The organism is Aureimonas ureilytica DSM 18598 = NBRC 106430 (genome assembly GCF_000382705.1).
Taxonomy (GTDB): Bacteria; Pseudomonadota; Alphaproteobacteria; order Rhizobiales; family Rhizobiaceae; genus Aureimonas; species Aureimonas ureilytica.
The window spans coordinates 1-55,031 of sequence record NZ_ARQE01000015.1 but is presented as its reverse complement, the minus strand read 5'-3'; the positions used below and the strand labels follow the sequence as shown (position 1 = coordinate 55,031).

Below are 55,031 nucleotides of genomic sequence, written 5' to 3'. Positions count from 1 at the left end.
AACCGGCGAAACCCGTGCGTCAGCGGACGGGCGCTTCACCGCGTCGGTGATGGACTGGTCGGAGCGCGGTTTCCTCACCAATAGCCTGCATCGCTGGTTCGAGTACCGGATCGAGGGTCCGGGTGTCCACCATGCGCTCAGCGGAAACCCAATCGACGGTCCCTATTTCGGCTCGCGCTCCGCGCACCGCGTGATCCGGTGGAGCGAGGACGGCGGCTTTGTCAACTTCGTGTTTCCGGGCATGACCCTGAGGGTTACGGTAATGCCGCCCGGCCCCTGCCGACTCGTCGCCGACATCGCCGGGTTCGACGTCCGGCAGACCGCGGACGGCCTTCTCGTGCGACCGGAGGGCTGGCAGGATCTGCGAAGGCCCTTCGAGATGACGGTCTCGCTTCGCCCCGGAAGCGAGGCCTCGCCCTGGCTCGACCGGCAGGTTCGGGTCGGGGCCGACCTCGTGCGCTACGCCGTCTCCCGCGAGGGCGGCGGGTCGGGGGGCGACGCCGTCACGATGCGAGCCGAACGGGCGTCGAAGGCGGGCATGCTTGCGTTCGAATGGTCCGGTCATGCAGATGCCGGCACCGAGCCCGACTGGACGCAGGCTTGGACGCTCCTCGGCGCGGTGGAATGCGGAAGCCAGACAAGATGAAGCGGAACGCGGCCCGGCAAAGCGACGCCGAATATTGGGGGCGCCTGCGCCGCGACCGCAGGTCGAACGCAGCGGCAATCCTTGCGGCGGTGGCGGCGCTCTTCGGCACGCTCGGCGTGATCACCGCCCTCGTCGATGCACCCCATCACGCTCCGCGCGCCGGCCTCCTGTCCTGGCTGCTGATGCTGCCCATGGCATGGTGGGTCGGCGATCTCACGCGCTTCACGGCACGCGCCGTGCGGCTCTGGACCTCAGCGATGCTGCTGAGCGTCGGCGGGGCGGGCTTCGGCTTGGCTTTAGCCCTCATGCGGGGCGACGCCCTCCCCGTTCCCCTCGCCAATCTGGGTCTCGCCGGTCCCGCCGCGGTCGCGAGCCTCGTGCTGCGCCGTGAGAGCCTCGTCGAGCGGGAGGGACCGGCAAGGTGACCGCTCGGGATCGAGGGGTCAACTCCAGAGCACGATCGGTCGTTGGGCGATGCTGCGGCGACCACGTATCGTCGCGAAATGACCTTCGTGGCTTTAGCGTTTCCAGCTCTCCTCTCAGTTGGCTTGCCGACTTCTGCGGCACTCCCAAGACCAAAGAACGGATCTCGGGCTTACGGCCTAACTGCATGGCAGGCCGAAGGACGGCAGTATGGCCCAAAGAACGGACGCGTCCCGGTCCGCGCCTGGACCATCGATCGGCTCCTGCATCTGTTTGCCCCCATCTTGGCGCCAGCCCGGATGCCGCCGATCCGATGCCGGGCTCTCCCTCGCATCATAGGTGTTGCGGCAGACCTCGCAAACGACGAGGGTCGAGGCCGCCCGTGGTTCTCCGAACAAGACGAGGTCGCGATGCCGACGTCCCGCAGACGATCCCGGAAGGCCTCCGGCGCGGACCATCAGCTCGAGCCGATCAGGAACAAACCGCTCCTGCTTGTGAAGTCGGTCGGCATCGCCCTCATGGGTTTCAGCCTAGGCTCCTGGAGCCTTGCGGAGATACGATCGCTCGTCATGTCCCTTCGCGCGGACGCGGCGGTCGTGGAGACCATCAACGTCCTGTATGCCTTGCCGGTGCTGGCATTTGCCGTCTTGGCGATAGGGGGACTGTTCGGCATCGAGTTATTGTCGAGGCGGTGGGCCGAGCGTATGGGCACGGCCGTGATGGCGGTGCTGCTCGGCACGATCGTTCTCGTCCCCTTGTTGGGACTGACGGGCGGCATGCTGAACTCACTTTTGATGATGCGCTCCGGCTACGAGCTTTGCGATACGCGCTCGGGCACGCGCATCACTTGGACCCTTTGGGCGAAAGCGCCGACAAGCTGCGCAGCCGCTGCCGATCGGTGAACGCGGCAAAAGCGCCTCCTTAGGCCGGATGCTCACCCCAAGAGCGAGGCCAGCGGGCGAAATCCCTGGCCAGCCAGACCTCCTCGTTCTCCAACACGAAGAGGACGTAGCGCTCGGAGTCGGGCCAACCGTGCCAGTCGCGTTTGAGGACGATCCACTGGCGGCCGTTCCCTTCGGCGAGGGCCACGGCGGTGTCGGCGAACCGCTTCATCGTCGGATGCATCAGGATCTTGCGGTTCTCTTCGACGCTCGACGCACGCCAGGGCAGCGGCGAGCGTGGCGCGCGGCGAAAACGCCGCTACCATCGCCATTCCTCCGCAAGGCTCTGGCCGAGCCCGTCCTCGCCGCCCCGCTCCTCTCCTTCGCCGAGACCTTTCCGGCGGAGAACAAGACTGACTGCCGCGACGAGAACGGCCGCCCCGAACTCACCGAGCGACGGAAGGAACAGCGCGGTCGGCCTCAGGAAGAGACCGGCCCCGGCGGCCGCGCAGGCGAGAAACAGGAACACGGCGCGAAACCGCGCATCACGCGCGATGAAGCCCATCCAGCCGCCGATCCATAGAGCCACCGGCAGGACCAGGAACCAAAGGGCAAGAGCGGTGCGGTTGGCTCCGCGTGGTCACGCGTCCGCCAGCGTGAAGGCGAGACTTATCGTGCCGAGAAGCATCGCCAGCGCGGCGAGGATCGCAGCCCGGTCCGATTGCTGGCCTCGATGAAGCCAGCTGTCGTCGCTTGGGTCCCTGGCCATGGAACGGTTGCCTTCGTCGCGGTCGCGCCGTCCGACGTTTGACCAGCGCAACTTGGAGGCGGCCGGTTCGAGGATGTAGCGCACGCTCTGAATGTTTCGCCATCGGCGAGACTGTCCGATCAGGATGGCTCCCCGGGCGCATCGTAGCTCCTGTTCGCCGCGCTCTGAACCATCGCGATGGCGACCGGCGGCAAGAAAACGGTCCCGCCGACGAGCCAGGCGATCGAGATCGCCTGCCCTTTCCCGCTCCCCCGGGCGCGGTCGTTGAGAAGATCGGCGAGCGTTATCAAGAGCACCGGCATGCCGAACGGCACGAGAAGGGCGACGGGAACGGCGGCGAACGGCGTGAGCAGGCGCTGCGAGGGAGCCGCGCCCGCCAGTTCGCCGTGGATGCGGTAGAGCCAGACCGCGAGGTAGACGAGAGCGCCGAGCGTGATGCAACCGATTGTGGACGCCAGCGCGACCTTCAGAGATGGGATCTTGTCCGCTCCCGAGCCCGCCAAGGTCGCCAGAAACATGACGAGGCCAGCCGCAGCCGAGGCAGCAAACGGCGCGAGCAGGACCGCTGCGACCGCCAAGGGCGAGCGCCGGCGGGGCCGACCCGGTCGATGGCGGGGAGACGGAGCATCCTCGAAGCCCGAGCCGCGCGCCGGCACGAGCACGGCGACCGCCAAAAGCAGACAGGCGACCATTCCGCTCACCACGCTCCATCCACCGACCTGCTCGTAGAGCATGGACGCCCCCATCGGCGCCAACATCGCTATCAGAACCGTGGGCGAGAGAAGGAGGAGTGCGCCGGCGAAATCGGTACGGCCGGGGCGCCCTCCCGTCAGGAAGACTGCTAGTGCGAGGGGAAAGACGCCCTGGGCGGCGCCGCAGGCGAGCCCGAACACGATCAGGAAGGCTGGAAACGACCAGAACCCCGGCAGGAACAAGAAAGCGGTCGTGATCACGGCGCAGGCGAGACACGGCCAGATCAAAGCGGCCCGGCCATTCCGAGGGGCTACCACGAAGGCGAGAAAGGCACCGACGATCCAGCCCATGCTGATACCAAGGTGAAACATGCCGATGGTCTGATAGGTGCTCGCAGCGTCCATCAACATCAATGGGAGAACGGTGCCGCCCCCCTGCCCGCCAAGCGCCACGAGCATGAATGACAGGAAAAGCGCCCAGTACCGATAGGTGCTGAGAAAGTCGGCGAGCGTCCAGCGAGGCGGGCCGCTGGGCGTGACGCCGCTGTCGATGGATATCGCGTTGTTACCGATCGTCATGTTGGTCCGTTGAGCTTGTAGCAGTGACGTCCAAGGGGGCTCGGAGAGAGTGGCACACCGGGCGGGAAAGGCGATCTGGGTTCACGGCGAGCGCGTCGGCATACCCTGCCCTACGAAACATGCTTCACGCGATCCGACCAGAGCGCCCGTTCTCGATCCAGGTCGAGACGGATGGTTGGCTTCCCATTCCGTCTCGTTCCGACTGTAAGGATCGGCGGGGCATGGTTCGGCGTCAGTCTGCCGACATCGGCGGCACGCTTATCGCGGCGAGCGTCGCGACGTCGGCGCCGCGTTCGGTGCGAAGGCGCTCGAGGAACGGGGTGATGTCGTCACCATAGGCCCTGCGGCTGACGCCGACGAGCCAGCCGCCGGCTTTTCCCTCCGGGTTTTTGCCGGAGACGTAGCGGTAGGCATTCCACTCCGCAATTCGCGTTCCTTCCTCAGTCTCTCCGGACATCAGGAAATCGAGGATGATTCCGTCTCCCTCGCTTGCCAGCACGATGTCGTAGTTGACGAAGGGATCCATCGTGCGGCGCTCGTCGAGCATCTGCGTCTGCGCGCGAACGATCTCCGCCGGCTTCATGTCCCCTTCCACGAACTCGACGAGCATCATCGTTTCGTAACGATCGAACGTCGCGCCCTTCGGCAGGTACTCCTGCTTCACGTAGCCCGGCTGCGGCTCGTCGGCTGATGCAAGAATGTAGGACATGTCAGCGAACTCGATCGCGCCCGGCACCCCAAGACGATCCCCGGCAGCTGATGCCGGTCCTAGCAGGAAGAGGCCGATGGTGAGAGCGGCGAGGCGAAGAGAAAAGCGCATGGGGCGGACCTGTAGCGGAATCCTGGGTGTCGACCGTAGCCCGAAACGCGTCTTCGCAGCACCCCCGGCTACGGTCCCCAGTCGTCGCGACGGACCTCGGCGGCTTCACGACGCCCCGGACCGCCACCATGCATGTCCGGTCGCCACTCCGCTGACGAGACCGAGCGGAGACATCCACACCCCCTCGTAATTGCCGTCGAGCAGGAATGGCAGCACACAAACCGCAGGCCCGACGATGCCGCCTGCGAGACTGTAGGACAGGTCGCCTGCATAGCGTGTTCGCCGGATGACGAAGTGAAACGGAAGGCCGATCACCAGCGAAATGCAGGCGACGACCGGGACGATGACGAGGATCGGTCCTGATGCGACCATCAGCGGCGTCCAGGGGTTGCCGTGGCCGTTCACGGTATCGACCGCGAGAAAGCCGGCTAGCACGACCGTGGCGATGGTCAACGGGATCCCCACGACGGCGGAGACGATCAGGATCGAGTGGAGCAGCCTGCGCATCATCGTTGGTTTCGGGTTCCCATGCCGGAACGTCGGAAGCCGACGCGGAGAGGAGATGCCTTCTGCTCGATTCGTCAGCCGTGCCTTCGACTGTTCCGATAGATCGAGGCGAGCACCGCGGCGATCATGACGAGATCAAGCGGCAGCAGCCACGGTAGAGGGTCGGTCCACTTGTCCATGTTGGTCGTGCGGCCGTAATGGGGCGCCCCCGAACCATAGGCACCGATCAGGGTCACGGCGTTCAGCCAAACGACAACGAACAGAAAGGCAAGGACGAGGATCGTCCGAGCGATCCGTACAGGCGCTACCGACCGTCTCATCCCGCGACGACGTCGACGAAGCGGCCATGCACCCAACCCGAGCGGCAGGGACCGTCGTAGGGCGAGCGCGTCTGCCTCGGCGAGGACAGGCCGCAATCGGTCTGCGTTCCCGGTGCGGGGTAGACGATCCCGAGCCACGGACCGCGTTCGTCGCAGATCGTGACGAGTGCGCCAGCACCGAGGCGATCGAGTTCCGGGCGCTGCGAACCCGGCCCGTTGCGAACGGAAAGAAAGTTGTCGCCCTTCGGATCGAGCCGAACGATCTGCCCGAGGCTTGCGCAGGCGTCGAGTTCCGCCTCGCCCCCGACCTCGACGGGCTCCAAGCCTTGCGCGCTCGCCGACGCCGTGAGCGGACAGACCAGAGGGACCGTGATCGACAGTAGCAGGAAGGCATGCCTCATCTGTAGTCCTCGTCGGTTGGCGTCAGGCCCGTCAGTGCCCGTAGCCGCCAGATGCGCTCGTCCCACCACCGGTCGACGTCCCCACGCGCCGGGTCGAGCGGCAGGTCGAACACCATGGAGCGCGAGACCCTGTGCGTTGTCCATCCGGTCTCCCCACCAATTGTCCCATAGAGTTGCAGCATGGCCAGGGAGGACACACCGCGAACGGCGCCATGATCGTCGCGCAGGACGATCCATCCGGGCGCGTCCGATCCTCCGCCCGGCATGGCGAAGAGGCGCGGGCGGCCGCAGATCGTCACGCTCCACGCACCGTCCGGCTGCGCTTGCCTGAGATAGGGCTCATGGCAGGCCAATCTTCCCTCCGGCGCCAGAACCACGGCGAGGGGTACGCCGACGGCCACGGTCAAACCCAGCCGGCGGAACCACTTGGCGCGACGCATTACGGACCCGACGATGCACTCAATGTGACATCGGCCTCCCGAAGCCACCCGGTCACCCGCCCATCGGCGGCTTCGAGATACTCGACATGAATCCAGCCGGGACGCCGAGCCAGCACCGCGACGGGGTCGAACCGGACGAGATAGGGGCGCCTGCGGCCCGGCGCAGCCGCAGGGGAAGGGTGGAGGATTGCCCGCCCGGCAGTGACGAGTCCCGCTCCGATCCAGTCGTCCCGCCGCTCGTCCAGCAGAAGGTCGTACGGTGCGTCCCTCATGTCGCCGCTCGTCATCAGGCAGCCGCCATGGTTCTCCTCGAGTTGCAGGTTTGGCTCTGCGCCAAGTCGAAGCTCGCCACGTATGCGCTCGGCCTCACCGGGAAACCATGTGACCACATCGGCCTCTCCACCCTCGAGGCGGCCTTCTAGCAGGAACAAGCAGCCGAACTGCGGCGCCTCCAGCGTGCCGTTGCCAACTCGACGCTCGGCGAAGACGCCGTGCACCGATCCGTTGTCCGCCACGATCAGCGCCAGCGGGCCGTAGCTTCCCGACAGCATCGGCGAAGCGCTCAACGGGACGGACGCGAGGAGCAGCGCGCCGAAGCCGAGGAGAGAAAGCTGAAGGGTCATGGCGTCTCCAATTCCTTGATGGCCGCGATCCTCCGCCTGGCCCCTCAGGACCGTCACCGCCGACCCCTCCCTTAGCAGGAGAAGGGCTGGTTGAGCTGGAAGATCATCATCGAGAAGTTCTGCTGAAGACCGTTGAACTCCTGCTGGAGTACGAAGGACGGCGTGCCGGAATCCCGGTCAAACCGGCCTTCCTCGGCGCTCTGGACCGCCTTGCGCCCGTTCGCGATCACCAAGTTGGCGCGGCTCTGAAGGGTTGGGCACCCTTCCGGCTTCTCGGTCCGGACGGCACGGTCCCAGTTCTCGACCATTCCCGCCATCTCGTCGAGGTTCTTGGCAAACGCCTGGCGCGTGGCGACGTCGTCCGGTTCGGTGAAGACGGTCAGAACCTCCTTCATCGCCGCCTTGCCGCGCAAGACGATGCCGGCACGGTAGCGTTCCACGCTGCCCTCCGGCGCCCGGTCGTAGGCTTCCTGCGTCAGACGCGCGTCCCGCGCGTCGATCCTATCGAAGAAGACCGTCTCCGCGTCCACGACCTTCCGGAGCGATGCGACAAAGGCCTCATCCTCCGCTCGCGCCTTTGCGCCCTCGTCCGTCAGGAAACCCTTGGACTGGGCGTAGTTGGCCAGCCCGTTGTTGACCGGCTCGAAGGCGGCGATGGCACTCGCGTAGTCGCGAGCCGCCGGGTCGAGCTCTGGAATCGAGCCAGCCATTGCGGCCGCGCTCTCTAGCCGGGCGCGTATCTTGGTGACGTCCTGGACCGGAACCACGGCGTAGTCCTCCAATGGACGATCACCGGCGAGCTTGGAAGCGACAGTGTCTTGGTGAGTCTGCAAGGCCTTTGCAAACGTGCCGGAACTCTCATTGGCAGCCGTGATGTAGGCGTTCGACTTGGCGATCTCCGTCTGGTCGGCCGACGACGTCGCGGTCCCTCTAGTTCCTGCGTCCCGACTCTCGCCGTTGCAGCCGCTCAAGCAGACAGCTGCCAACAGTAAACCTGTCAACCAAACGCGATCGCGACGAAGCATACCCCCTCCCCTCCCCTGCCTTGTCGATGACGACGTAAAGTCATCCATCCGTATGTCAGCTAAAGGGAACCACTACTGCCGGCGACGCCCTATCGTGCGCCGGTTGTAACGCGATTACACCGACCCGGCCAGACCGCAGGTGTTTCGGGCCGCGGGGTAAGGTCGGCTTTAAGCGCTCGCAGATCCTCGTCCCAACGTAGGAGTCGTTCCAGGTTCATGAACACCTCCATGACCCCGCCGTCGGTCGTGCGGTCCAAGACATTGGCGAACGGAAAGCGGCCGCCGACTTTCGGCATCGCTAGGCACTGGCACGTAAGCCTCGAAGTGACCGCCTTCGGCAGATAATAGTAGAGGCCGGCAGCATCGACTAGGTCGAAGGTGCCGCGCTCGTCGGCGCCTTATGTATGCCAGCGACCGATCCCTCAAAGGTCTCCCGCGCTGTGCCGGTCTCGGCGGCGGTGCCCGCGATGCTCACCGGGTCCTGGTCGAGCTCCATCCAGCGATTGAACAGGCTTGCCTGAAAGGTGCTGGACAAGGTGACCTCGAGCAGATGGCCGGAGACCGTCAGGATCTCGGCGGCCCTTTCCCGTTCGGCCGCCACGGCCTCCATTGGCGTCCATCTATCGCCCACCGAGCGGGCGATACGGGCAGCCTAGGGCCCTTACGCGCCGTCCGCAGCGGCGCATAGCTCCAAGACTGTGCTGTCGAACCGGACGGCTCCCCGCTCCGGCGTGCCGGCCAACGCCTCAGCGGCTTGGATCGCCGCGCAGCGCGCGGAATCGAGGCGTTCAGGATCGAACGCCGTGGGGCGGTGAGCCTTTTCGCCCAACCACAGGCCCCGTCCACCGACCGATCTTCGATAACCCGCTCAGGGGTTCCAGAAGAGCCGGACAGCGCATCGGGTCCTACTCCGATCCCCGCGCCGATCGATCCGGCTGCGGCTAGGCATCGCCCTCTCGGATCTCTCGAGGTCGTCGCTATTCCGACCGGCTAGAATTCGGGCAAGCCTTTCCCGTCGGCGCGCTCGCAGCACGCCTGTTCCGTTTCGTCTTTGGTCGGATCGAGGGCTGCTCGGCCTCAGATCGATGGCATGGCTCCCGCCTCTTCCCCTTTCCAGAGCCTTTCTCCTCTTTCCCACGCGCAGGTATTATCGGATTTCTCGCAGCGCAAAGAGAGATTGATTTGGAATTGGTTTCTGTGTGACGGATCCGTCACCCCTGCCGCGCCGGGCGCCACGCGGCGGGAAGAGTTGAGGCGTGCAGAATCGAACACGGCGTCGAAGAGCTGGAACACGGCCTTAGGCGTTTCAGCCAACCAGCGGGCAAGCCCCCTCACCTCTTCGAAGAACGGCAGCACGCGCTCGGTGAGGATAACCGTGAGACCGAGATGCAGGCCGCGCGCGTTGCAGCGGATCTTCAGCTCGATGTAGCCGAAGCGCACGAGGTCCACGAGATAGCGGCGGATGGTGCGGGGCGAGCGCGACATGATGTTGCCCGCCGTGCCCTTAGTTATGGTGGTCTCCCGGCCCTTGCCGCAACGCGCGCGCAGGACCTGGAGAAAGGCCTTGGCGTTGGGCGTCAACCGGTCGTCGCGCGCCCCCGTCGTAGCCATGCTCTGGGCGTATTGGCGGCTGTCCTGCGGCGCGGGTCGTTCGTAGCGCGCGGGCCCAGCGGCAGTTGGTCGCTTAGGTCTCAGCCGGCGCGCGCGGACGGCCGTCTCCAGCCGCTCGCCCTCAGCTTTGCGGCCGATCGCGGCCGAGCGCCAGCGCGCCTCGGCAAGCGAGATCAGCCCTGCCGCCTGGTCGCGCCAGATCGCGGCGCGGGCGAGGAAGTCGGGATGCGGCCCGGCGCCGCTGTCCTGCGTGAGCTCGAGCAGCGGCGTTCCGGCGCCCGGCCTCGAGATCGAGGCGCGCGCAGGCACGGGCACGCTCAAAGGCGTGCGGAACTGTTTCTCCGGCATGGTCTCTCTCCTTGCGCGAGGCAAAGCGAGGCCGTGGCGGGAAGCCGCATTTTCATTTGACGATGAAGGCGAAGGAGGCTAAACCTGCGAGCAACCACGCATCACAGATGAAGGCTCCGGCGGCTCCCGCTTCGGGGCCTTTTTCTTTGCCTATGGCGTCTCCTCGTTGGGGATGGGTTGGGGCATCACTCCGCCTCGCTTTTGACCAGCGCGGCGTCGACCCGAGTCAGCCCGTCCAGATCGCTCTTGGCGATCAGGACGCGGATCACGTCCGAGCGCGAGGCAACCCCCAGTCGCTCCTTCGCCTCGTCGAGCGCCGCGATCTCGTTCTCGTGGAGAACGGTCTCGGTTGAACGAAGCCCAGCCGCGCGACGGCGCGCGCGGATCGCGGCTACGGCTTCTGTTGTGCTTCTTCGAGACATCGCGACAGACTCGGCGGCATTGAGGGTTACTAGGAAGGGTTACGTGACCCGAAACGTGAACGCCACCCCTGGGCTCGGGCCGCAGCATGGCCCAAGCCGCCTCGGCGGGCATAAATCGAGGAAGAAGCGGAGAAAAACCGCCTCTGCGGCGACGCATCAGACGATCCCAAATCCGCTCTAAGCCATTGGTTTAAAACAACCTGTTCTCAAGCTGGTGCACCGTCTCGTTTCCAGCATGTCCGGACCTTACGTCTCGACGGCCTATGATATAAAAACTGGGCTCGATCCGTCAGAAGGACCTTTTCCCGCCCATGACCGTGCCTGCCGTCCCGATTCTCAGCGAAGATCCCGCCGACAAGGTCGTTCGGCATGGAGCAATTCTCTCGGCCGAGCTGCAGGCGCGCCGCCAGCAGATGTATCCGCCGGACGCACGCAAGAACCTTCGATTTTTCATGACGCACGAGGTCTCTAAGCTCACGTCCATTCCAGAATCAACGCTGCGAACTCTATCGATCGAGGGCAAGGGGCCGGTGCCTGCGCGCCTAGAGAACAACCACCGGGCCTATACGCTCGGCCAGGTCCACGAGCTGCGCGAACTCTTCGCACAGATGAAGCCGTCGGAGGCACTGCGCTTCCTGCCGCGTCGGCGCCCGGGCGAGCCGCTGCAGATTCTCTCCATCGCTAATTTTAAAGGTGGCAGCGCCAAGACCACGACCAGCGCCCATCTCGCGCATTATCTCGCGCTGGCCGGCTTGCGCGTCCTGGCAATCGATCTGGATCCGCAGGCCTCGCTCTCGGCCATGTTCGGTTTCCAACCTGAATTGGATGTCGGTCATAACGAGACTATCTACGCGACGTTGCGCTACGACGAGGCGCGCCGCCCAATGCGCGAGATCATCCGGCCGACCTATTTCACCGGCATCGACATTGTCCCCGGCAATATTGAGGTGATGGAGTACGAGCACGAGACGCCGCGTTCGCTGGCCGGGGGCGCCAACGGAAGCCAAAGCGGGAGCCAAACCGTCTTCTTCGAACGGTTACGCCTGGCGATCGCCGAGGTGGAAGACGATTACGACATCGTGCTTCTCGACACGCCGCCTTCACTCGGCTTCCTAACGCTGGGAGCGATCTACGCCTCTACGGGCCTTCTCGTCACCGTCCACCCCGCCATGCTGGACGTCATGTCGATGAGCCAGTTCCTTCTGATGATGGGCGATCTCATTGGCGTAGTGCGCGAGGCCGGGGCTGGGCTCAGCCAGAATTTCCTGCGCTATCTCATCACCCGACACGATCCCAACGACCAGTCGCAGGTCCATGTGGTCGCCATGCTGCGCTCGCTATTCGGCGAAGACGTACTCCTACCGACTGCCGTGGAAAGCACGGCGATTGAAACAGCGGGGCTGGCTAAGCGCACGCTCTACGAACTGGAACCCGGCAATATTGGAGCGAGCACCGTGAAGCGGGCTCGCGAATCAATGGACGCCGTAAACCAGCACATTCTCGACTTGATCACTCAGTCCTGGGGCCGGGCATGACTAAGTCTCCGCGCAAATCTATCATCGCCAATTTCGCCTCCTTCGCGAGCGAACCCAAAGGGACCGAACCGCCGAAAAGCGAGATGGACGAGAGCGCGGGACCGGCCGGAGCCTCGTCCGAAGCCGCGTCCCTCTCGCCCGCCCCGCCACCGCTTCCGCCGGCCAGCGGTCTTGCGCAACGGGTTGGCGCCTCGGTGATTGGGGCGACGCAGCGCTCCATCGCCGAGTTGCGCGAGGAGCGCGACCGGCTTCTGCGACAGGTGGAGAGCGGCGGAGCACGAGAGATCGATCCGAACCTCATCGACCCCTCGCCCTTTCGCGACCGCATGCCGGAGGACGATGAGGCCGATTTCGTTGGGTTTCGTCAGCGCTTCGCCGAGGAGGGACAGAGGGTTCCGGCTGAGTTGCGTCGGCACCCTGATCATCCCGGCCGTTACCAGCTCGTCTATGGCCATCGGCGCTGGCGCGCAGCCACCGATCTCGGCGTTCCACTGCGGGCAATCGTGGTGGAGAAGACGGATGCCGAAGTCGCGGTGTCGCAGGGCATCGAGAATGCCGAGCGGCAAGATCTGAGCTGGATCGAGCGGGCGACGTTCGCCGCCACATTAGAGCGCGCCGGCCTCAAGGCGCGGGAAGTTCGGGCTGCGCTCGGCATCGACGATCCCGAACTTGCCCGATTCCGCGCCGTGATGCGCGTCGTACCGGAGGAGACTATCCGCCTGATCGGCCGCGCGCCGAAGGCCGGGCGTCCGCGCTGGGTGGAGCTGGCGCGGCTTGCCACAGAGCGCCCTGCCCGGCTCGCTCAGCTTCCCGAGATCCTGGCTGCCGCCGAGGCCTCCACCTCGGACAGCCGGCTTCAAGCGGCGCTGACCCATCTGCGCGGCGAGGACAGGCCGAGCGCCCGGACGCTGGATCTGCGCGATGTCGATGGCCGACTTCTCGCGCGGGCTCAGCTTGGGCGCGGAAGCCTGCATCTTGCCGCCGACAAGGCCGCCGCCAGCGACTGGGACGACTTCCTGCGCGACGATCTCGCGCAATTCGCCCGCCGCTTCCGCGAATGGCAGTCTCGCCGCATCCCGCGCTGATAGCTAAACCTTGGCAGCTGCCAAGGTTGCCGCGTCGCTCGTACGGCCCTTCAGCGTCGGCTGGCCCGCTCTAGGGCCGATCGACATTCAGGGTTCCCCGATCTGCTGAATGCTGATTCATGAGCTTCCGTGTTGAAGCGCGGGGCGTGCGATGGGGATCAAGCGGTACGAGTTGAGCCAGGGCCAATGGGATCGGATCGCGCCGCTTCTGCCTGGCAAGGCGACCGATCTTGGCCGCACCAGCCCCGACAACCGCTTGTTCGTGAACGGATGTCTGTGGGTGTTGCGCTCGGGCGCCCATTGGTGCGACCTGCCGGAACGCTACGGCAAGTGGAAGACGGTCCATCGGCGTTTCAGCCGCTGGTGCCATGCCGGCGTGTGGGAGCGGGTGTTCGAGGCGCTGACGGCTGACCGCGACAACCAATACCTGATGATCGACAGCACCATCGTTCGCGCCCACCAGCAGGCGGCGACCGGAAAAGGGGGGCCCAGGATCAGGCGTTGGGGCGTTCCCGAGGCGGACTGACCACCGAGGTCCACATGCTGGCCGACGCACTCGGCCGACCGCTTCGCTTCATCGTCACGCCCGGACAGACCGGCGACATCACCCAGGCGCCCGCCTTACTTCAGGCCAGAGCGGCCAAGCCGTGCTCGCCGACAAAGCCTATGACGGCAACGCTCTACGGGCCACCATCGCCGATATGGGCGCCAAGGTCGTCATCCCTTCGAACCGATCCCGCAAGGTCGTCATCCCCCACGATGCGATCGCCTACAGACAGCGCAACCGCATCGAACGATGCTTCGGACGCCTCAAGCACTTCCGGCGCTTCGCCACCCGTTACGATCGCCGAACCATCCACTTCATCGGCTTCATCCATCTCGCCGCCGCTATGATCTGGTTACGCTGAATGTCGATCCGGCCTAGGGCAGTAGGCTTACTTCGCCGATCCAGAGGAATGGCTGGGCCGTTCGTCCGGTCGCGATCATGATAGGGTCCGCAGAACAACCGTTCGCGAGTGAAGGACCTGCTCCTTCGAAACAAGCGCGCCATCGTCCATCGGCCACCAAGACAGCCGCATCGCCTACAATAGTGTTCAACGCTCAAAGATGATCGGCGCGTCCTGACGTTAAGCGCCTCGCAAACTGCCCCATTTCGCCTGCCTGCAGGCCGTCGTCGGTTTTCATTCACATACCCTCCATCACCGAAGCTCGGCTGCTCGGACACGGCGAGCGATATCGCGAAGACCTGTTGCTGTCTGCTTGGAAGATTGCGCCCACGGGCGCCAATAGCAAAACCTTGGCAGCTGCCAAGGTGGCCACCTCGCGTGACACTGCTCCGCATTGTCTCCTGAGGAATAGGGAACGCGTTCGACAGCGTCGTCTGAATTACTATACCCGCTCCTTCAAACTCTGGTTATCCAGTTTCCAGGAATGAAGGGAAGAGCGTGAGGATCCGCAACACGCGAATCCACTGAGAGCAGAGGACAAAGTCGCTTTGAGATGGTTGGGCTGAGATGGCCCATCTTGTTTCCGACGACCTCTGGGCGGCTGTGGAGCCGCTTCTTTCACTGGATCCGCTCAAGCCGAAGGGCGGGCGTCCGCGCACCGACCACCGGGCGGCCCTGGCTAGCATCGTGTTCCTTTTTCGCACCGGCTGTCCGTGGCGTGACGTTCCGAGCGAACTGGGCGGCTCGGGCAAGACATGCTGGCGGCGCCTTTGCGCGTGGCATGTGGCCGGGGTCTGGGACCAGCTGCATCGGGTGCTTCTGGAGCGGCTGGCCGGAGCTCACGCTCTGGATTGGAGCCGGGCGGCGTTGGACAGTGCCAGCCTGCCCGCAAAAAAAGGGGGCGCCGAGACGGGGCCGAACCCGACGATCCGCGGGCAAGCCGGGGACCAGGGGCCCCATCGTCACCGACCGGCAGGGCACGCCGTTCGGCCCGAGTCTGTCGGGCACCAACCGATACGACAGCATGATGTTGGCGCCGTACTAGAGCATATCCGGTTCACGTTGCATCGTATCCTGCGGCCTGGAAGCAGTTGGCGCATTCCGTTGGTGTGAAGACCGGGACGATCTCGCCGACGGCTCGCCACAGGGCATCGACGGTGCGCTCGGCACGTGCACGGAGCAGGGCCTTGAGCTTGGCGAAGGCGTTCTCGATCGGGTTAAAGTCGGGTGAGTAGGGCGGCAGGAAGCGCAGGCTTGCCCCAGCCGCTTCGATGGCCGTCCGAACGCCATCGGCCTTGTGGGCCGGCAGATTGTCCATGACGACGACATCACCGTGCGAGAGAGTGGGCACGAGTACCTGCGCGACATAGGCCAGGAACACCGTGCCATTCATGGCGCCATCATAGACGAACGGTGCCGTCATACCGGTGAGGCGCAAGGCGCCGACGAAGGTGGTGGTCTTCCAGTGGCCGTGGGGCACACCGGATCGGCAGCGCTCGCCGCGAGGCGCCCGACCGCGCAGCCTTGCCATCTTTGTCGAGAGCCCCGTCTCATCGATGAACACCAGGCGGGCCGGGTCGAGATCAAGCTGGCCCTCGAACCAAGCCTGCCGACGCCTCAGGACGTCCGGACGGTCCTGCTCCAGTGCGTGTGCGGTCTTTTTTTGAACGTCCAGCCCTGCCGGCGGAGCCAGGCGCTCAGCGCCGAACGGCCCATAGGCAGGCCACGTTCGGCCGCCAGGCGCTCCACCATCTCGTTCAGTGTGATGTCCTTGCGGTCCTGGATCATCGTCTCGACGAACTCGGCATGGGCGTCCAGGCGCGAACCCCGCCGTCCTCCCCAAGGATGAGCCGAACGCTCTCCAAGTCGGGCGCGAGCCGCCCATCGTACCGCCGTCGCTGCGCTGATCCCGAACCGAACCGCAGCGCGCCGAGCCGACGACCGCTCTGCTTCCTTCAGAACACGCTCACGCAGATCGTCGCTGTAGGGCCGTCCCATCGTCCATCTCCACCCAAGGCAGAACGTGAATCACAAGCAATGCTCTGACTCAATGCAGGCCGGACATGCTCTAGGGTGCCGTCCCAAGCGTTCGCAACGGTCTTGGCCGGCCTCGGCGTCGCCCCGTCAAGCTGCGCGCCGACAAAGGCTACGATCACAAGCGCTGCCGCCGGGAATGCCGAGTCCGCGCGATCACGCCGCGCATCGCGCGGAGCGGCATCGAGACGAGCCAGACGCTGGGTCGCCATCGCTAGGTGGTCGAGCGCACCTTCGTCTGGCTCGCCCAGTTCCGCCGTCTCGATTTGCGCTACGAACGCCGAGCCGACATCCACATCACCTTCACCAAACTCGCGTGCGCCATCATCTGTCTACGGCGGATCAAACGGTTTCGTCCTTAGCCTAGATGCCTACCGTCGTTAGATGGGTTTAAGGGTGGCCAATCCGATCGTAGGCTTGACTGGAGATGCCACCGCACTGGAGAAACGCGTCCTTGTATGCGGCAGCGATCCCGGGCACGGAAGAAGATTATGCACTGGAGAACCAGGGCTTGCGCTCGTCCCACCATATACTGGGCGGTCATGGTTAAACCTATTGGCTCACCGCCTAGGCTTCAATTTGCGCACGTGTCTAAGCCCAATTTTGAACCTTGGCAGCTGCCAAGGTTTTTAATTCGACGGGCTCGATCTACGTCGCCAACCTGAGACCAAAGCTCATGGCGCCGGCCTCGGCCAAAAGCAAAGGAGCGCCCATCGACCATTGCTTCGAAACCTTGCGCCGGTTCCGGCCGCAGCTATCTTAAAGCCTGCGAGGCAATGGACGCACGTGAGCCGTTGAGTGACAGTTGCAATCAATGCGATGGCGGCCAAATAGGTGGTATCGGGTTGCGATGCGCCTTCAGTTATTGAGCCAGCCGAACATGCGCGCAGTGAAGTTGCTGCGGCGGTAGGCCCTGCATTTTACTGGACAGACGGTATCTCGGGTGGTCTGGCCCGGAATGACTGGCACGATGTCATACTTGATGAGCCAAGTCCGCAGCTCAACGGGATCGTAGACTTTGTTCGCATTCAGGCGCTGTGTCGGTCTCTTGGCTTCCAAAAGCGGAAGAGCCAGAAAGATGTCGGCGATGTTGATGGTGTCAGTGTAAGGGCGACTAGCCGGCCACCAGCATCGGCCAGACAATGGATTTTCGTAGTTCGGCTTTTGCGCCGGAGGCAGACCGCTTGGCTGAACTCCCCCTTTCCCATCAGAAGCGAAACAGAGAGCCTTCACAGAATTGCTGTCGAGACAAAGCTCGTCCAGAACGGAGCTTGCCGCTGCGACCCTGGCGAAAGCACGCTGACAGATGTGACGCCGAGTCTATCAGGGGTAGCAGTTGTAGATCGTTTGGGCGGCCCCTTACTCGGGCGGCACATCTCGCCAGCAACCGCCCGTCTTTTGAATATGCAGGATGTACGAAATCACCCGCCGGTCATTGTCCGGCTGCTCGCCGAGTTGGTTCTCTGACAGGTGCGGCTCCAACACAACCTATGTCTAGTCCGACCCCCAGAACAGATCACGCATGATCGCTCGCCTATCTGAAACCTCAATATCAGACGACATCTCTCAATCACGAGAATACCTTGGTTGGGTCCCCTATTATCAAGGAAAGCCTCGTTCGAATAGTCGGGCGAAGGTCGAACGCTACAGTCCGGGTGTAATACCAGCGCCCAAATGGACGCCTTCAAGCGACAAAAACGTAGGTCTCTCGATGCAACGTTGGTCGCGGGCTTTGAGCCTCACTGCCTTAATGGCTGCCATGCCCCCTGCATCAGCAGCAGACCCCAGTGTCGCGTTGCGTGTCAAGACCTATCCGATCCAAGGTCGGACCAGCGAGGAGTTGCGTGACACAATCATCCAGGCGTCACGCGCGCTGGGCAACGGAGCGCATGGGGCGGCGTCCGCGACGTTCAAATTCGTGCCGCTGCTCGACTACCGCGAGTCCGAAAACGGTTGTGTCCTGAGTGATGTTCGGGTGCGCCTGGAAGCGGCGATAACGCTGCCCGAATGGGTTTCCTCTCGCGGCGCCGATGAAGCCACGGTCGGAGCCTGGCGACGGTTCGAGCGATATGTGAGGGCCCACGAGGCCCGGCACGAAGCTATCGCGGCCGACTTTAGACGGACTATGGAACGGGAGCTGGAGGCGATCGGCGTCATGGAAAGCTGCCCGGCGCTTGGCCGGGAAGCTGTGGCTGTGGTCGCCGATGTGGAGCGAATGCACCACGAGGCGCAGATATCGTTCGACCGCGAGGAGCGGGTTCGCTCGTCGCTACTCGGCCGGTGAAGGAGAGGGGAGGGGAGCCGACGCGCCCCTCCCAGCCTTTTCCGGCGCCGGCACCGGCATCTGCCGAATGCCACGAGCCCCAAGCGTCGGATGTCCCTCGAAGCCGAAGTCGACAGCGTGACGGTAGCGTGACATGGGGCGTGCGGGACGGACGGGTCCAGCCAAACGCGCCCGGACGCCACGGATCGAAGACGAGAAGCGGTAGCCGTAGCGCTCCATCCCCCAAAACAGGAGGATGCCGATCACAAGGAGCAGCGCGGTCCAGACCCGGAGATGCAGGAACAAGAGCGCCACGAAGAAGATGAGCCTCGCGTCGAAGATCGCGAGGCGTGGGTTCTTCATCGTGTAGCGCCACTCGATCGGCTTGCCGAACAGGCCGTCGTTGCCCTCCATGGTCAGAACCGCTGGACGTTTTCGGTGAAGAGGACGCCGATCAGCTTGCCGGCGTTGAGGCGCACGATAGGGCTGCGCGGTCCCATGTCCTCGATCTCGTTGGCAAGCTGGTCGCCGACTTCGCCAGCGCCGGCGTAGAGGCCTTCCTCGATATTCGGCTTAGGCCGGGCGATCCCGGCCCCTGTGAGACCAAGGGGCACGATCGTCTGCTCGGTTTGCGAGAGGGTTCGGCCGATCCCGCTGAGAAAGGCGCCAGCGAGCTTTGGAGCGTATCGCTGGAGAAGGCGGGCATCGTATTCGGACTTCACCGCCAGCGTGCCTTTGGCGGCGTCAATCGCATAGGCTTTGGCATCGAGGTTCGTACCGTCCTCAAGGACGACCCGATCGAACTGGACGACCATGGCCGTGGTCTCGCGGTTCTCCTTGAACGAGCCAAGGAGACGCGCGCCCTTGAGGGGACCGCGCATGACCTTAGCGACGACCGGCCCTGGTGTGTCGGTGTCGGAGCCGTTGACGATTACGGCGTAGGTGATGGAGCCGGCGGCTGCATAATAATCGCCGGTGAACACGGGCGCGCCTGTACCGTAATGCCGTCCGCTATCGACCTGAAGGCGCGGCTCACTCTTGGTCGGAGCCACCGAAAGGTAGGGAAGAGACGTGTCGAGATCGGCCTGGTAGCTGGTGTCCTGCGGGATGGCCTCGACAGGAGAGGCATTCGGATTGCGTGTGGCCTGACGTTCTCGCTGCGAGCGCGTCTCGCGGCGAGGATCCCCGCTGCTATTGAGAACGGTCTGAGGCGATCCCGGCGCGCGGACCTGAACGCCTGTCGGGCGTCCCTTGGGATCGACATAGAGTTCCTGATCGATGACGATCGTGTTCTTGGATTTGCCGACCTGCCAGGACCCGGACAAGCCGTTGCTCTGTGAGGCCATGCGCTTGGCCATGGCGTCGATGCTGGCCCAATCGGTCTCGGGCTGAGGCGGCATTTGGTTGGCGACATTGGAGATGAAGCGATCACGGTAGACGATCTTCTCCTTCACCTCGACAGGACGCTGGTTCGCGGGAGGCAGCTTCGGCTCTACGACCGGGATCGGCTCCTTGGGCGGTTCGACGGGCCGGGTCGGCTCATCAGGCGTCGCGAGGAAGCTTTGTCCCGGCGTCATGGCTGCCTGCTGCGAGCCCTGCTGGTTGGAATTGGCGAGCGACTGGCGGTAGTTTTCGGAAGCAGCAAGCTGGGGGCCTGCGGGCGTCGTGTCGATGTTCCTGGGAACAATGACCATTCGCGAAGCCGATCCATCGCTGCCACGGGCGAAGACCGTGTAGACGGCGCCCGCGAGGAGGGCGGCCATGCCGACGCCGAGGATCACCGGCGCCTTGCTGCGGCGCGGCTTGGCGCGGTTGATCGTGCCGGAGCTGGTCAGGCTCGTATCGGGATCGGGGTTCACCACCCGGGCGTCCTCGCCGGCATCGTGTCCGTCGATCGGGGCGTTCTCTTCGCTCATTGGGTGATCCTGACCTTGGTGACTTGGCCGTTGCGCGAGATCAACGCGACCGGGGCGGGACGCAGACGATAGGCCTTGATGCCGCCCGGCCCTGCGAGGGTCGCGGACCATGACGGAGCCATGAGGGTCTGGTTGGTGCGGATGTAGAGATTGCCGTTGAAGTGCCAGGCCGCGACGTCACTGTCGTCGGTGGAGAGCTTGCGGGCGGTCTTGGGAATGTCGGAGCCCTGGACGAACGCCATCATGAGTTCGTCGGAAGCGGTCTGCTTGGGCTCGCGGGTCTGGACGGCCGGGATGATCGCATTCGGGCCGCGACCGTTGACAGACAGATCCAGGCGATAGTGCGAACGAGCCTCGTTGGTCTCGAGGTCGATCACGAGAGGCTGGTCCTCTTTGACGAGCGAGACGGCGAGGTTGGAATAGCCGTGGGCGACCATTGGCGAGACGGCGAGCTGGTTGGAGCCCTCCTGCATCGCATAGACCTGAAACGCGTCCTCGCGCCCGACCACGAAGCTGGCGATCGGCCAGGGGGCGCCGGTCTGGTCGAAGAACGAGATGATCGAGACCGTGCCGGGTGAGGTTTCGAGCTGGGGGGTCGGGCCGCGCGTATCGAGCGAGACGCGAAGCGATTGCGTGAGGGCTTCCGGGCGAATGCCGGACGGAGGGAGCGCGGCGGCGCGCTGGCTTTCGTTGAGCCGGCGGCGATAGTCGCGGATCATGTCCGGGTTGAGCGGGAACTGCTCGCGAAGCGACTGCCCGTAAGCCGTGATCTCCTCAGGCGACAGCGGACGATCGAGGTCGTTCAGGCTGTTCAGGAGGCGGCGTGACTGTTGGGCTCGCGCTTGCGACTGCTGGGGGCTCGGTGTCGTTCGAGGAGAGGACTGAGCTGCCTCGCCTTCAGAGATCGGTGAACTTTCGTTGGAGAGTTCGACGTTCGTCTGGCCTGGAAGAATGGGATGCATGGTGACAGGCGAGGTCGACTGCGCGAACGCGGGGGCAGCGGTGAACGCAGTCAGAAGGGCGACGAAAGCTGTCGGTCTCGCCATTTTACCCGCCTGCTGCTGCATTGAACTGCGAAATGGCGATGCCATAGGGCGTCTCGTAGGTTGGGAGGCGGGTCAGCCGAACCGTGACCATGTTGGACTGGCCCGTGACTTCGGAGGCCGATTGGTACGTGATGCGGATCGGCATTTGGACGATCCACTCATACGAACCGCTGGCATTCGGACCTTGCCTGACGATGACGGGCGTCTGTGCGATGGCGCTGGAGTTGAAACGACCGTTGCGAACGAGGTCGAGCGCCTTGGACTTCTGTACGGCCTCGACGAATGAGTTCCAGCCGTCGGGCTGGCTGAAATACTGCTGCGCCTCCTGAAACTGAGCGCGGTAGTTGTCGAACGAATAGGTCAGCGAGTTCGTCACGGCTCGGGCTGCGAAGTTCAGAACGTCGGCGGACGACATATGCGGGCGATCCAGCGGCGTCAGCGGCTGGATCTGGCCGTTGGTCGTGGTTGCGAAGTAGCGCGGCTCGGGCCGGGTCAGCGCGAGGTAGACGGCGGAGCCGACACCGACGCACGCGACCGCGGTCGCGACGGCCGCGTAGATCGCCATGATCTTGTAGGCCGCCTTGTAAGTGCTGGCCCGCATCAGGACGCTCTCGGCGTTGCCGAAGCCGGTGGAGCTCATGGCTGTGCCCCTTGTGCGACCTGGCCGGACCCGCGCGCGGGAAGGGCGCTGGTCAGCATGTCGTCCTTTACCTCACCGAACTCGACCTTGCCGCCCTCGGCGGTGGTGTAGATCCAGAAGGGCACGCCCTGGACGCCGTTGGCCCGGATCCATTCGACGTTGCGCTGCAAGCCGCGAACGATGTCGGGATTGATCTCAGCCGGCGCCAACACCTTCAGGGTGCTGGGGTTCGATGTGGTCTTGGAAAGCTCGTGGCTGAGGAAGTCAGCGCCGGGGTTTTGGCTCTGAAGGACAGAAGCCGCCTCATAGACCGCCTGCTGGCTGCGGATCGGGGCGAGGATCACGCGCAGGTCGATGTCGCCAGCTTTGACCTTCTGCGCAAGGATGTCGACGGCCTTGGCACAATAGGGGCAGGTCGGGTCGGCGATGAAATAGATCGCGGGGGCGCCGGGCTTCGGGGTGCCAGCGCTGAACCAGACGCTGAAGTCCGTGGCCTGCTGGAACATCTCGCTCGCCGTCTGCGCCTTGGCCATTGTCAACGGCGGTGGTGTCGCGCCGACGGTAGGCGAGGCTGGCGAGACGGTCGGGGATGCAGCAGGCGAGGCCTGCAAAAGGGCTGACGCAGATGGGACGGCGGCCGGCGGCGGCACGAAATCGGACGGCTGCGGGACTGGGGAAGGCGACAGATTGCTGGCCAACGGCGGTCCCGTCGGTGGGATTGGCGTCGATAGTCCGGAAATTGCCAGAAGCGCGCTCGAAAGGTCTTGTCCGCCAGGGCCGATCAGATCCCCAACGATCGTGAACCCGTCTGGCGTGGTCACAGCAACCCGTTCTTGGCGACCGTCTGAAACGATCCACGATTGCATCGAGCCCAACGGCATAGCCGGACGAACATTCTGAAAACGCTTCAAATTGTTCGGAACCGCCAATGCCAACCCCTGGCTGTCTTGCGCCATCGCGAAGGGTGTAGCGGCGACGCTACAAGCGAGCGTCAGGAGTAACCTTACCATTGCGATAATGCCCCAATGCACGAGGGAGTATGTTAACAACCTATACGGGGCCTGGCAGGGCACGTGCATAACAGAGCAGCAGCATATCTAACACAATATTGACGCAATGCAATGGGGGGCCTTGGTGAATAACATTAGCGTATCACGCTGGGATGCGACACCCATTAAGGCAAAGCCAAAGCTTAACCGGAATCAGACCGTCGCAATAAGCGCTGGCGCTTGCTTGCTGGTTGGGGTTTCGTATCTGACGTTCCGGACGAACGACCATCATACGAGCGAAACTATCCAAATTTCCGAGAAGTATGCTAACGAACTTCGTGCAGCGGTCTCGGACATAGGATCGTCATCCGATGCCAAATTCGGCGAAATCGTGGCAGGTTTAACCATGCGCGTTAACGCTTTGGAGGCTGACAACAAGCGCCTCAATGCCGAATTGACGCAGCTTTTGGATCAAGATGGCGTGATTGCCAAGTTGGTCACGCATATCCGTGCCCTGCACGCTCAAAGCGAGGCCACTCGTCGTGACGTGGTGGACGCGATGACGGGAACAGTGCCGGAAAGCAACCCAACCTTCGACATGGGGGCTGGTGAACCGGACAGTCCGCTTGAGACCGCTGAAACTCCCCTTCTGAGCAAGGCACGGCACACGATCGTCACGCCGGTTGCGGTTTCGGCCCCGGCCCACGTTGCGACGGCAGAGAAGCACAAGGCCAAGTCGGCTCCCGCCGAGCCTGACGAAGGCAACACCAACTAATGCAGGGGTTCGCCGCTTTCATTCAGCGCGTCAGCGATCTCGTCCCGCCTCTCCAGGCGTTGGCGGTGGCGTTCTGTTTCATTGCCGGCACGGTCTTTCTCATCCGCGGCATCCTCGTCGCCGCACAGCACGGCGACACGCCAAGCCGCTACGCCTCCGGCGCTCACTCCAAGAACGCCGCGATCGCCCATCTCGTGATCGGCGCCTTCCTGCTGGCGCTTCCGTCGGTGGTGGGCGCTTCGCTGGAGACACTGTTCATGACCTCCACGGCCGCGCAGCCGACGGAGATCTTCGCCTATGCGCCCGAAGCCATGAAGACGATGACCGACCAGAACGCTCGGACCATCGTCATCGCGCTTCTGCGCATCGTCCAAATCATCGGCCTCATCGGACTGATCCGGGGCCTTTTTCTTCTCAACGCAGCACCGGTTCACCCAGGCTCCGGTCTTGTTGGCAAGGGCATCACGCATGTCATCGGCGGCACGCTCGCCATCAACATCGTGGTGTTCGTCGGAATGATCGAAAGCCTGGTCGTAGGGTAAGGGTCTCATGAAGAAGCTTCACGTTCTCGCCTCCAGCGTCGCCATGATGGCGTTCGCTGGCTCTGCCAACGCTCAGCAAGGCTTTGGCACCACGATGGATAACCTTCGCTCCGGATTCCTCGGTCCGATGGGCGACTTCCTCCTGGCTATCTCGTTCATTTGCGGCGTCGTCAGCGCGATCGTCTGCATCACCGTCCTGTGGAAGAACAGCCGCAACAACCACGATCCCAACGCCTCGCCGGTGGCGGCGTTCAAGTGGGGCGCGGCGGCCGCGGCCCTTCTCGCCCTGCCGGTCTTCATGGGCCTGTCGGTCGACACGTTCTTCGGTGACGGCGGTACCGCAGCGCGCTCGTCGATCGACGGTACGCTCCGCGAAGTCCAGTAGGCGTCATGTCGCTGCTCGATGGGTTCGCAGGCTTTCTGAGCCGTTCGGTCTTCCGCAAGTCGCTGGACGGCTATTGTCGCCTGGTGTCGACCGAGAACGATACGACCTTCGTTTCCGACGATGGAAGCCTTGCGAGCCTCTTCGAGCTCGACGGGTTCAGGTCTTTGCCTGGGCCGCTGGAGATTACGGAATCCGTCGAACGGCTCCGGGTCGCGCTGAGTGCCTATCTCGCGCGGCCCGGTCATTCGATCGAGTTCTTCTTCGCCCAATCGCCCGATCTCGGGCATGAAGAGATCGCCCGGGCGATCCGCCAGACCCGGCGGAACGCGCAGGATACCGGCCTCGATCTCGAGGACATTCTGGAGGAGCGCCTGGCGCTGCTCCCGCTGCGGCTCTCCGGCGAGCGCTGCTATCTCACCCTCTGGTCGCGTCCTTCCCTGATGACGCGAACCGAAGGCAAGGAGGCCGGCGCTGCCGTCTCCAAACGCCTCCAGGGCTCGCCCTCGATGCGCGAAGGGCAGTTCCCGAGCCTCGCGCTCGACAGCCTTCTGACCCGCCACATGAGCGTCAGCGACGCACTGGTGCGGGAGTTCTCGACCCAGGGCATCGTGCTGGCGCCGATGACGACGCACGAGGCCCTGTCGGTCATGCGCGGGGTCCAGAACCCCGCCTTCCTGCCGAACGGCAAGACGTGGAAGGGAACGCTGCCCGGTGACTATGTTCGGGCGCGCCTTCCCTCCGACGAGCGCGAGCTGACCAAGGGCGACATCTCCAACATCGTCTGGCCGATCATCGCCCGGCAGGTGATGACCGAGCATGGCGAGGTGCTCGACCAATCCACGGTGCGCCTTGGTGACTACGTGTTCTCCGGCTTCGACATCGTGGTCGGCCCTGAGGTCGTGGTCGAGTTCAACCAGCTCATTCGCTCCGTGCTGGAAGGCGAGGAGCGCATGTCGTGGCGCTGCTCAATCATGGTCGATTCCGGCGGCTTCCAGGGCCAGGTGTTCAAGCAGCAATATGTCGGGCTCTTCGCGTGGACCGCGCCGATCTCGAACATGCGCATCAAGAACGCCTTCGAGCGGCTGCGCAAGGTCGATGGTGCCGGCGATACGGTGGTGCGCTGGCGCGTTTCCTTCGCGGTCTGGTGCGACAAGAGCGACGAGGTGAAGCTTCGCCGCCATGTGGCGCAGCTCCGGCGCACGGTGGAGCGCTGGGGCAACTGCCAGACCGACGCGCTGACCGGCGACCCCATGGAATGCGTCATGTCCTCGACTGTCGGCATCTCGGCCGCGTCCACCGCGCCGGCAGCCTCGGCCTCGTTCGCCGAAGCGCTCGCCATGGCGCCGATCGCGCGGCCCGCGAGCCCCTGGTCGCGCGGAGCGGTTCTCTTGCGCACCAAGGACGGCAAGCTCTGGCCCTACCAGCCGGGCTCGGCGCAACAGCTCTCCTGGGTCGACGTCATCGTCGGCACCCCGGGATCGGGCAAGTCGGTTCTCCTGAACACGATCAATCTCGCGGTGGCGCTGAGCCGCCAGTCCGGGCGAACCGAAGAGAACAACGGCCTTCTCCCGCGCATCTCGATCATCGACATCGGCCCGTCGAGCTCGGGCCTGATCCTGATGATCCGCGATGCCCTGCCGGTGGAGCGGCGCCATGAGGCGGTCTACCATCGGCTGAAGATGGACGGGTCGAACGCGATGAACCCGTTCGACACGCAGCTCTGCCTGCGCTTCCCGCTCGCCCACGAGCGGGCCTTCCTCGTCAACCTCATCACCCTGATCTGCACACCCGACGGCGAGGGGAAGGCCTATGACGGCATTGCGCAGGTCGCGGCCGCCACGATCGACGCGGCCTATCTCCACTTCTGCGACGAGGGCGCCAAGAAGTTCGGCTGGACGGAGAGCCACGAGGTCGACGCCGCGCTGAAGGCGCTCGGCTTCGAGGACGACAAGCAGACGACATGGTGGGAAGTCTGCGACTTCCTGGCCGAGAAGGGCAAGCTGCACGAGGCCGCGCTGGCGCAGCGCCTTGCGGTGCCGACGCTCTCCGATCTCGTTCTCATGGCCAACGAGGAGACCGTCACCGAGCAGTTCCGCGACATGCGGACCCCGACCGGCGAGACGGTGATGCGCACCTTCCAGCGCATGGTGACGTCGGCGGCGCGCGACTTTTCGATCCTGGCACAGCCGACGCGCTTCGATTTGTCGAACGCGCGCATCATCTCGCTGGATCTGGCCGACGTCGTGACGACTTTGGGTCCGCAGGCCAAGCGTCAGGCCGCCATCATGTACATGGTCGCGCGCCAGGCCACGACCGCTGACTTCTGGCTCGATGCCGACGAGATCCGCGGCAAGAAGCTGGTGGGCTCGTTCGCCGAAGGCGCCCGCGCGCTGCATCTGCGCCGGGTCGACAACAATCGCCAGATGGCCAAGCTCTTCAGCATGGACGAGTACCACCTGACCGGCGGGCTCGGCATTCGCGACCAGCTCGTTCAGGACGTGCGCGTCGGCCGCAAAGCCGGCGTCCAGATCATTCTGGCCTCGCAGCTCCTCGAGGACTTCGACCAGGCCATTCAGGAACTGGCCTCGACCTTCTGGTTCTGCAACGTCCCGACCGAGAAGAGCCGCGACCGGATCTGCCGCGACTACAATCTCGGCCCCTCGATCAAGGAGGTCATGCGCGGCCTGACCGGACCCAAGGGCGACGGCGCCCCGGTTCTGGCGATGATGAAGCTGCGCAGCGGCACCTACGTTCAGGAGCTGGTGAACCAGCCCGGGCCGAACGAGCTTTGGGCGCTGTCCACCACGGCCGAGGACGCGGCGCTCCGCCGGATGCTCTACGAGCGCCTCGGCTCAAAGCCGGCGCGCGCGATCCTCGCCAAGCGGTTCCCGAGCGGGTCCGCGCGCGGGACGCTGGAGCGCCGACTATCCGATCTGGAAGACCAGGGCACCGCGATCGATGATCGCGCGCGCCAGAACGTCGTCCAGCAGCTTGCAGATGATCTTGTGCGTGAGGTGTCGCAATGAAGGTTTGGGGGATCGCTGGGGCGATCGTGGCGTCACTGACGTTGTCGTCGGCGGCCTGGGCGCAGGCGGGCGTGCCTTTGGAGAAGGTGACGTTCGACAAGGAGAACCAGGAGGCCACCAACATTGCGCGCAAGATGTACCAGCCGGAGTTCGGCTACGTCTCGGCGCAACGCATCTGGCTGCGCGACCCGGCCCCGAACGCGATCGACCAGATCGCCGTGAAGATCGGGCAGGGCGTCTCGTGCAAGGAGGACTGCCATGTCGCGGTGCTCTACCACACGAACGGAGAATGGGCCGAGGTCTGGCGCGGCGAAGGCAAGACCTTTGAACTCGGCCAAGTCGATGAGATCACCGGCCTGAAATCGATCTTCTCCGGCAATCGCGAATGGAACTGGGGCGGGGCCAAGTACGAGCCGTCGCTGTATGGCGGCTATCCGCCCGAGCGGCCTGCGAACGAAGCCGAGATGCGGATCGCCACGGACTGGATCAAGGCGACCTATCCCAACGACATGCACAACATCGACGCGCCCAAGATCACTACACTCGATGTGAACCTCATGAACGGCGACGAGAAGCTGATCTCGATCTCGGACCTGTTCATCTGTGGCAACGATGCCTGTCCGATCCTTGTGGTCGACGACAACAAACTCCTGCAGCAGTTTTGGGCGATCGGTCCTGAAGCCGGGGTTGCCGATGGCCGCACCGATCAGAATGGCTACAGGCTGATCGAAATTCAGACGGCTCAGGACGTCTCGGTGGTGAGCCCGTCCACGGGCGAGGTGGTCGAGCACATCTTGGCGCAGGACGTCATCCCAGCAGGGTCGAAGCGCGTGATCGCGAAAGAACCGCCTGCGACCAAGCTGCCGGAGCTTGAGTGATGAAGATCCTTCGCACGGCGCTGATCGTCGCCACGCTGCTGGCTACGACGGCCGTCAGCTTCGCGGGTCGCGAGATTTATATCAATCATGTCACCGGTGCGGAGTCGGGCGGCAACTACGCCATCTTCAACACCTCCGGCACGACGCAGGCTATGGGCCGGTATCAGTTCCTGCCAAGCACCTTCGCCGGCTTGGGCTATATGTCCTACAATGGCGGCGATCAACGTAAGTGGTCCAGCTACACCTTCACGAATGAAGCTCGCTCTGCCGGCGTCAATAGCATGCAGGATCTTCGCTACAGCGAAGCCGGCAAGCGTTTGCAGGATGCCGGCATGGTGCGCTTCACCGATCGGAACCTCAACGCCTTCAGCTCTACAGCGCGCGGTGCCATAGGCTCCACCGTGGCGGGACGTCCCGTCACGACGGACGGGCTGCTGTCTGCATCACACTTCCTGGGCCATGCAGGGCTGAATGCCTGGGCCGCCTCCGGCTTCAGTGCATCCGGCCTTTCGGCTGCGGCGATACGCGCGAACGGCGGCAACGCCGCGAAGCTCAACGAATACCTTCTGAACCGCATGGCTAAGCACGCTGGGGAGACCTGGGTGGGCGGTGGAGAGGTCGATTGGGCTGGTGGAACCGGCGACACCACGAACTACGCACAGGACGGCATGTACGACGCCACGGAAGGGTTTCCGGGCTTCGGGTCCAAGCGCCAAGTCGTGATCCAAGAAGTCCTGCCCTTCCAGGGACAGCGCAAGAACCTCGGGGGTGGCGCATGATGTTGCTTCGAACACTGACCATTGCCGCGATCGCGGCCATACCCATAGCGCCGGCGCATTCGGCCGACTTCGTTTCGCAGCTCTTCAAAAGCGGCCAGGGCGGCTGCGATAGCGGCGTCGCCTCCAAGCTGACCGAAGCGATCCGCGGGGCCATCGACTCCGAGGTGAAACGTGCTGAAGCCGTGCTCAAGATGCCCGCAGGCATCTCGGGTCTTGGCTGCCTCGACGATCTCTTCTCGATCAACCTCGACACCATGATTTCACTACCAAACCTCCAGAGCCTCCTTAAGAACGCCATCTCCAACGCCGAGAGCCAGGTTTGCTCGATGGCGCAGCAGCAGTGGGCGAAGGTCACGGAGCCGCTGACGGCTGCGTTGCAAATCCCGAGTTTTGATAAGCTGGGCATCCCGGGTTTCAACGGCTCGTCGACACAGATCCAGTTCACGACACCAACCCTTGAGGTCACTTCGCAGGGCGGTGCTCCCGAAATTTACATTCGCCCTGACCTGGGCGACGGCACGATGCTCCGTGAGAATTATGAGCGCCTTTATGGGGGAGCGAGACGATGAAGCGGCTTGTCGTTCTAGCGGCGCTCACTGCGGCGTCGCCAGCATCGCTTGGCGTTTCGTCGGCACACGCCGTTTGCGACGGTTGCGTCGTCAGCGCCGTGAACAACATGAATGCCAATCTCAGCACGCAGATCCAAGGCACGACACAAGCCGTTATCGCCGCACAGACTGCGATCGTAACGGCACTTGGCCAAAGCACCGCGCAGCTTTCTGGCTATGAGACGCGCACGGCGCGCTCGCAGCAGCGCGTCGAGGACGCGGCGCAACAAATCGAGACGATGCGCCAGCGCGACCTCGCCCGCGCCAAGGCCGAAGGCGGGCGCTACGATCCGGCACCCTCTGCCTGTGGCGATCTCTCCGGTGTCCTTCAGTTCGGCGGTGGAAGTTCGTCGCAAGGTGTTGGCGGCAACGATCTGGTGAACTCCTCCCGCAATCGCGGCCGTGGAAACGGACCGGAAGGGCAGGAAACAACCCTAGGCGGCCTTGCTATCGCTCAGAACATCGTCGCGGATCGTGAGCAGTTGAAGGGCCTCGGGGGCTATCTCGATCCAACAACCGATCTACGTCTCATACTCGAAGCTCAAACTCTCGACACAAGCGACGAACAGGTTGCGAAGGCATCAGCACGCCTTCTGAACAACATTGTTGATCCATCTCCTGCGAAGCCTCTGACGGCGGGCGAGCTGAAACTGCCACAGGGGCAGGCGCAACTCGCCGCGCGTCAGATCGACGAAGCCCGGCGCTCGGCGTCGAATTCGGTCTTCGCCTACCTCGGCGATCTCGCTGCTCCGACCGGCGGCAGTGGTCTTGTCGATTGGGCTAAGAAAGCCGCGCCGGCATCGTACTCCAACACAATTGGCGATCAGGTCTCGACACAACAGGTCATCGATATCTTTGTACAGTCGCGGTTCGCGAACCCGGACTGGCATCAGGAGCTGGCCAGGATGGCTCCGGAAGCCGTGAACCGTGAGATCGCTCTGACGAACGCGCTCAACCTTCATGTGAACTGGATGATGTTCCAACTCATGAAGCGCGAAGCTGCGGTCAGCGCGACGCATTTGGCAGCCGATCTCGACAACAGGGATACAGGTGGCACCGCGATCACGACGGGCTTCAAGGCGGCGAGCAACTAAAATGGTTGAACCGCGTCGCAAACCGCGTTGGCGGTTCTTCCGTGCTCCCGGGGTCGACTTTGTGTCTCAGGTCGCAAAAGAAGGAATGAATGGTGCCGCTCTCGGCGTCGATGAATTACGGCCAAGGCACTTTGACCGCAGGGGGTTTTTCGGTCGGGATGCGGACGGCGGGATCGAGCGCTTCAGGGAACATGCCTATACGCTGAGCCAAGACCAAATCCAGGCCGCCCTGTTTGCTTGGGAACGCGACCGAGGGGTGTTTCTCGTGATGAGCGTAGGCCTCGTCGCTGCGATCCCCATTTGCGCTCTCTACGGCATCCTGACGATACCCTTCGGTATCAGTCTCATTGCTGGTGCAGCGTTCCTGGCGGTGAAGGCTTCTGTCGCCGACTTCCGAGCTTGGCAGATCCAACAAGGTCGGTTCGCAGCACCCGCCGAGTACCTGAACCATCGTCTTCCTAGGAACATGCAGATCATCGAAAAGGAGCGGCCATGAACCGCCTTCCTGCAGCGCTTCTTTTCCTGCTGGTTTCCGTCGCGACAGCTTCGGCGGCTGACATCGACATCGTGGACATTTTCAAAGGCCAAGGTGATCCACAAACGAACGAATACCTGAACATGGTGTTCGGACCGCTGTTTCCCGTTGTTGGATCGTCGGGGGCTCAAACCGAGACGTTGGTTTCTCGCTTGATATCCAACTTCAACGTCATTTTCTTTGCGATCGGCCTGCTCCTACTGGTCTACAATGTGATCGTCGGGGTGACAGAGACTGCCCACGATGGATCCGTGCTAGGCCAGCGCCACTCTTCCCTTTGGTCGCCGATCCGGATGATCGTCGCGGCTGCCTGCCTCATCCCGCTCCCGACCGGCTATAACGGAGCGCAGCACGCGATTGCCTATGTCGTGAATGCAGGAACAGCGACCGCGTCATTTTTCTGGGACGAGACGGTCGAAGCGATCATTCAAGACAAGATACCGGTGGCCTCCCCTGATTTTGCCTCGCTTGATGCGCAATTCCTGCAAGCGGTATGGCGCATGGAACTCTGCATGGCCGCTTATAACCAAGAAATGACCGGTGCCGCGATGATGGCGGAGTGGACCAGCAACGCTGGTTCAGACCCCAAAAAAAACCCGCTCATGCTGCAATACTCGCTGCCTACACGAGCGGGTGCATGTGGGAAGATCAGTCTGCCTCCACCGCCTGCTGGATTCGATCGAGTCGCGACCGCTGCAGGCGTGAACTACGGCACTTGGCAAGAAGGAATGAAGTCAGCTGTTGAGAGCACGGTCCAACAGTTTCGGTCAGTCGCCAAAGAAGTCGCGCGAGCCGCCAGCAAACGAGAGGAGCTTCCAGCGCCCCGAAAACTGGGCGATGATCTTCACTCCTGGCGAGAACAGCACAGAAACGTCACCGGCGCTCTGGTGAACACGATCGACGAGCGAAGTTCAAAAGCGGCGTCTGAAGAGCTTATAAAGACCGGACAGGAAATTTCGGACACCCGATTGGCTGCCAATATGACAAATGGCGGCTGGACCCAAGCTGGGTTCTACTATTCGATCATTTCGAGGTTCACGGCCGACTCTTCAGCGGTTCAACAGATGATGCCTATCGCTGCACCCGGCGATGCAATAGGGGCCAGTAGCAATCCAAACGGACAAACCTTCCAGGCTGTCCGCTCACAGGTTTCTAGCTGGTGGTTTGGAAATAGAGACGGCGATACGCGCGAGTTCTTGGCTGAAGTCGTGAACACCTACAACATAGCCGTCAACTGGTGGAACGAGTCAGTCGCTCGCTCGAATGTCCAAGCCTTTACCAACGAGCGGCAAGAATTTGCAGATACAGCAGGCGAACTAGCCGCTTGGGTTCCTGCTCCTGGTGGAATGTTCGACGCCTTCAGTTACCTCGATCCGGCGGAGGGTTATAACAAGGATCCACTTCTGGCCTTGATGACAGTTGGCCAGACGCTGGCAGTTGCTGCCGGCGTAGCCATCACCGCTTTAGCATTGCTAGCCATAGGGCCGTTTGTCGGGAACGCAGCGGTGTTCGTGGGAACGGTTTTGGGCTGGGTGCTGAGCGGAACGGCGTTCATTGGCATGTTCATCTCATTCGTTTTGCCCCTCGTTCCTACATTGATTTGGGTCATTTCGATCGGTGCATTCCTGCTTCTTGTCGTTGAAGCTATCTTCGCTGGACCGCTTTGGGCTATTGCGCATCTATCGATGGATCGACAGGGCGGCCCGGTCGGACCGGGAGCAAGACGAGGCTACGTCATGCTTCTCGCATTGTTCCTGACGCCAGTTCTGATGCTGTTCGGCTTTCTCGCCGGTATGGCTATCTTCCGCGTCCTTGGGACGCTCATCAACGGCGGCTTCTATTACGCAATGACGGCCGCTCAATCACTTTCGACCGACCAGTATTTCGGCATCATGTCCATTTTTGGCATTTTCGCGTCGCTTGTGATGATGGTCTTCCTCTATCTCATCATCATAGAACGCTCGTTCAGCCTTGGTGCAGAGCTACCTGGCCGCGTCCTCCGGTGGTTCGATGACGTCGCTGTGGATCTCGATGATAGCAGTGCTGCTCGGGCAAGGGTCGGTGCAGCGGCTGGTACAGCTGCATTGGGCGGTGGCATGAAGGCTATTGGTGGGCAGTCGCAGGCACGAATTGCACGGCGCCGTGACCTGAGACCGAAACTGCCACCACCTTCACCACCACCCCAACCGGACAAAGATGGTGATGATGATAGTTAGGCATAACAAAGGGGGCGTTTCGCCCCCTTTTTCCATGCAGCAAAGGTTTGGATCTAACGTTGAACGATGAACCTATGCTGAATATACTGGTTCAGAGCCAACGATGTAGCCCAAGTGACACCGGCCAGGATTATTGCGGCCTTCTCGTCGGCGGAGAAGCCAATGAACGTACCATCCGCAATTCCAGTCAGCCCAACGAATGCGGCAATTCCGAACGGTCCGATGACTACCAGAAATAGAAATGCGATTCCGGACGGAATGATCGTCACCAGCCACAATGGCAGGAACACCAACCACCTCAGATAGTATTCAAATGAAGTTAGGTGCAGGGGCTTCCCCTTGTGAGGTAGTGCCCAACGGATCAGATAATGCGCCAAGATCTACCCTCCTTCTAAGGGATGTGACGAAAACCGAAACCGCCGCTCATTCAACAATTAGAACTCTACTAGGTCGCGGCACTTCATACAACCCTGGTTAGAGACTGGGCTCCATCAAATTCGCAGGGCGGTTTGATAGTGCCTTCTCAATGGCTGCATCTAACGCTTTGACATCCGACTGAATTCGTTGTTGGTCGAAGGCTACAAACGTTGCAGAGCTCACATTTGTGCTTCCTATGAAGTCGACTCGAAGGCCGCCGGCGCACGCATCTTCAAATAGCTTTCGCTTCGAGGTGAATTTGTAGGGAAGCTGCTGCTCTCCGAATTGTCCGAACTCAGACTGCCAACAGGTTGGCATCGGACCTTCCGTTTCATTCGTAATACGGCCGCTCGGTGCTGAATAAAGGGCGACGTTTGTATCAAGGTCGTAGGCTTCTGGAATGCGATCCATGGTGATGAGCTTGAGCGCATCGTACATCCAGACCGGCTCCTGGTTGGCGCCCATGATAGCTGTCGGTTTCCCATATTTTTTGACGAGGAGCTCCTCGTATGCACGGCGAGAAATGGGTTTTTCTCGTTCCGGATCCCATGTGCGTTCGATCTTGATAACGCGACCACCGACATAAGGCGATCCGAAGGTCACACGGATATGGTCCAGGCCGTCCGCTCTATTGCGGGACTCGAGCTGCACAGCCAAGGGAGTTTCGAGCTTCAGAAGATATTCTAGTTCAAAATTTGCCCCGTTCTCCGAGTTCGCCTCGTAGATGCGAGTGTTCGTGCCGTCGAGTGGACCACTATAGGCTGCGCGCACCTCGTCGGGCGTCATGCCGAGTTTTACCCCGAGAATGTCCAACACAGCCCCCTCAGGGAAGCCCGCCATGGGCGGATCGTCGTTGACCGGCACGATCGGCTCGGCCGACGCTGCAGTGACCATGGCGAGGAGGGAGAAGCCGCAGAGGGTCAGGCGGTGGAGACGGTGCATGTTCGGTCCTCTCAAGCGTTGTGACGATGGAGGCGCGACGAAATCATCGGCCTGCCTCCCCGGAAGGATCGGAGTGGCCATTCTTGCGCTGGTCGTAGACGACCATCTCGCGTTCGACATCCGTCACGAGTTCGGAGGCCGAGCAGTTCAGCGCGGCCGCGAGCGGCAAAAGCCGCGAGAAGGCGACCCGGTTGGAGCCGTTCTCGTATTTCTGGACCTGCTGATAGGAGATGCCCATCGTCTCGCCGATGGCTTCCAGGCTGATACCTGCCGCCAGACGCCTGCGTCGGATGACTCTTCCAAGGCAGAGATCGGCACGGTCGGCGGAGCTGAGCATCATTCCCCCCTCGACGAAATCGGACGCGCGTTTTCGATCCCGGCTTTTCCTCATGCCTCGGACACCCCCTCTAGCGTGGTCTGACGGCGGTTGCGCGGCGCGAAGCGGCGAGCTTCGCGATCGGTAATCCGTCCTTCTTTGACGAGATCCTGCGCCGATCGCCAAAGCGGCTTGGCAAGGACACCTTCAGGCGTCCGCTCCATCAGGTCCGAGACGATCCCGGTCCAGGCCGTGACCGGCGTCGAGGTGAAGCGGTCGCGCACGTCGTCATCGAAGCGAAGGTATTCGCGCACGGCCACGCGGTCCTTGTTGTTGCCCGTGCGGACAAGGTGCTGCACGACGACGAGCTGCAGCGAGGTGATGAGATCGAAGGCGCGGCCCTCCCGCTCCTCGGGCGGGAACACGGAGGCCATGCGTCGGAGCGCTTCGGCCACGCTGCCGGCATGGGTCGTGGTGTTGACGAGGTGGCCGGTCAGGCACGCCTCGATCGCGGCCGACATCGTCTCTCGGTCGCGGGCCTCGCCGACGTTGATGATCTGCGGCGCGCGGCGCATGGCCGACCGGATGCCATCGGCAAACGTCGGCAGGTTGCGGCCCTCGCCGATCTCGCTCTGACCGATCATCGAGGCCATCTCGTCGTTCTCATCGAGGAGATCGGCATAGGTGAACTCGATCGGCGCCTGGAAGTCGGCGATCTTGATCCCGCGCTTGTTCTCCAGGTGCATCCGGGTGATCGCGGCCATGGTCGTGGACTTGCCCTGGCCGGTGGCGCCGGCGATGACGACGATGCCCGATCGATGGTCGAGGTGATCGCGAAGCTCCGGCTCGAGGCGAACGGTGTCGAGCGTCGGGGTCTTGTTGGGCAGGCCGCGAAGCGTGATCTCGATCGCGTTCGTGCCGTCACGCATGATGGGCGTGGCGTTGACCCGGTATCCCTGCCGCGTTTGGCGGTCCACACGGACCTCGAAGCGGAAGTCCAGCGCTCGGCCCTGTCGAAGGATGGAAGCCGCGTCCGTGCCTTTCCAGAGTCGCGAGAGGATGGCCACGATCTCGGCCGACGAAACGTGTTTCCTCGTTCCGCAGTACCAGCCGCCATTGATCTGGATGCGGGGTCTGGCATCGCTCTGCAGGGTGATGTCGGAGGCGCCGCGCATGACGGCACCAACCGCGAATGTGTCGAACACGGCTTCGCCACCGGTGTCGTAGCGTCCTGGCTCCAGCTTGAGGACCGGAACATAGGTGGCGCCTGGATCGAACGGGGAGGTATCGAACAGCCGCGTGTCGATCATTTCCCGTCGAACTTCCGCGTGACGGGCTTCCACTGCTTGGGATCGCGCACGAAGGTCGCGGCGTCCACGATGTGAACCGTGCGCTCGCCGATGAACAGTTCGTTCGGCGCCGTGGAGGCGCGGCGCTCGTCCCAGCGCACGGCCAGCTCCTTGATGAGCCCGGCGTCGACCAGGCGGCGGTACTCGACCATGCCGAGATAGTCGCGGCGCAGGTCGTTCATGGCGGCCTTCAAGGCGTCGTCGGCCATGCCCTCGCCGACCTTCCAGCCTTCAGCGAGATAGGCGTCGAAGATTTTGCGCTCGTCGTCGTCCTGGGGCAGGAACTCGATGTCGGGCTCGTTGGGCTGCTCCAGCGCCAGGACGAGATAGTCGCGCCAGGTGGGCACGACGCCGACCAGGCGCCCGGGCTGCTCGATCCGGTAATACTCGTCGGCCGCGACGCTCTTGGTGCCGGTGTCGTTGATCTGCAGCGCGGCCGTGCCGCGCGTCACGATCGGGGGCACGACAAACCCGGCCTCTTTCGGCGTGACGTAGACCACACGGTTGAAGTTGAAGGCTTCCGAAAGGCGGCCGTTTTCCACCTCGAGCTGGCGCATGATGTCGTAGGCGCGGCGATAGTAGCCCGCCTGGGAGGCGTAGGCGGTCGCGGCGTCGCGCAGAACCTCGTGGCGGATCTTCTCGACCTCGGTCGTGGCGTATTTGCCGGAGCGGGCGCGCTTGGAGAAGGAGGCGAAGTCGAGAGGGGCAGGGCCCTTGGCCAGGAGATCGTTGTTGCCGACGATCGGCGGGGCGCCGGTGTGCGCCGGCACATGGATCTCGATGTCGTCGGCCGACGTCTTCTGGCTTCCACCGACCTTGGTGGTCTGGCAGCCGGCGAGCATGGTGGAGGCGGCGAGGACCGCGAGGAGGATGGGCGATCTCATAGGGTCGTGTCATCCTGATGCGGGACAGGGCTCGCCTCGGGCCGTTTGTAACGGATGGTCATGACCCGGGTGTTCTGGTCGATCGTCAGCGTGGCGCGGGTGCGCGCTTGGGCAAAGCCCTCGCGCAGCAAGCCGATGGCGGTGAGGTCCGCCTGATTGACCGCGACGGCGATCGGAGCGCCCGGCTTCTCGCCGGAGGCTGCAACGCGATAGCCGGTCAGCTTAGCGATGCGTTGGGTGAGGTCCTCGACGGTCCCATTCCAGCGGCTATCGACCAGGCGAAAGAGTTCGTCGCTGGGGTAGTTCGGGACGAGCTGGACGGCTTCGGCGTTGTAGCCGGCGAGGGCGCCGCGGCGGGCGGCATACGCCTTCTGGTCCTCGGTGAAGGCAGTCTGCTGGGCGATATAGCCCGAAATGCCCGTTAGATCGGGTGGGGGGGCCTTGGCACATCCCGCGAACGGGAGGCAGAGGGCAACGATGATGGCGATCTCCCGCACGATCGGGCTCCCCCTGAATTAACCACGTTGATTCTTACTACTATACCGAGTTTGAACCTCAATTAGCTTTGGAACATCGCCTGTGGCTGTTGCTCTGAGGGCACACGAAAAAAGCCCGTAAAATCGGGTTCAGGAGTGCTGCGCGCCCGAAGGTCTGCATTGCAAAAGATCAGAGAAGGCGAGGCCTGGCACTCGTCTAACGATCTCGCCAGCTTTTGGACCGGCGGGTCGAGCTTCTCGGTCCGGCTACACGCTGGGGCCGATATCGATCGATTTAGATGTGCTGATTTCGATGGTCGCCTCGCGAACGGCTGAACGATGAGAGGTCAACGAGGCCTCGCGGACGGCACTATCCACTGTCGCCACGACCGCGACGATACTGGCCTTCTTCTCCTCGGATATGCCGGGGATGCGATCAACGGCGTCCGGCACGGTCATCCGAGCGTTGACGGCCTGGCGCCACTCTCTGACTTCCGTGAAGGCTTCCTTGCTCATCGCGTTCACGGCTAGATCGTGAGCAGGTTCCTTCTCCAAGCGCTTCATAGCAGCGGCCTGGGTGAGATCCTGCACCACACTGATAGCTGCGGCTGACAGCGCCGGTATTGGAAGGGACATTTCCTGGCGCCAAGCGATCTCGGTCTGGCGAACGTGCGGTTCCAGCCGTTCGGCTGCATCGAGCATGTTGCGCAACGCTGCGGTGAACAGCGGTACGCGATCCAAAGCCGATTGCCGTTCTGGATCGGGGTTTCCGAATAGGGTCTTCCCTCCAATCAAATCGCCGTAGGTCTGGGGAGACGCTTCGAAAGAGGCAAGGATGGATGCGGTCTGTGCGGGATTGGTCGCGATCGCTCCTTGGACCTTCGCAAGCACAGCCTCAGGATCTTTCCAGGCATGTCCGGCGTGAAGCGCGGCGTCCTGCAGGAACATGGTGACGGATGGATGCGTCGCCACGACCTGCGATACGGTTTGCTCGACCGTCTGAGGCCAGTTCGTGACGGCAGGGATAAACGCCTCGCTTGTTCCGATCGCGCGCTCTATCGTGGCGATCACCGGCAGTTCGAATTTTGATGATACCGGGACAGTCACAGTGCCGTCGGCCTCGATGATCGCAGGCAGATCCTGGCGCGGGATGACGATAAGACCGATTTCGGTGATGAGAGCGGGCGAGGGGCTCTCGGCCGCCAAAAGGGTGCCGACGACGGTTTCACCCGGGCGCGCTGTTCTGATGTTGAAGTCGTCGGGGCTGGCGCTCTGAAGGGCGAGATCGGCGATGGCGGCCCGAAGGGCTTCGCGGCGGCCTGCATCAACGGCGTCCTCCATGAGATGTCTCATGGCGGGCGCTTTGGGATCATTGAACGTCTCGACCGAGGCTTCGATCATCCGCGTCTTCGTGATGACCGAAAAGTCGACCTCGTGCCCGGCGTAAACGCCGAGTGCCTGAATGAAGGCTTCCTGGGTGCGGCCATTCCCCTCGCGGAACGGATGGACGTAGTTGAGTTCGCCAAGAACTTCGCCCGCCTTCGCTGCAAAGGTCTCGACGGATGCACCCTTCAACGCCTCGATGTCCCGAATCGGTTCGAAGGCTGCGGTAAGCCCCATCTCGATGCGCGAGCCCGGCAGGAACGCATACCCGCCTTTCGAGAGCGACCCGATCGGCTCGACGCGCTCACCGTTGACCACGGGCCTCTCATTTCGCGTGTGCCCGGCCCATTCGTACACATCTTAGAAGATGTGGCGGTGAAGGGCTTTGAGATGATCCGCATCGAAGGAGCCACGGGGTCCCTGGCCGAGACTAAGCTCGATCTGGCGAATGTCCGTCGAAGCGTACTCGGCCTCTCGCAACTCGGCGCCCGAGCGGATCTCAAACTTGTTCCGCAGGACGTTCTGGCGATCGGGATCGTTGCTCTCGTTGGGATATGTGTAGGAACCCGCCATGACGATCAGACCGGTCTGAAGCGTGCCAGCGTTTGCTCCCGCAGCTCGTCCAGTGTGATTTCACCCTTGGCGTAGCGCGCCTTGGCATCTTCCAGCGCCTGGTCATGCACATACCCCTGGCGCCGATTGGCGGCGCGTGCCTGATCGATCGCTTTTAACCGGCGGGCACGCTCGCTTTCGCTGATGGGCACGATGCTGTGTTCCGAGCTCATGGTCGTAGTCCTTTCATCGTAAGGCGAATGAGGTTCAGTGAGAGGAGCCTCGATCGCATGGGCAGCAATGCCCACACAGTCCCTGTCTCTCGCTCTCAGTTCCACAGGCCGGTGCGGCAACTTAGATGCTGATGTCGAGGTCACGGGCGACGCTGATATGAAGGCTTCGCTCGCGCGCGACCTCCAGCTTCCGCGTGTTGTCCGCTTCCTTCAATGCGGTCTCGACACTGGCGGCGGCAGAGCGGATCTCGCTTGCCTGCTGCGTCGTGAGTTCCGGTATATGCTTCAGCGCATCAGGCACGGCCAAGCGCTCATCCAACTCCTTGCGCCAAGCCACGACCTCCGCCAGCGCCTCCTTACGTCCGATCGCCTGGAGAGCGATCTGGTGCGCGGGCTCTCGGTCAGGTCGTTTCATGCCATTGGCCGAGACCAAGGCTTCCACGATCTGAGTGGCCTCGGCCGAGAGGGTCAGCATGGGCTTTGCCATGAGCTCACGCCATTGCGTTTCCTTGGCCATGACGGAGGGTCGTAGGAGTTCTGCGGTCTCTTTAAGATCGCTGACGGACTGCGCGAAGACCTGAGCGGAGTCGAGTGCCTTCTGGCGCGCCGAATCCGGTCGCAGCAACAGCGTGCGGCCCCCATTGAGTTCACCGTAGCGAGATGGGTCGCGGACCAGTTCGTCGAGCACCACGCGTCGCTCTTCTCCTTGCGATGGAAGAGCTGCCTGAACGAGGGAAAGGGCCGTGTCCGGTTGCCGCCAGATGATGCCAGCCAGCTCGCGGGCGACCGTTTGAAAACTCGCGACACGGGGATGAGCGTCGAGGGTCATTTGGACCGATTGTTCGATCGACACAGGCCAATGGGTGACGGCCGGTATGAACGGCAACGTGGCTTCCGCGCGGACACTGGTGGGCATCGCCGAAGGCTGCGCCGGCTCGATCGGATCAGCCGTCTGAATGACACGCGCGACGGTCTTCTCATACTCCGCAAGCGTTGCGGCGGCGGCTCGCTCTTCTCGATAACTCGTATCGATCGAGCGCGCCGTTTCGAGGAGACCGAGTTCCCAGGCAGCACGAGAAACGGCATGAACGCTGATCCAGTTTTCGTGCAAAGCGCTCCGTGTCTCATCGGACAGATGGGCCAGACGCGGATCGTGCAAGACCACTTCGACACTGCGTCCGATGGCGACAACGACCGAGGGCGATACAACGTCCGAGACCCGCTCTGCGTAGTCGCGAAGCTGCGTCGATGTCCGCATCAAGGTCAGCTCATTCTCCGCGGAGCGGAACGCGGAACGCCGGGCCAAGCCTTCATGGTTCATCGCTGCGGAGTGCTGCTGGACATGATCGAGGCGATGGATGGCTGTCAGCAATTCGGGATCTGGAGCCAGCCTCGAAAGCCTTGTTTCGGTCCGGTGGAGAAGGGCATCAGGAATGATGATCCGCTCACCGGCCTCGGGCGCACGCGCGCGATTTAGCACCTCGGCCGCGAACTGTCGGACCGAATGCAGCACATCCACCGGATCCGGCAGACCGCGCTCCTCCAAGAAGGCCCGGAACCTCACGAGGAGACCTTCAGGCACCGGCGCGATCGCGCGCTCGGCTTCCAGGGCTTTGCGCGCTTCGATGTAGTCCAGGGTCGTCCTGTAATCGATCGATGTGTCCTTCAGCTTGTCGGTCGCAAGGCGCTCCATAGCGTCAGCGACGGTCGCCAGCTTGGCCGCGCCAGGGCGCGTGAAGGATTCCAGCGGGACGTGCATCGTCACCTCTTCCCGGTGACGAGAAAGAGCAACGTAGGTGAGCTGAGCATCCATCATACCGCCGGCCACAACATGAACGCGATCGACCGTCGCGCCCTGTGATTTGTGAATAGTGGTGGCGTAGCCGTGATCGATGTTGTTGTAGCCGCCAGGAGCGATTTCGACCGGGCTGGAGTGATCGGCAACCGCGACAAACATCGAAGAACCGGTGAAGCTTTCGACGTATCCAATCGTACCGTTTCTCAGACCGAGAGACCGATCGTTGTCGAGGAAGAGGACGCGATCTCCAACGGCAAATTCCCGCATACCACGAGCTGTGCGGATCTGCTTGCCTTCGCTCAAACCTCCATCGGCCTGGATCGCGGAACGAGCCAAGGTGTTGAGGTCCAGAACGTCCTGATTGGTATGCGCGAGCATGAGAACATCGACGTTGGCGCGCCAGTCGTGATGCCAACCCTGGACCGCTGCATTGAGAGCGTCATCGCGTCGATCGTGCGGGCGGAACGTGTCGTTCCCGTTGTAGATGTTCAAGGCGGACTTGGCATCTCCAGCGCCGAACAGCACGCTAGCCTCGGCGTGGTCCGCTCGCTCCTGGCGACGAACCTCGGTCAGTTCGACATACCCGACTTCGGAAGCGATCGAGCGGAACGCGGCCCCTGCTTCGATGGGTTGGAGCTGCCGCGCATCTCCGACCATGATGACCTTGGCCCCAAAACTATCGAGACGCTCCAGCATCCGCTCCATTTGGGCGGATGCGACCATTCCCGCCTCGTCGATAACGAAGACATCACCAGCGCGAAGGTGGTCGTTTTCATGCGACCATGCGTGTTCCCAGGAAGCCAGGGTCCGGCTGCTGATGCCCGAAGATTCCTGCAGATTATCGGCAGCCTTGCCCGCCAATGCAGCGCCATGGACCGCGACGCCTTCTGCGCGATAGACCTCGTTGACCGCTCGAAGCACGGTCGACTTTCCCGCGCCCGCAATACCGACCATCGTAGAGATGCCCTCATCACGAGTGAGACGATCGATCGCTGCTCGCTGCTCCGGCGAATAGTCAAATCCCTGTGTGACCTGCGCACGCTCGACCGCCGCTGTTTTGCGCTCGCTATCGACGCCAAAGGAGAGATCAGAGGCACGATGCTGGACGATTTCCAGCATATGGGCTTCCCGCTCCAGAACAGCGGTGGTGGTGAAACGCTCGCGTTGAACGACGCGGTTTGTTTCGGGATCATGGATCTGTGCCTGGATAGTTACGAGCTCTGGAAGAGCCCCTACGCGGCGGCGCAGGGATGCAAAGTCGTCGCCCTTGCCCGCATACCGATGGATGAAACGGGCGACATCCCGCGTGTCGAAAGTCGACTGGTCCCGGGTGATGTGTTCGAGGACCAGAGATGGATTTGCGACGAGAGCTTGAAAGTTGCGAGCCCTGATCTCGAGGTCTGCGCGGACATGCTCATCGTGAGCACGGACAGACCCGATATGATGGACCAGCCCATGATGCGTGGTGGGTTCTAGAACGTCGATGCCGCGATCCTTAAAGGACCGATGGTCGACGGTGATTTCATGTCCGGCTTCAGCCAGTGCGACGTTGATTGAGGCGGCCCATGCTTCTCGGTGAGCATAAAGCTCACCCTTCGATCCAGCCCATCTCGCATAAGCAATCGCGCCCTTATCGGATCGGATCAGCTCACCATCTGCATCTACGAGGGCAACGGTCTTTGAGCCGAAGCCGGTGTCGGTCAAAGGGCGTACAGTCGACATGATGTGAGCGTGTGGATTGTGCTGCTTGTCCTCCGGGGCATGGTAAGCCCAATCCACCACACGTCCATGCTCGGTGTAATTCACCCGGACGAACTCGCGGACAAGATCGATGTTTTGAGCTTCGGTAAGTTCTCGCGGGAGAGCCACAATGAGGTCGATAGCGTATTTCGCATCTGAGCGTTTTTCGCTGGTCTCGACAGTGTTCCAAAGCGCTGCGGAAGCCGCGACAGCGGCACTTCCTTCAAGCCGATGACCTTGAGGATCGGTAAAGCCAAGCTTCTCCCGGATCCAGCCCGGCGCGTCAGAAGGGATGGCGAGTTCGGAGTGTACGCCACCGACCTTGTTCGAGAAGTCAGTCGACCGGCCAGTTGCCTCGCTGACCATGATGGCAGCGTGGCGGTAGGCAGCCGAAGCCACGGCGGACTTACCGCTTCCTCCCGAGATCACTGATTGGCGAAAACTGTAGATCGCCACGAACCCAATCCATACCCAAATCGCTCACCAGCGACCCCTTGGAAAGACCTACAAACNCTGTTGCGAAACGCAACAGCTAAATGCGCAGTCTGATAAATCAGCCTGATGCTCGTGCGGTCGCAAAGCGACCTCTTCAACGAGCAGGGTCGCTACGCTCCGGATGGCCGGAAAAGGAGCAGGTGAGACAGGCGGATGAGGCAAGAAAGGCTGGGGAGGGGCCTCTCCCGTCAACCAAAGTCACCGATAAATCTTGGCAACATCGATGGCTTGTGGTCGATAGGAACCCGAATGTAGGTCACTAACGACCACGAAAGGAGCCGTTGAGCATGCGCAGTCCCAAGACGAAAGCCGAAGGTCCGCAGACTAAATCTGCCATCCTGCGAAAGCAGATGGACGACCTGAAGGCTGAGCTTAAACGTGTGGAAGTTGAGGAGGAGGCCTCGTTCGGTCGCATGGCGCGCAGGGCAGGGCTGTTCGAACTTAACGTCCCTGAAAAGGAACTGCGCGAGGCGGTCGCAGCACTGGTGGAGTCGTTTCGCGCGAAGGGCCTTCACCGAGATGACGGCGCAGCGTCTTCGCCGACGTAAGCTGCGCGGGAAGATGGTGGAGCTTCAAAGGGCCTTGCGTCGGCAGACCGCGACACCCGCCGCCGATGCGCGCCGAAAAGACGCTCGAGAGAAGATCGAACTTGGCGGTCTCGTCGTGAAGGCGGGTCTACGTGAAGCCGATAAGGCGTTTCTGCTTGGCGTCCTTCTGGACGCTGCAGAACGCCAGTCAGATGGTGAATTCAAAGCGGGAATGATCGCGCGAGGACGCAAGGGGTTCAGCTCATGATCCGCAAGACACCGACGCCGACAATCGGGTGGGCTTTCGCAGCCCTGGCCGCCGGTATCATTGGCATGATCGGCATGTGGGCATGGCGGTTCGGGAACACGCTCTGGGGTCTCGACAACGGTGTCATCATGGAGCTGGGATGGCGGGACGCGACCTACTGCCTATGGCCTTGGGACGCTCTTCAGTGTCGGGAGCTTTTCCGCATCAACGGTTATTCGAACTTCCGAAAAATCAACGAATACCAGGTGTGGGTGTTTGCTCCGTTGGTGATTGGCCTGGGGTTCTTCGCCTATGGAGTCTACGAAAGGTGGCTCCGTCCCAGATGGCGCATCATCCTCGCCGGTCCGACCGTATCGGATTACAGAGGACTGATCGCTGCGAGCAAAGCGGAACTGTCGAAAGGCGGCCTTCCGATGTATGGCGAGTGGACGATTTCCGACCTTCGTGCGTTGAACGGGATGATCGTTTTCGGCGGGCAGGGTAGCGGCAAGACCAACCTTCTGCGTCATCTCCTGAAGTCGATAACAGAGGTGGGCGATCGGAAGATCGTTTATGGATATAAGTCGCACGTCTACGCACTTATGCCGCGCGAACAACCGACTTCGATGGACCCTCAAGGCAATGGAATTCTGATCAATCCCGCCGACGAGCGTTCGTGGGTTTGGGCTGTGGCGCGGGACGTTCGCACTCGTGCGGACTGCATCAATCTGGCGAAGCACCTGATCAAGAATCCGGAGTATATCTATTTCGAACAGGCGGGCCAGGGTGTGGCCGCTGTCGTCATTATCATGTTGCATTCGCGCATGCCCGGTGAGTGGACTTGGAGCGATCTCTTCGACGCCTTCACTGCGCCGAAGGAGACGTTGGCGGAATGGGCGCAGGAGTATCACCCCTCAGCGCTGACCTACATCAACGCCGACGAGAGGCAGTGGTCGAGCACGCGAACCGGCATCCAGAACGCGATCAACAATTTTGAACTTCTGAGCATTGCGTGGGGTGACTACACGGGTCGTAAGCTCGTCTCGATCCACGAGTTCATGCAGGGTAATAGCTTGCCGAAGACGATCGTCCTTGGCCACAGCGGACGGTTCGACGAGATTTCGGGATCGTGGATCGCGGCCTTCTATACGATCGCCTGCAAGTCCGTGTTCCACGAGAATTTCAAGCAGCCCATCGGCCAAAGGACATGGTTCATTCTGGATGAGTTCGCTCGTTTGGCGAAGATCGACGGGATCGAGGAGCTGGTCAGCGCAGGTCGTGAGCGCGGCGCGCCGGTGGTGCTAGGATTGCAGGATTTCCATGCCGTGGAGAAGGTCTATGGGCCGGAGGCTTTCAAGACCTGGATGTCTTCGATTCAGACCAAAGTGATCTGCCGGACGGAGCCCGGCGAGACGGCATCCTGGCTCATGAAGATCCTTGGATCGACGCGCATCAAAGAGCTCAGGACGAAGCCAGCGCCTGGGGGTGGGAACATGCGCGAATGGCACGAATACGAGGATAACGCTCTTCGCGAATCCGAGATGTCATCGGAGCTGGGTGTTGTCAAAGACAAGGGGACATGGGTGGTTGTTCTCGGCTATGGACGTGATCTCTATCGCGTGCTGGTGCCGTTCGTCGACCGAACCGAGGTGCGTCCCGGCTACGTTGAGGCTGAATGGATCAGAGAAACGTCGCCGCCGCAGCGCAGACAGGAAACGGCCGAATAGAACCGCTTCTAAAAGGACCATATCGTTCGGAAACGGTCGCCTTGGGCGGCCGTTTTTTTTCCGCCACCATGCAAGCCTATGGAGCGCATCCGCGGCTGGGGCGTGCGTGATTTCGAGCGGAAGCCGCAGTTCGCTTTTCAGCGAACATGTAAGGCCGAATATAGGTCAATGGAGGGCTCGGCTTAGGTCGAGAAGGGACGGAATTTCCCCCTTTCTTCACTCCTAAGCCTTTCACGAGGCGCGAAGCGGCTCGTGTCCGTTGTTCCTTTAAGAGAAGATATTGGTGTCTGGTTTTTGGGTGACATTAGTGTCCTACCCTGAAAACCAGCCACAACGCCTTCGAAGGGCCGAAGGACTGCGGAAGGCGTTTCCGCGAGCCAGCGTGCGAGCCCCTTGGCGCTTTCGAAGAAAGGCACGGCGAGCTCGGTCACGGTGATGACGAGACCGATGTGCATCCCGTTTCGGTTCGTGCGGATCTCGGACTGGATGTACCCGTACCGGATCAGGTCATCGAGGTAGCGGCGAATGGTGCGCGTGGAACGCGCCATGATGTTGGCGGCCGTGCCTTTGGTGATGATGGTCTCGCGGCTCTTGCCGCAGCGTGCGCGCAGCACCTGCAGGAACGCCTTGGCGTTCGGCGTCAGGCGATCATCGCGTGCAGCGGTGGTCGCCATGGCGGGCGCGTACTGGCGGCTCTCGTTGGGCGTCGGACGCGTCGAGCGGGGACGACATTCCTTGGGCTTTCGCGGAGTGCAGGGGTCGCGCGGTTGCGCGCCGACGAGCCGTGGCGGCGAAGTCGGTGGAGCGCCGATCGCAGCCGATCGGCGCGTCGCTTCCGTGCGCGAGATCAAACCCGCGGCGTGGTCCCGCCAGATCGCTGCGCGGGCGAGGAAATTGGGGTGTGGCACATCGTTCTGCTGCGTCAGTGACGCGAACAGGTCAGAGGCAGGTCCCGTACCGGTGTTGAAGGCACGCGCCACCGTTCGCATGCTGCTAAGCACACGATCTCGTTCCGCCGACATGAGCTCTCCTTGAAAAAGGGCAAAGCAAAGCCGTGGCGGGAAGCCGCATTTTTTCTTGACGAAGAGATTCGGAAGGCCTAATTCTGGCGTTGTCACACGATCACAGAATGAGGCTCCGGCGGCTCCCGCTTCGGGGCCTTTTTCTTTGCCTATGGCGTCTCCGCACTTGTTGAAGCTATGGAAGTCATACGGCGTCCGATCTCAGACCCGCCGCATCTTCCGGTGTGAGTATATCAAGATCGGTCTTTGCCATAAGCAGTCGAAGGGCTTCCGATCTCGATGCGAGGTTGAGCCGGTATTTCAGCCGGTCGAGTGCGGCTAACTCGTCCTCGAAAAATACAGCTTCCATGGACCGCATGCCGATCTGGCGACGGCGCGCTCGGCTAGCAGCCACTGACGTAGCTGAAGTTTTTGGATTCATGATTCCGACTCGCTCCTCCCAACTAGTAGAACGCTGGAGCATTCCGGGTGTGAACGCGAGTCTGAATCGTTGAAGACGACATAAAGTCGTTGAAGAACCGTTTTTAACCGCAGCGAACGTCGTTCCCGAAGGAATGGACGATTGCCGATCCCGTAGAGGAGAACGAACGCGCAAGCCCATCCCTCCCTTCTGATTGGCGAGATCAGTGGTGCCGCAGAGCGACCCTCGCAGCGTCAGCAACAAGGTAAGCATCTCGCACTGGATGCCCAGGCGCAGCCTAACCCGTGGACGCGTAAGCGCCGGATGGTTTGTTCTGCCAATGAACCTCACTTTGCGCAGAAGACAAAGCTTTCCCGTGGCGATTTCATCGCATTCAGATTGACGATGGGAGGCGAGAGGAGGTATGAGAGAGGTAGGTGATAATCTCTCTATCAGGTCCCATCAGCCTGCAAGCCGCTGGGTCCAGGTTCCTTCTCAAGCCCTATCGCGATGCTATCGCGGTGGGGCTTTTCCTTATGTGATCTCTCTCGTGTTGGAGTTGCCGTATCGGGAACGCGGCTTGGCCGTCTCCTTGATGTTATGTTCGCGCCGGAACTGCTCCAGCAGCACCTGCATGGCGCTGTGCTGGTTGGGCAATCCGTTCGCAATCATGAAGCGGCGGAGGATCTGCATATGCTCCTCACGCACATAAAATCTGCGGCTCGTCTCGCCTGCGGCGAGGCGGCGTTCATGGTGTTCGAAGACAGCCTGTGCGCTCGACCTACGCTGAGGCATGAGCCCTAACTCCATGTTTAGATACTAAACAGCCGATTCTTGGCTGCGGGTTTTCACTGTTAGACACGTATTCCGAACGTGAGGAAAGAGGTACGATCCCACTTTAGCGATCCGACCGTGAAAGGAATCGGCCAGATCAGAAAGGATTATCGACCATGACGGACGACATGGGGAACGCCGAGTTGATCCGGACTGTCGAAAGCCACCTGTCCGAGGAAGCGGCGAAAATCTTCCGGAACGCTCTAGAAGCCAATGAATTCAGAGCTCTATGGGCTTTGGGCGGCTTGAGCGAGGCTTACGCGAAGCAGGAGCGAGCGATCAGTGCCGGCTACAGAAGGTGGCGTTCATCCTAAAATCGGATAGCGAGCCCGAAGGCTCGCTATTTCTGGTTCTCAGAGCTTGTTGAAGAGGGTGGCGATCACATCCACGTCGAACTGACGGTCATCGCCCTCGCCGTAGGAGGACTGAGCGACGCGGGCCTCGATGTAGACCGAGTCGCCTTTCTTGACGTTCTCCGCGATCCACTCGCGCTGGGCTTGGTCGAAGACCGTGACCGGAACCCAGTCGGTGCGCTCTTTGCGCTGGCCGTCGTCGCCGGTCCAAGAGCGGTTGGTTGCGACGGAGACCTTGATGCAGCCGTTGAAGACCTTGATGGAGCCGACGTTGCCGAGAAGGGTGAAGCGGTTGACCGAGCGCATGGGGTTCTCCTGTGTTGCGCGTTTCGATGCCCTCGCCAGCCAGCGCCGGGTCGCGCGGTCAGCCTGAATTGCGGAGGGTCCGCCCCGCAGGGGTGGAAACCGTCATTCTGGTTGACCGCATAGCGGCCCAAGCGGGCAAGACCGGGCATCTTCGGAAACGGGCATCAGGAAGGCCCTTGGTCGGTGTGGTGTTGGTCTCCCTTCGGAATCATGTCGGATCGCGTCGCGGTCGGGCTGTATCATGGCTCCGATCGCCGGCATTGGTAGGAGGTGGGCGGCCTCAGCGCGGCGCGCGGCGGTTCCGGATGTGGGCTTCGTCAGGCTCCGGGTCGGATGCCGGCAGCATGAAGGGGCGGGAGCGCTGCGATGCTCGCTGGACGGGTTCAGCGGTGATGGCGTGAAGCGCTTCGCCAGGATGATCGCACTGATCAAGCGCGCTCTGGTGCCGAACGGCGGCCATTGGGCTCGCCGATGAAAGCCGCCGGCGCGAGCCGGCGTCCTTTTTGTCTCGCAAAAGGCGAGACCTTCGGCGGCACGATCCGGTCGATCCGGTCGTGCCGCTGTGCGACGGTTAGAAAGCAGCGGGCAAAGCCCGCTGCTTTCTAACCGTCGCGGCGAACGGGAGCGAACTGGATTTCCTGGGCTGTGATTTCGATCCCGGTCTCTTCCCATAGCGTTTTGAGGGCATCGTAGAAGCGATCCAGTTCGCGAAGCGGGATGCGAGTGACGATCGGCATGTTGTCGTGAAGCGGCAGCCAGCGTCCGAAAGGTGCAATGCGGAACTCGTCAGTTGCTCTGTCGATGACGAGGTGATCGCCGAGATGGATGGGAGCTTCGTGAAACGTCGCTAGGTCGAAGGTCAGGGTCGCCATCAGCAACTCGTCCTCCAAGACCGTTTCGCGAGCGGCTTCGTCTACGGCCTCATCGAAGGCGCGCTGCGCGTCGATGACATTGGTGATGGTCTTGCAGATGGCCTTCAACTCGCCAAGGGCACGATTGTGATAATCGCGAGCAACGGGGTGCGCGGTGAACATCAGGGAGACTGTGAGGTACTGGACTGCGAAATTGACGGCGGTCCGCAGCTTCTCGTAATCGTTGAGGGTCATATCGAAGCTCCTTCATCTTGAATGACGGAGTTCGGCCACACTGAAGTCCCGAGTGGTCAAGGACCGCGCGAGCGGCCGCCAGCGGCGGCGAGCGGGGGAGCCGATTTTCTCGCGGCGCAGCGGCGCGAAAATTGGGGGGACCGCGATGTCCTTGAGGACGGAGGGACGGGTGTAGAATACCCGAAGTCAGAGAGAGGTAGCCCCGGCCCCAAAGGGGACGGGTCCGTATGGATGGCGCTGAGGGTATGCGGCAAGCTGAGGTTTCTCGGCGGCGAGACGTGGGCACCGAGCCCTAGCCCCCTCGTGGCTTCGGGCCGAAGCTGTGGAGCGGCTGAGGCTTGGCGAGGCGAAGCCGAGCGCGTGAGGGATCCAAACCCGAAGGGCCAAGACCCTTCGGGCTTGGGAAGCGACAGCGACTAGAGCCCGACCCCTAGGGGCACGCCCATGTCGTTCGTCAGAGCTTCACGATGGCGACGATCGCGATCGTGAACAGCAGGCCGATAACGGCAGTCCCAACGATCTGTCGGTTCACGGCAGCCTTGATGCGCGCATCGGAACGGGCGTTGATGGCTTCGAGATCCTTGATGGAAACCATGACCGTCTCCGCAAACGTTTGGCGCCGAATTGAGGGAAGGCGGCGCCGGGGGTAGAAGCCCGCGGATGCGGGCTTCCGAAGCTCGTCAGAGCTTCATGGCAGCGATGATGATGGCAGCAAAGGCCACGGCCGTCGCGACGGTCCAGACGATCTGGCGGTTGACGGCCGCTTCGATGCGCGCGTCGGAGCGGGCGTTGATGGCTTCGAGGTCCTTGAGAGAGGCCATGTCTTTCTCCGCGTTGTCGTAGGCGTCGGCGAGTTCCTGTGCGAGGTCGTCGGCTTTGCCTTGGTCGATGCCGGCAGTCTTGAGCGCCCTGGCGATCTTGAGCCCGTCGATCTTCACGTTCGCCTCCAATCTAGGGGTTTGAGCTTGCGGGGCCAATCCCCGCAGCCACCCGATCAGCCGAGGCGGGGCTGTCCAGCATCGCCGGCGGAGCCGGGGACCGGAACGAAGAGGAGGACCGCGCAGCGGTTGCGGACGGCTTTGTCTCGGCTAGGGTCGGCTGCTTTCTGGGATTGGTTCGGCGGGCTCGGCCGCGATGGCGGGCGAGAGGAGGCGGGCTCGGGATGGCTTGGCGCTGGATTGGCATCCACCCGGGCCGGGCGAGGGCGCGAGGCGAGCCATGCGGCGTGGGGAAACCGGAAGGGCCGGTAAGGGGAAGCATCAGCTCGCAGCCGGGGCTGACAGGTGAGTGCCTGCAAGGCGCATCAGTGGACACGGGTCTCGCTCTCGGCCTTCGTACCCGGTCCGAGGCCGCGAAGCGGCGAGTGGCCCGGGAGAGGTGATAGGGGTTTGGGGAAAGGGGGGGAGGGAACCGTCCCTCTTTCCCCATGGGAGGGAGTTTGAGGGAGGGGCTTGCCCCTTCCCTCATGGGTGAGCTCGAGGGGGGGCCTCGCCCCCTTTCGTCAGACCTGGCGGTCGGTCAATCCGACCGTGGGGCCCATGTCTCCACGGCCCGGAAGGGACGCGTCAGAAAGGGAGGCGGCCAAGGCCGCCTCCCTTCGAAGGCTCAAGCCTTCCGAACTGGACGCACCCGCACGTAGCGCGAGATGAAGCGCAAATCGCATTCCTTGTGGAGCTGAATGAGGAGATCGCGAAGCCCTTCGAGATCGCCGGCATTCAGTGTCGTATCCCGGTAGTTTTCGTCCGGCAGAAACTCACCGTCCTCCAACTCCTCCTCGACGATCCGGTCGGGCAGCAGGCTGGTAGTCTGGTGCCGGAGCCATTCGGCTTCATACTGATTGTCCTCATCATCGCTGCTGATTAGAGAGACGAGCTGCTTCAGTACGCGCTCCAGCCCTTCGTGCGCTTCGCGTGCGAGAGCGCCCGAGCAGGCGTCGCGGCGCGCGGCCACCTCAGGCTGGATGCGCTTGATGTTCGAGAGCAGAGCGGATGCGTTGAAATCAGACATGATGTTCTCCTTTCGCTGACGAAAGGAGTCCACGCTGTAGGCCAGAGGGGTCAGGGATCGTCGCAGACGACCGGCAGAGCCGGCGAGCGGGGGAGCCGATTTTCTCGGCCCTTGAGCCGTGAAAATTGGGGGAACCGCGATGTCCTTGACGCCGGATGGCCTGGCGTAAAATAGCCAAGTCAGAGAGAGAGACCCCGGCCCCGAAGGGGACGGGTCCATATGGATGCTGCTCGTCGTCTCGGCCGGTCGCAGGTCCTGATCCGACCATGCGTATGGAGCACCAGAGTCATCCTTTCTGGTCCTTTCGAAGCGGGAATGGATGGCGGCCTTTGCCGCCAGCGTGAGGGATCGCAACCCGAAGGGCCGAGACCCCATTGGGGGGCTCGGGGAGCGTCAGCGACTAGAGCCCGACCCGAAGGGGCACGCCCGGTCTTCATCGCGTTGGTTGGATCAGCGCCCGATCGTGGCAGAACCGACGACGATCTCTCCGATCGCCTCTTGTTCCTTGGCCGACAGTTTGAGGGCTTTTTCCGCTCGTTCGTATCGTTCGATTGTCTTCTTCCCTGTCATGTAGGCATCGGGCTCCCATCCCATCTGTTTGCTGGCAGCGTTGTCGAGATGGAAGCTGTTGAGATCGAGCGAGGCGCACTCGGCAAATTTCCGTGCGGAGAGTTTGCCGCGATACGCCTTCCAACAGTCTTTGCTGGCTGCGTTAAGGCCCAACATGCCGCTCTCTCCGTAGGTTTTCTGGAAGATTGCAGCACCTCGCTTTGCACCTTGCCGGGCCTCGCTGAGGCTGTCGGCTTGCGCCACTTGGGCACTTGATAGGGAGGCTGCTGCGAGGATGGTGATGGCCTGCCCCCATTAGGTGGCCCGGTTCAATTCTAATGCATGGTAGGCTTGGCGACCACGGTTGAGGTGGCCGGCGAAGCGGGTTGGGGCAGCGCAGCCGGCCATGGCGCGGCGGCGGGTGCCGGTGGACGGTAGCCAAGCGAGGAATGCGGTCGCTTCGTGTTGTAGTGCTGGCGCCAGCCCTCGATGACGATCCGGGCCTCGGCGAGGCTGTAGAAGATCTCGCCGTTCAGAAGTTCGTCCCGGAGCTTGGAGTTGAAGCTTTCACAGTAGCCGTTCTCCCAAGGCGAGCCCGGTTCGATGAACGCAGTCCTGGCGCCGACCGCCGTGATCCAGTCGCGCACCGCCTTGGCGATGAACTCGGGACCGTTGTCGGAGCGAACGTGCCCCGGCACGCCGCGCACGATGAAGAGGTCCGACAACACGTCGATAACGTCGGTGGATTTCAGCTTGCGGTCGATCCGGATACACAGGCATTCGCGGGTGAACTCGTCGATCAGATTGAGCATGCGGAACTTGCGACCGTTGTGGGTTCGGCCCTCGACGAAGTCATAGGACCACACGTGGTTCGCCCGCTCTGGCCGAAGCCGAACGCACGAGCCGTCGTTCAGCCAAAGTCGCCCTCGCTTGGGCTGCCTGGCCGGCACCTTCAGACCTTCCTGCCGCCAGATCCGCTCGACACGCTTCACGTTGACCAGCCATCCGGCATCCCGCAGCAGGGCCGCGATCCGACGGTAGCCGTAGCGTCCATACTGTCTCGCCAACTCGATGATGTCGGCCGTCAGCGCCGCATCGTCAGCTCGTCCCTTCGGCGCCTTGCGCTGTGTTGATCGGTGCTGCCCCAGGACCCGGCACGCCAAACGCTCCTTTACGCCATGCTTCTTCATGACGTGTTCGATGCATTGGCGACGGCGGGCGGGGCTCACCAGTTTCCCGAGGCGGCCTCTTTCAGGATCAGCTTCTCCAGCGTCAGGTCGGACACGGCCTTACGCAACCGCTCGTTCTCCTTCTCGAGGTCCTTCAGACGCTTCACCTGGTCGGACTTCAGCCCACCGAACTCTTTCCGCCACCGGTAGTAGGTGAACGGCGTCACGCTGATCGTGCGGATCGCTTCCGCCACCGGGCGACCCTGCGAAAGCAGGACGTCAACCTGCCTCAGCTTGGCGACAATCTCTTCCGGCTTGTGCTTCTTCTGTCCCATTCTCATGTCCTCCAGCGGCTCAAAAGCCTACTTCAGGGAGGGCCACTTTTCAGGGGGCAGACCA

Annotated in this window: 59 protein-coding genes and 4 pseudogenes (1 of these 63 running past the window's edge); 23 read left to right on the top strand and 40 right to left on the bottom strand. The window is 62.5% G+C overall.

The window, feature by feature from the left end:
• From B146_RS0121945 to B146_RS0121935, 3 genes are all read left to right on the top strand, one after another.
• Window positions 1-646 carry the 3' portion of a Tsi3 family protein gene (locus tag B146_RS0121945; protein ID WP_019998636.1) on the top strand. Its footprint begins 95 nt before the window's first position, so 646 of the gene's 741 nt are visible here — the last part of the coding sequence; its start codon lies beyond the left edge, outside the window; its stop codon occupies window positions 644-646.
• Complete coding sequence (locus B146_RS0121940; RefSeq protein WP_019998635.1) at window positions 643-1,071, top strand: hypothetical protein; 429 nt, start codon at window positions 643-645, stop codon at window positions 1,069-1,071. Before B146_RS0121945 ends, B146_RS0121940 begins: the two co-directional genes overlap by 4 nt.
• A 408-nt stretch (window positions 1,072-1,479) precedes the next feature.
• Complete coding sequence (locus B146_RS0121935) at window positions 1,480-1,971, top strand: hypothetical protein (protein ID WP_019998634.1); 492 nt, start codon at window positions 1,480-1,482, stop codon at window positions 1,969-1,971.
• A gap of 19 nt (window positions 1,972-1,990) precedes the next feature.
• On the opposite strand, the gene B146_RS0121930 is transcribed toward B146_RS0121935, so the two are convergent.
• From B146_RS0121930 to B146_RS27035, 14 genes are all read right to left on the bottom strand, one after another.
• Window positions 1,991-2,194: a hypothetical protein gene (locus B146_RS0121930; RefSeq protein ID WP_019998633.1), complete on the bottom strand. Its 204-nt coding sequence runs from the start codon at window positions 2,192-2,194 to the stop codon at window positions 1,991-1,993.
• 75 nt (window positions 2,195-2,269) lie between these two features.
• A complete protein-coding gene (locus tag B146_RS0121925) occupies window positions 2,270-2,539 on the bottom strand; it encodes a hypothetical protein (protein ID WP_155897648.1) in 270 nt (89 codons plus the stop codon).
• A gap of 51 nt (window positions 2,540-2,590) precedes the next feature.
• On the bottom strand, window positions 2,591-2,803 hold the full coding sequence (locus B146_RS0121920) for a hypothetical protein (RefSeq protein WP_019998631.1): 213 nt from the start codon (window positions 2,801-2,803) through the stop codon (window positions 2,591-2,593).
• 35 nt (window positions 2,804-2,838) lie between these two features.
• Window positions 2,839-3,990 (bottom strand): hypothetical protein, encoded by a 1,152-nt coding sequence (locus B146_RS0121915; protein ID WP_019998630.1) that lies wholly within the window; start codon window positions 3,988-3,990, stop codon window positions 2,839-2,841.
• 232 nt (window positions 3,991-4,222) lie between these two features.
• Window positions 4,223-4,810, bottom strand: a complete 588-nt coding sequence (locus B146_RS0121910) for a hypothetical protein (protein ID WP_081631095.1) — start codon at window positions 4,808-4,810, stop codon at window positions 4,223-4,225.
• 105 nt (window positions 4,811-4,915) lie between these two features.
• Complete coding sequence (locus tag B146_RS0121905) at window positions 4,916-5,320, bottom strand: hypothetical protein (RefSeq protein WP_019998628.1); 405 nt, start codon at window positions 5,318-5,320, stop codon at window positions 4,916-4,918.
• A 71-nt stretch (window positions 5,321-5,391) separates the two neighbouring features.
• The gene (locus tag B146_RS0121900) at window positions 5,392-5,553 is read right to left on the bottom strand and encodes a hypothetical protein (RefSeq protein ID WP_202815004.1); all 162 of its coding nucleotides are present in this window, start codon (window positions 5,551-5,553) and stop codon (window positions 5,392-5,394) included.
• Window positions 5,554-5,633: 80 nt separating this feature from the next.
• Entirely contained in the window at window positions 5,634-6,038 is a 405-nt protein-coding gene (locus B146_RS0121895) for an SH3 domain-containing protein (RefSeq protein WP_019998626.1), read from the bottom strand.
• Window positions 6,035-6,478: a hypothetical protein gene (locus B146_RS0121890; protein ID WP_019998625.1), complete on the bottom strand. Its 444-nt coding sequence runs from the start codon at window positions 6,476-6,478 to the stop codon at window positions 6,035-6,037. Before B146_RS0121890 ends, B146_RS0121895 begins: the two co-directional genes overlap by 4 nt.
• Window positions 6,478-7,101 carry a hypothetical protein gene (locus B146_RS29990; RefSeq protein ID WP_040408878.1) on the bottom strand — a complete coding sequence of 208 codons (624 nt, stop codon included), beginning with the start codon at window positions 7,099-7,101 and terminating at the stop codon, window positions 6,478-6,480. Before B146_RS29990 ends, B146_RS0121890 begins: the two co-directional genes overlap by 1 nt.
• Before the next feature lie 71 nt (window positions 7,102-7,172).
• Complete coding sequence (locus B146_RS27045) at window positions 7,173-8,126, bottom strand: DUF3829 domain-containing protein (RefSeq protein ID WP_019998623.1); 954 nt, start codon at window positions 8,124-8,126, stop codon at window positions 7,173-7,175.
• Between the two features lie 367 nt (window positions 8,127-8,493).
• Window positions 8,494-8,736 (bottom strand): hypothetical protein, encoded by a 243-nt coding sequence (locus B146_RS28045; protein ID WP_026358848.1) that lies wholly within the window; start codon window positions 8,734-8,736, stop codon window positions 8,494-8,496.
• 467 nt (window positions 8,737-9,203) lie between these two features.
• The gene (locus B146_RS0121865; protein ID WP_019998621.1) at window positions 9,204-10,085 is read right to left on the bottom strand and encodes a helix-turn-helix domain-containing protein; all 882 of its coding nucleotides are present in this window, start codon (window positions 10,083-10,085) and stop codon (window positions 9,204-9,206) included.
• A 185-nt stretch (window positions 10,086-10,270) separates the two neighbouring features.
• The gene (locus B146_RS27035) at window positions 10,271-10,507 is read right to left on the bottom strand and encodes a ribbon-helix-helix protein, CopG family (protein ID WP_019998620.1); all 237 of its coding nucleotides are present in this window, start codon (window positions 10,505-10,507) and stop codon (window positions 10,271-10,273) included.
• Window positions 10,508-10,818: 311 nt separating this feature from the next.
• On the opposite strand from B146_RS27035, the gene repA reads away from it, so the two are divergent.
• The 4 genes and pseudogenes from repA to B146_RS28645 all read left to right on the top strand — a co-directional run.
• Window positions 10,819-12,042: a plasmid partitioning protein RepA gene (gene repA / locus B146_RS0121855; protein WP_019998619.1), complete on the top strand. Its 1,224-nt coding sequence runs from the start codon at window positions 10,819-10,821 to the stop codon at window positions 12,040-12,042.
• A complete protein-coding gene (gene repB / locus B146_RS27030; protein WP_081631093.1) occupies window positions 12,039-13,127 on the top strand; it encodes a plasmid partitioning protein RepB in 1,089 nt (362 codons plus the stop codon). Before repA ends, repB begins: the two co-directional genes overlap by 4 nt.
• 157 nt (window positions 13,128-13,284) lie before the next feature.
• Window positions 13,285-14,035: pseudogene (locus tag B146_RS28650) on the top strand (IS5 family transposase).
• Window positions 14,036-14,641: 606 nt separating this feature from the next.
• Window positions 14,642-15,110, top strand: a pseudogene (locus B146_RS28645) (IS5 family transposase); the annotation flags it as partial.
• Between the two features lie 21 nt (window positions 15,111-15,131).
• Here the strand turns inward: B146_RS28645 and B146_RS28640 are convergent.
• Window positions 15,132-16,072 (bottom strand): IS630 family transposase gene (locus tag B146_RS28640; RefSeq protein ID WP_156421763.1). Its coding sequence is split into 2 segments (ribosomal slippage): window positions 15,132-15,739 and window positions 15,739-16,072, totalling 942 coding nucleotides; the frame shifts between segments, so codons are not numbered across the junction.
• Between the two features lie 77 nt (window positions 16,073-16,149).
• Here B146_RS28640 and B146_RS28635 point away from each other — a divergent pair.
• Window positions 16,150-16,470 (top strand): annotated as a pseudogene (locus B146_RS28635) (transposase); the annotation flags it as partial.
• Between the two features lie 499 nt (window positions 16,471-16,969).
• Here B146_RS28635 and B146_RS29985 read toward each other — a convergent pair.
• A pseudogene (locus B146_RS29985) lies at window positions 16,970-17,593 on the bottom strand (transposase); the annotation flags it as partial.
• 310 nt (window positions 17,594-17,903) lie between these two features.
• On the opposite strand from B146_RS29985, the gene B146_RS29425 reads away from it, so the two are divergent.
• Window positions 17,904-18,392: a DUF922 domain-containing protein gene (locus tag B146_RS29425; RefSeq protein WP_162141964.1), complete on the top strand. Its 489-nt coding sequence runs from the start codon at window positions 17,904-17,906 to the stop codon at window positions 18,390-18,392.
• Here B146_RS29425 and icmT read toward each other — a convergent pair.
• Genes icmT through B146_RS29420 form a run of 5 tightly spaced genes read right to left on the bottom strand, consistent with a single transcriptional unit; the run spans window position 18,378 to window position 22,671 of the window.
• Window positions 18,378-18,785, bottom strand: coding sequence for an IcmT/TraK family protein (gene icmT / locus B146_RS28040; RefSeq protein ID WP_019998612.1), 408 nt, complete (start codon window positions 18,783-18,785; stop codon window positions 18,378-18,380). The two genes, B146_RS29425 and icmT, sit on opposite strands and share 15 nt — an antisense overlap.
• 2 nt (window positions 18,786-18,787) lie before the next feature.
• Entirely contained in the window at window positions 18,788-20,287 is a 1,500-nt protein-coding gene (locus B146_RS0121810; RefSeq protein WP_019998611.1) for a DotG/IcmE/VirB10 family type IV secretion system protein, read from the bottom strand.
• A complete protein-coding gene (locus tag B146_RS0121805; RefSeq protein ID WP_202815005.1) occupies window positions 20,284-21,333 on the bottom strand; it encodes a DotH/IcmK family type IV secretion protein in 1,050 nt (349 codons plus the stop codon). Before B146_RS0121805 ends, B146_RS0121810 begins: the two co-directional genes overlap by 4 nt.
• 1 nt (window position 21,334) lies before the next feature.
• Window positions 21,335-21,973, bottom strand: a complete 639-nt coding sequence (locus tag B146_RS0121800; protein WP_019998609.1) for a type IVB secretion system apparatus protein IcmL/DotI — start codon at window positions 21,971-21,973, stop codon at window positions 21,335-21,337.
• On the bottom strand, window positions 21,970-22,671 hold the full coding sequence (locus B146_RS29420) for a DsbA family protein (RefSeq protein ID WP_162141963.1): 702 nt from the start codon (window positions 22,669-22,671) through the stop codon (window positions 21,970-21,972). The genes B146_RS0121800 and B146_RS29420 overlap by 4 nt, the downstream gene beginning before the upstream one ends.
• Window positions 22,672-23,206: 535 nt before the next feature.
• On the opposite strand from B146_RS29420, the gene B146_RS0121790 reads away from it, so the two are divergent.
• The 10 genes from B146_RS0121790 (at window position 23,207) to B146_RS0121745 (ending at window position 33,800) form a co-directional block, all read left to right on the top strand.
• Window positions 23,207-23,737: a hypothetical protein gene (locus B146_RS0121790; RefSeq protein ID WP_155897647.1), complete on the top strand. Its 531-nt coding sequence runs from the start codon at window positions 23,207-23,209 to the stop codon at window positions 23,735-23,737.
• The gene (locus tag B146_RS28035; protein ID WP_019998606.1) at window positions 23,737-24,279 is read left to right on the top strand and encodes a hypothetical protein; all 543 of its coding nucleotides are present in this window, start codon (window positions 23,737-23,739) and stop codon (window positions 24,277-24,279) included. Before B146_RS0121790 ends, B146_RS28035 begins: the two co-directional genes overlap by 1 nt.
• 7 nt (window positions 24,280-24,286) lie before the next feature.
• Window positions 24,287-24,664, top strand: a complete 378-nt coding sequence (locus tag B146_RS0121780) for an SH3 domain-containing protein (protein WP_019998605.1) — start codon at window positions 24,287-24,289, stop codon at window positions 24,662-24,664.
• Between the two features lie 5 nt (window positions 24,665-24,669).
• The gene (locus B146_RS0121775) at window positions 24,670-27,690 is read left to right on the top strand and encodes a hypothetical protein (RefSeq protein ID WP_019998604.1); all 3,021 of its coding nucleotides are present in this window, start codon (window positions 24,670-24,672) and stop codon (window positions 27,688-27,690) included.
• Complete coding sequence (locus B146_RS0121770; protein ID WP_026358846.1) at window positions 27,687-28,568, top strand: hypothetical protein; 882 nt, start codon at window positions 27,687-27,689, stop codon at window positions 28,566-28,568. Before B146_RS0121775 ends, B146_RS0121770 begins: the two co-directional genes overlap by 4 nt.
• On the top strand, window positions 28,568-29,347 hold the full coding sequence (locus tag B146_RS0121765) for a hypothetical protein (protein ID WP_019998602.1): 780 nt from the start codon (window positions 28,568-28,570) through the stop codon (window positions 29,345-29,347). Before B146_RS0121770 ends, B146_RS0121765 begins: the two co-directional genes overlap by 1 nt.
• Complete coding sequence (locus B146_RS0121760) at window positions 29,344-29,916, top strand: hypothetical protein (protein WP_019998601.1); 573 nt, start codon at window positions 29,344-29,346, stop codon at window positions 29,914-29,916. Before B146_RS0121765 ends, B146_RS0121760 begins: the two co-directional genes overlap by 4 nt.
• Complete coding sequence (locus B146_RS0121755; protein WP_019998600.1) at window positions 29,913-31,049, top strand: hypothetical protein; 1,137 nt, start codon at window positions 29,913-29,915, stop codon at window positions 31,047-31,049. Before B146_RS0121760 ends, B146_RS0121755 begins: the two co-directional genes overlap by 4 nt.
• Window positions 31,050-31,134: 85 nt before the next feature.
• Window positions 31,135-31,545 carry a hypothetical protein gene (locus tag B146_RS0121750; RefSeq protein WP_019998599.1) on the top strand — a complete coding sequence of 137 codons (411 nt, stop codon included), beginning with the start codon at window positions 31,135-31,137 and terminating at the stop codon, window positions 31,543-31,545.
• Entirely contained in the window at window positions 31,542-33,800 is a 2,259-nt protein-coding gene (locus tag B146_RS0121745) for a DotA/TraY family protein (RefSeq protein ID WP_019998598.1), read from the top strand. Before B146_RS0121750 ends, B146_RS0121745 begins: the two co-directional genes overlap by 4 nt.
• A 53-nt stretch (window positions 33,801-33,853) precedes the next feature.
• Here B146_RS0121745 and B146_RS0121740 read toward each other — a convergent pair whose 3' ends face one another.
• From B146_RS0121740 to traA, 10 genes are all read right to left on the bottom strand, one after another.
• The gene (locus B146_RS0121740) at window positions 33,854-34,177 is read right to left on the bottom strand and encodes a hypothetical protein (protein ID WP_019998597.1); all 324 of its coding nucleotides are present in this window, start codon (window positions 34,175-34,177) and stop codon (window positions 33,854-33,856) included.
• 97 nt (window positions 34,178-34,274) lie between these two features.
• Window positions 34,275-35,159, bottom strand: coding sequence for a hypothetical protein (locus B146_RS0121735; protein WP_019998596.1), 885 nt, complete (start codon window positions 35,157-35,159; stop codon window positions 34,275-34,277).
• Window positions 35,160-35,202: 43 nt separating this feature from the next.
• Entirely contained in the window at window positions 35,203-35,499 is a 297-nt protein-coding gene (locus tag B146_RS28030) for a helix-turn-helix domain-containing protein (protein ID WP_019998595.1), read from the bottom strand.
• Window positions 35,500-35,546: 47 nt separating this feature from the next.
• The gene (locus B146_RS27005; protein WP_019998594.1) at window positions 35,547-36,785 is read right to left on the bottom strand and encodes a type IV pilus twitching motility protein PilT; all 1,239 of its coding nucleotides are present in this window, start codon (window positions 36,783-36,785) and stop codon (window positions 35,547-35,549) included.
• Window positions 36,782-37,708 (bottom strand): type IV secretory system conjugative DNA transfer family protein, encoded by a 927-nt coding sequence (locus B146_RS0121720; protein ID WP_019998593.1) that lies wholly within the window; start codon window positions 37,706-37,708, stop codon window positions 36,782-36,784. The genes B146_RS27005 and B146_RS0121720 overlap by 4 nt, the downstream gene beginning before the upstream one ends.
• Window positions 37,705-38,205 carry a DotD/TraH family lipoprotein gene (locus tag B146_RS0121715; RefSeq protein ID WP_019998592.1) on the bottom strand — a complete coding sequence of 167 codons (501 nt, stop codon included), beginning with the start codon at window positions 38,203-38,205 and terminating at the stop codon, window positions 37,705-37,707. The genes B146_RS0121720 and B146_RS0121715 overlap by 4 nt, the downstream gene beginning before the upstream one ends.
• 246 nt (window positions 38,206-38,451) lie before the next feature.
• Window positions 38,452-39,885 (bottom strand): Fic/DOC family protein, encoded by a 1,434-nt coding sequence (locus B146_RS30215; protein WP_019998591.1) that lies wholly within the window; start codon window positions 39,883-39,885, stop codon window positions 38,452-38,454.
• 42 nt (window positions 39,886-39,927) lie between these two features.
• The gene (locus B146_RS30210) at window positions 39,928-40,140 is read right to left on the bottom strand and encodes a hypothetical protein (protein WP_019998590.1); all 213 of its coding nucleotides are present in this window, start codon (window positions 40,138-40,140) and stop codon (window positions 39,928-39,930) included.
• Window positions 40,141-40,145: 5 nt separating this feature from the next.
• Complete coding sequence (locus B146_RS0121705; RefSeq protein WP_019998589.1) at window positions 40,146-40,352, bottom strand: antitoxin VbhA family protein; 207 nt, start codon at window positions 40,350-40,352, stop codon at window positions 40,146-40,148.
• 121 nt (window positions 40,353-40,473) lie between these two features.
• Window positions 40,474-44,346 (bottom strand): Ti-type conjugative transfer relaxase TraA, encoded by a 3,873-nt coding sequence (gene traA / locus B146_RS28025; RefSeq protein ID WP_162141962.1) that lies wholly within the window; start codon window positions 44,344-44,346, stop codon window positions 40,474-40,476.
• 326 nt (window positions 44,347-44,672) lie between these two features.
• Here traA and B146_RS26990 point away from each other — a divergent pair, with 326 nt between their 5' ends.
• From B146_RS26990 to B146_RS0121690, 3 genes are read left to right on the top strand one after another with little or no spacing between them, the layout of a single operon-like run.
• Entirely contained in the window at window positions 44,673-44,933 is a 261-nt protein-coding gene (locus tag B146_RS26990; RefSeq protein WP_026358844.1) for a TraC family protein, read from the top strand.
• Window positions 44,905-45,180 (top strand): conjugal transfer protein TraD, encoded by a 276-nt coding sequence (locus B146_RS28610; protein ID WP_407638566.1) that lies wholly within the window; start codon window positions 44,905-44,907, stop codon window positions 45,178-45,180. The genes B146_RS26990 and B146_RS28610 overlap by 29 nt, the downstream gene beginning before the upstream one ends.
• On the top strand, window positions 45,177-46,886 hold the full coding sequence (locus B146_RS0121690; protein WP_019998584.1) for a type IV secretion system DNA-binding domain-containing protein: 1,710 nt from the start codon (window positions 45,177-45,179) through the stop codon (window positions 46,884-46,886). Before B146_RS28610 ends, B146_RS0121690 begins: the two co-directional genes overlap by 4 nt.
• Before the next feature lie 182 nt (window positions 46,887-47,068).
• On the opposite strand, the gene B146_RS0121685 is transcribed toward B146_RS0121690, so the two are convergent.
• Both B146_RS0121685 and B146_RS29195 read right to left on the bottom strand, forming a co-directional pair.
• A complete protein-coding gene (locus tag B146_RS0121685; protein ID WP_244498267.1) occupies window positions 47,069-47,908 on the bottom strand; it encodes a helix-turn-helix domain-containing protein in 840 nt (279 codons plus the stop codon).
• 934 nt (window positions 47,909-48,842) lie between these two features.
• A complete protein-coding gene (locus B146_RS29195; protein WP_155897645.1) occupies window positions 48,843-49,001 on the bottom strand; it encodes a hypothetical protein in 159 nt (52 codons plus the stop codon).
• Window positions 49,002-49,258: 257 nt separating this feature from the next.
• On the opposite strand from B146_RS29195, the gene B146_RS0121675 reads away from it, so the two are divergent.
• On the top strand, window positions 49,259-49,456 hold the full coding sequence (locus B146_RS0121675) for a hypothetical protein (RefSeq protein WP_019998581.1): 198 nt from the start codon (window positions 49,259-49,261) through the stop codon (window positions 49,454-49,456).
• A 39-nt stretch (window positions 49,457-49,495) separates the two neighbouring features.
• Here B146_RS0121675 and B146_RS0121670 read toward each other — a convergent pair whose 3' ends face one another.
• The 7 genes from B146_RS0121670 to B146_RS0121640 all read right to left on the bottom strand — a co-directional run bounded on the left by B146_RS0121670 (window position 49,496) and on the right by B146_RS0121640 (window position 54,967).
• Window positions 49,496-49,801: a single-stranded DNA-binding protein gene (locus B146_RS0121670; RefSeq protein ID WP_019998580.1), complete on the bottom strand. Its 306-nt coding sequence runs from the start codon at window positions 49,799-49,801 to the stop codon at window positions 49,496-49,498.
• Window positions 49,802-50,403: 602 nt separating this feature from the next.
• The gene (locus tag B146_RS0121665) at window positions 50,404-50,907 is read right to left on the bottom strand and encodes a hypothetical protein (protein ID WP_019998579.1); all 504 of its coding nucleotides are present in this window, start codon (window positions 50,905-50,907) and stop codon (window positions 50,404-50,406) included.
• Window positions 50,908-51,361: 454 nt separating this feature from the next.
• The gene (locus B146_RS29190) at window positions 51,362-51,502 is read right to left on the bottom strand and encodes a hypothetical protein (RefSeq protein WP_019998578.1); all 141 of its coding nucleotides are present in this window, start codon (window positions 51,500-51,502) and stop codon (window positions 51,362-51,364) included.
• Between the two features lie 85 nt (window positions 51,503-51,587).
• Window positions 51,588-51,845: a hypothetical protein gene (locus B146_RS0121655; protein WP_155897644.1), complete on the bottom strand. Its 258-nt coding sequence runs from the start codon at window positions 51,843-51,845 to the stop codon at window positions 51,588-51,590.
• 667 nt (window positions 51,846-52,512) lie between these two features.
• Window positions 52,513-52,914 (bottom strand): hypothetical protein, encoded by a 402-nt coding sequence (locus B146_RS0121650; RefSeq protein ID WP_019998576.1) that lies wholly within the window; start codon window positions 52,912-52,914, stop codon window positions 52,513-52,515.
• Between the two features lie 450 nt (window positions 52,915-53,364).
• Window positions 53,365-53,727 (bottom strand): hypothetical protein, encoded by a 363-nt coding sequence (locus B146_RS0121645; protein WP_155897643.1) that lies wholly within the window; start codon window positions 53,725-53,727, stop codon window positions 53,365-53,367.
• A 71-nt stretch (window positions 53,728-53,798) separates the two neighbouring features.
• Window positions 53,799-54,967 (bottom strand): IS3 family transposase gene (locus B146_RS0121640; RefSeq protein ID WP_155897544.1). Its coding sequence is split into 2 segments (ribosomal slippage): window positions 53,799-54,703 and window positions 54,703-54,967, totalling 1,170 coding nucleotides; the frame shifts between segments, so codons are not numbered across the junction.
• Between the last annotated feature and the right edge of the window lie 64 nt (window positions 54,968-55,031).

What these genes read in the sequence shown, in the direction of transcription:
- B146_RS28030 (WP_019998595.1), bottom strand. Translation starts at nt 35,499, where the DNA reads ATGATGCTCAGCTCCGCCGACCGTGCCGATCTCTGCCTTGGAAGAGTC.
- B146_RS0121895 (WP_019998626.1), bottom strand. Translation starts at nt 6,038, where the DNA reads ATGAGGCATGCCTTCCTGCTACTGTCGATCACGGTCCCTCTGGTCTGT.
- B146_RS0121670 (WP_019998580.1), bottom strand. Translation starts at nt 49,801, where the DNA reads ATGCGCTCGGTCAACCGCTTCACCCTTCTCGGCAACGTCGGCTCCATC.
- icmT (WP_019998612.1), bottom strand. Translation starts at nt 18,785, where the DNA reads ATGGAGGGCAACGACGGCCTGTTCGGCAAGCCGATCGAGTGGCGCTAC.
- B146_RS0121805 (WP_202815005.1), bottom strand. Translation starts at nt 21,333, where the DNA reads ATGGCGAGACCGACAGCTTTCGTCGCCCTTCTGACTGCGTTCACCGCT.
- B146_RS0121675 (WP_019998581.1), top strand. Translation starts at nt 49,259, where the DNA reads ATGACGGACGACATGGGGAACGCCGAGTTGATCCGGACTGTCGAAAGC.
- B146_RS0121685 (WP_244498267.1), bottom strand. Translation starts at nt 47,908, where the DNA reads ATGTCGGCGGAACGAGATCGTGTGCTTAGCAGCATGCGAACGGTGGCG.
- B146_RS0121765 (WP_019998602.1), top strand. Translation starts at nt 28,568, where the DNA reads ATGAAGATCCTTCGCACGGCGCTGATCGTCGCCACGCTGCTGGCTACG.
- B146_RS29195 (WP_155897645.1), bottom strand. Translation starts at nt 49,001, where the DNA reads ATGCAGATCCTCCGCCGCTTCATGATTGCGAACGGATTGCCCAACCAG.
- B146_RS28610 (WP_407638566.1), top strand. Translation starts at nt 44,905, where the DNA reads ATGACGGCGCAGCGTCTTCGCCGACGTAAGCTGCGCGGGAAGATGGTG.
- B146_RS0121915 (WP_019998630.1), bottom strand. Translation starts at nt 3,990, where the DNA reads ATGACGATCGGTAACAACGCGATATCCATCGACAGCGGCGTCACGCCC.
- B146_RS0121760 (WP_019998601.1), top strand. Translation starts at nt 29,344, where the DNA reads ATGATGTTGCTTCGAACACTGACCATTGCCGCGATCGCGGCCATACCC.
- B146_RS30210 (WP_019998590.1), bottom strand. Translation starts at nt 40,140, where the DNA reads ATGGCGGGTTCCTACACATATCCCAACGAGAGCAACGATCCCGATCGC.
- B146_RS0121865 (WP_019998621.1), bottom strand. Translation starts at nt 10,085, where the DNA reads ATGCCGGAGAAACAGTTCCGCACGCCTTTGAGCGTGCCCGTGCCTGCG.
- B146_RS0121705 (WP_019998589.1), bottom strand. Translation starts at nt 40,352, where the DNA reads ATGAGCTCGGAACACAGCATCGTGCCCATCAGCGAAAGCGAGCGTGCC.
- B146_RS0121905 (WP_019998628.1), bottom strand. Translation starts at nt 5,320, where the DNA reads ATGATGCGCAGGCTGCTCCACTCGATCCTGATCGTCTCCGCCGTCGTG.
- B146_RS0121720 (WP_019998593.1), bottom strand. Translation starts at nt 37,708, where the DNA reads ATGAGATCGCCCATCCTCCTCGCGGTCCTCGCCGCCTCCACCATGCTC.
- B146_RS0121775 (WP_019998604.1), top strand. Translation starts at nt 24,670, where the DNA reads ATGTCGCTGCTCGATGGGTTCGCAGGCTTTCTGAGCCGTTCGGTCTTC.
- B146_RS28045 (WP_026358848.1), bottom strand. Translation starts at nt 8,736, where the DNA reads ATGGAGGCCGTGGCGGCCGAACGGGAAAGGGCCGCCGAGATCCTGACG.
- B146_RS0121800 (WP_019998609.1), bottom strand. Translation starts at nt 21,973, where the DNA reads ATGAGCTCCACCGGCTTCGGCAACGCCGAGAGCGTCCTGATGCGGGCC.
- B146_RS0121910 (WP_081631095.1), bottom strand. Translation starts at nt 4,810, where the DNA reads ATGCGCTTTTCTCTTCGCCTCGCCGCTCTCACCATCGGCCTCTTCCTG.
- B146_RS0121665 (WP_019998579.1), bottom strand. Translation starts at nt 50,907, where the DNA reads ATGACCCTCAACGATTACGAGAAGCTGCGGACCGCCGTCAATTTCGCA.
- B146_RS0121810 (WP_019998611.1), bottom strand. Translation starts at nt 20,287, where the DNA reads ATGAGCGAAGAGAACGCCCCGATCGACGGACACGATGCCGGCGAGGAC.
- B146_RS27005 (WP_019998594.1), bottom strand. Translation starts at nt 36,785, where the DNA reads ATGATCGACACGCGGCTGTTCGATACCTCCCCGTTCGATCCAGGCGCC.
- B146_RS0121940 (WP_019998635.1), top strand. Translation starts at nt 643, where the DNA reads ATGAAGCGGAACGCGGCCCGGCAAAGCGACGCCGAATATTGGGGGCGC.
- B146_RS0121780 (WP_019998605.1), top strand. Translation starts at nt 24,287, where the DNA reads ATGAAGAAGCTTCACGTTCTCGCCTCCAGCGTCGCCATGATGGCGTTC.
- B146_RS0121650 (WP_019998576.1), bottom strand. Translation starts at nt 52,914, where the DNA reads ATGTCTGATTTCAACGCATCCGCTCTGCTCTCGAACATCAAGCGCATC.
- B146_RS28035 (WP_019998606.1), top strand. Translation starts at nt 23,737, where the DNA reads ATGCAGGGGTTCGCCGCTTTCATTCAGCGCGTCAGCGATCTCGTCCCG.
- B146_RS26990 (WP_026358844.1), top strand. Translation starts at nt 44,673, where the DNA reads ATGCGCAGTCCCAAGACGAAAGCCGAAGGTCCGCAGACTAAATCTGCC.
- B146_RS27035 (WP_019998620.1), bottom strand. Translation starts at nt 10,507, where the DNA reads ATGTCTCGAAGAAGCACAACAGAAGCCGTAGCCGCGATCCGCGCGCGC.
- B146_RS0121755 (WP_019998600.1), top strand. Translation starts at nt 29,913, where the DNA reads ATGAAGCGGCTTGTCGTTCTAGCGGCGCTCACTGCGGCGTCGCCAGCA.
- B146_RS29990 (WP_040408878.1), bottom strand. Translation starts at nt 7,101, where the DNA reads ATGACCCTTCAGCTTTCTCTCCTCGGCTTCGGCGCGCTGCTCCTCGCG.
- B146_RS0121930 (WP_019998633.1), bottom strand. Translation starts at nt 2,194, where the DNA reads ATGCATCCGACGATGAAGCGGTTCGCCGACACCGCCGTGGCCCTCGCC.
- B146_RS0121735 (WP_019998596.1), bottom strand. Translation starts at nt 35,159, where the DNA reads ATGCACCGTCTCCACCGCCTGACCCTCTGCGGCTTCTCCCTCCTCGCC.
- B146_RS29190 (WP_019998578.1), bottom strand. Translation starts at nt 51,502, where the DNA reads ATGGTTTCCATCAAGGATCTCGAAGCCATCAACGCCCGTTCCGATGCG.
- B146_RS0121690 (WP_019998584.1), top strand. Translation starts at nt 45,177, where the DNA reads ATGATCCGCAAGACACCGACGCCGACAATCGGGTGGGCTTTCGCAGCC.
- repB (WP_081631093.1), top strand. Translation starts at nt 12,039, where the DNA reads ATGACTAAGTCTCCGCGCAAATCTATCATCGCCAATTTCGCCTCCTTC.
- repA (WP_019998619.1), top strand. Translation starts at nt 10,819, where the DNA reads ATGACCGTGCCTGCCGTCCCGATTCTCAGCGAAGATCCCGCCGACAAG.
- B146_RS0121770 (WP_026358846.1), top strand. Translation starts at nt 27,687, where the DNA reads ATGAAGGTTTGGGGGATCGCTGGGGCGATCGTGGCGTCACTGACGTTG.
- B146_RS0121745 (WP_019998598.1), top strand. Translation starts at nt 31,542, where the DNA reads ATGAACCGCCTTCCTGCAGCGCTTCTTTTCCTGCTGGTTTCCGTCGCG.
- B146_RS0121750 (WP_019998599.1), top strand. Translation starts at nt 31,135, where the DNA reads ATGAATGGTGCCGCTCTCGGCGTCGATGAATTACGGCCAAGGCACTTT.
- B146_RS0121890 (WP_019998625.1), bottom strand. Translation starts at nt 6,478, where the DNA reads ATGCGTCGCGCCAAGTGGTTCCGCCGGCTGGGTTTGACCGTGGCCGTC.
- B146_RS27045 (WP_019998623.1), bottom strand. Translation starts at nt 8,126, where the DNA reads ATGCTTCGTCGCGATCGCGTTTGGTTGACAGGTTTACTGTTGGCAGCT.
- B146_RS0121935 (WP_019998634.1), top strand. Translation starts at nt 1,480, where the DNA reads ATGCCGACGTCCCGCAGACGATCCCGGAAGGCCTCCGGCGCGGACCAT.